Consider the following 55265-nt stretch of genomic DNA (forward strand, 5'->3'; position numbering starts at 1 on the left):
ACGTCCGCAAGGTCGCGATCAAGTGCAGGTCATTGTCCTGCGTCGCGATCTTGCGGTTGGGTGCCTTCCGCTTCGCGCAGTTCTCCCCCAGCCCTGGCGGGCCGGGAGGTGCCCCCACGCGCCCCTGTTTTCGCACCCACCTGCTTTCGCGCCCGCCGGCTTTCGTGCCCGCCGGCTTTCGTGCCCGGTCAGGGCTTGCGGAGGGCGGCCGGGAGGGCGGCCAGCAGGGCGAGGACGGCTGCGGCGAGGGGCAGCAGGTAGCCGGTGCCGGGGGAGGTGTGCTGGGCGACGGAGCCGCCGAGGGTCGCGCCGGCGGAGATGCCGATCAGGATCGCGGAGACGGCCAGCGCCATGGCCTCGTTCAGGCGGTGTGCGGGGAGGAGGTCCTGAACCATCGTCATTCCGGTGATCATGGTGGGCGCGGTGCCCGAGCCGGCGGCCAGCAGTGCCGCGCCCAGGACCGCCACGCCCGCCCCGGCCCGGCCGGCCGCCAGCGGGAGCAGCATCAGCACGGCCATCGCGCCCGCGCCGAACGCGAGCCGTACCGGAGCCGGTCGTCGCGGCCGGATCGCGCCGAACGCCAGCCCGGAGGCGCAGGACCCGGCCGCGACCAGCGCCAGCAGTACACCGCCCGCCGACTGCCGGCCGAGCGCGTCGGTGTACGCGAGGGAGGTGACTTCCAGTGAGCCGAACAGCACGCCGGCCGCGAGGAACCCGGCCAGCAGCGCCGGGAAGCCCGGGGTGCGGAGCAACCCCCGTGCGGCGGAGGCGTGTTGGGCGGGCGTGGCGAGCGGCGGCTCGGTGCCGCGCTGGGCGGCGAACAGCAGGGTGCCGGTGGTGCCCAGGGCCCAGGCGGCGAGCAGTCCGGCCTCGGGGGCGAGCGTCGTGCACAGCGCCATGCCGAGGACCGGTCCGGCCATGAAGCACAGCTCGTCCAGTGACTGTTCGAGCGCGTTGGCCCGGTGCAGCACGGTTGCGTCGGCGCGGTGCAGGTGCGCCCAGCGGGCCCGGGCCATGCCGCCGAGGTTGGGGCTGGTGCCGGACAGCGCCCAGCAGAGGAAGAGCGTCCAGTCGGGTGCGCCGGAGCGGACGCACAGCAGCAGCGCGCCCGTCGGCAGGGCGGTGGCGAGGACGGCGGGGACGGCGACCCGGGCCTGTCCGAGCCGGTCCACCAGCCGTCCGAGCGGGGGCATCAGCGCCGCCCCGGCCAGCACCCCGACCGCGGAGACCGCTCCGGCCAGCGCGTACGAGCCGCGGCGGTCGGCGATCAGCACCACGATCGAGACGCCGTACATCGCCAGGGCGAGCCGGCCGAGCAGACCGGCCAGGGTGAACGTGAGGCTGCCGGGCGCGGCGAACACCGGGCGGTAGCGGGCGAGGGGCAGGGACAACGCACAACTCCGGGGGAAGAAGGGGAGATGGTTCCACCCTCGGGTCGGGCCCGGGGTGGCGTCCAACACTTAATCCGCCCGATCGACCGGTTTCTGTTGTTAATCTCCCGCCGTGCCACGTGACGTCCACCCCCGCCTGCTGCGCAGCTTCGCCGCCGTCGCCGAGACCCTCCACTTCGGCCGCGCGGCCGAGCACTTGCACCTGGCTCAGCAGGCCGTCAGCCGGGACGTCCAGACGCTGGAACGGGAGCTCGGCTGCGCGCTGTTCCAACGGTCCACCCGCAGTGTCGAGTTGACCGAGACGGGCGCGGCACTGCTGCCGAAGGCCCGCCAACTGCTGGAACTCCAGGGCGAGATCACCGCACTCGGCGACACCCGGACGCTGCTGGTGGACGTCAACAGCCCCGGCGGCGACCGCGAACTCACCGCCGAGCGTGTTCTCGCCGCCGCTCGCCGGCGCCGCCCGGAGACCGAGCTGCTGGCCCGCTACTGCGGTGGACTCACTGCTGCCGCACGGGAGTTGGCGGCGCACCGGCTGGACGCCTCGTTCGGGCGGTACGCCGGACTGCCGGCCGCCGTACGCTCCCGGCTGGCGCACGCGCCGGTGCGGCTGGAGCCGATGGCGGTGTTCCTGCCGCTCGGCCATCCACTGGCCGCGCTGCCCGCCGTGCCGTTGGCCGCGTTGGCCGGGCACCCGGTGGACGTGTTCGCGGGGCAGCCGGACACTGCCGAGTGGACCGACCTCGGCCTGCGCTTGCTCGCCGAGCACGGCCTGGCCGCCGCACCCGGCCGCACCCCGCCGGTCGGCGCCGCCGAGTTCGCCCGCTACCTGAGCAGGCACGGCAGCCCGATCCTCACCACCACGGACGGCCCGGACATCCCCGGCGGGGTGGCCCGGCCACTGGTCGATCCGATGCCGCTCAGCCTGGTCGGCCTGGTGCACCGGCCCGGGTCGGGCCACCCCGGGCTGGCCGCGCTGCGCGAATCGGCGGCCGAACTCGCCGCTGCGGAAGGGTGGTTGGAGCGGCCGCCGGGGAGCTGGCTGCCGTCGGAGGACGCCGCGCTACTGCGCCGGTGAACGGCGGTCTGGGGGCGGCGGCGCTGAAGCGGCGCTTGGAGCGGCGGCCGAAACGGCGGCGCCCCCGCCGAGGGGGATGGCGGGGGCGGTACCGGGAGCCGCGGGGCGGCCGGGACAGGCGGTCTCAGGAGGCTCGCACGGCGGAGATGTCCAGGGTCAGCTTGACCTTCTCGCCGATCAGCACGCCGCCGGTCTCCAGCGCGGCGTTGTAGGTCAGGCCCCAGGTGGTGCGGTCCACCGTGGTGCCGCCCTCGAAGCCGACCCGGTTGGCGCCGTACAGGTCGGTGGCCGCGCCGGTGAACTCCAGGTCGAGGACGACCGGGCGGCTGGTGCCCTTGATGGTCAGGTCGCCGTGCATGCGGTAGGTGTCGCCGTCGATCTGCTCGGCGGAGGTCGACTTGAAGGTGATCTCCGGGAAGGTGGTGGCGTCGAAGAAGTCGCCGGTGCGCAGGTGCTCGTCGCGCTGGGCCTGGTTGGTGTGGATCGAGGCGACCTTGATCACCAGCTCGGCGGTGGACGCGGTCGGGTTGGCGCCGTCCAGGTGCAGCTTGCCCTCGTACTCGGTGAACTCACCGCGGACGTTGGTGACCATCGCGTGCCGGACCGCGAAGCCGATCTTCGAGTGGGTGGAGTCGATCGTGTAGTCGCCGGTCAGGTGGGCCAGGTCCGGGCCCTGGACGGTGGCGACCGGGGCGGCGGTGGCGGTGGTGTTCTTGCTGCGGTTGAAGATGCCCATGGCTTCTCTCCTTTGCGAGGGTCGAAGCCATTTGTTGAGGCTTCAACTTGTTGGTGACTTCACCGTACCCCGGTCTGGTTCAAGTTTCAACCATGAAGTCCAAGATTGAACCAACTGGATGGATCCCTCGGTTTTCCCCAGCCTGTGGAGAGCGGTGGAAAACCGGGTGACCCGCTCCCGGGGGTGCTCGCAACACCTATCGTGGAAGGCTCAGCCACTCCTGTCTCCGGAGGCCCCGTCCCGATGTACGTCCTGCACGCGCTGTGGCGGGCCGATGGCCGGCTCGCGGCGTGGGCGGAGGATGCGGCGGCGTTCACGGGGCGGGCCGTACAGGGGGCGCGGCACCCGTACGCGTGCTCGGCGAGCGAGGTGGCGGGGCTGCTCACCGCTACCGGCCCGGGGCCCGCGTACCTCGCGGAGCGGGGTGCCGAGCGGTGGGTGAGTCTGCGGTTGCCGACCCTGGGCTCGCGGCCGACGCCGTCCCCGGAGCTGCCGGTGGGGGCGACCGCGAAGGGCCTGGCGTTGCAGGCGTGGCGGGTGCCGGCGCTGCTGTTCGACCGGACCGAGGCGGCGCAGCTGCTGGGTGAGCTGTTCGACCCGTACTGGCCGGGGACCACCGTCGAGCTGCCCGGAGGCCGGACGGCGGAGCTCGCGTACGGGGCGTCGTTGCGATGGCTGACGGCGGTGCACGACCTGGCGTGGCGGCTGGTCGGGCGGGGCCGGGTGCTGCCCGCGCTGGTGGCGGAGGCCGGCGGGTGGGCGGCGCGCTGGCGTCCCGCGCCCGATGGTCCGGCGCAGCGCGAGGCCGCCGCCCTCGCGGCGGGGTGCCCGCCGATCGCCCGCGCCGAGGACGGTGTCGAACGCACCGGCACGGCCCTGTTCACCACCATCCTGGACGCCCTCACCGACCACGAGACCCGCACCGCACTGAACTCCGAGACACCTCCCCGGCTCGGCTCCGAGACACCGCCCCGGCTGGGCACCGGCCCGGAGGCCTGGCTCGCCGCCCTCCGCAGCGCCGACCCGCGCCTGCCCACCCCGCCCGACCCCGAGCCGGCGGCAAGGCTCGCGGCGTGGAGCGCGGGAACGGAGCCCGCCGGTGAGGTCCGCCTCGCGTTCCGGCTGGCAGAGCCGCTGGGTACCGCGCCGGGCGATCCGGACGGTGCCGCCCCGGACGAGAACTGGCGCCTGGACGTGCTGGCCGGGCCCGTGGACCGGCCTTCGCTGCTGCTTCCGGCGGCCGAACTCTGGTCGGACGGACCGGCGTTCGCCGCGCTGGCGCGCAGTCTCGGCGACCCGGTGGAGGCGTACCTCGCGGAGCTCGATCGCGCCGCCCGGCTCTGCCCCGACCTGCGCGCGGCGCTCCACCGCACCCGGCCCACCGGCGTCGATCTGGACCGGGCCGGCGCGCTCGCGTTCCTGCGGGACACCGCCCCGCTGCTGACCGCCGCCGGGTACGGCGTGCTGCTGCCCGCGTGGTGGCGTCGCCGGCCGCGCCTCGGCCTGGCCGCCACCGCGCACAGTGGCCCGGCGTCCGGTGCGGTGAAGCGTGCGGCGCAGGCCGACCGGGATGCCGTGCTGGACTTCCGCTGGCAGCTCGCGGTCGGTGAACAGCCGCTCACCAAGCAGGAGTTGGATGAGCTCGCCGGTGCCCAGCAAGGCCTGGTCCGGCTGCGCGGCCAGTGGGTGGAGGTGGACGCGGCTCAACTCGCGGCCGCCCTGCGATTCCTGGCCGCCCGCCGGGACGATCCGCAGCTGGACGCCGCGACGCTGTTGCGGCTCGCCCTGGACGACGACGCGGTGGTGGACGGCCTGCCGGTCACCGTGGTGCACGCCGACGGCCCGCTCGGCGACCTGCTCGCCGGCCGCCTCGGCCGTCTCCCCGGCGCTCACCGCACCCCGCCCCCGCCGGGCTTCGCGGGGTCCCTGCGCCCGTACCAGGAACGGGGGTTGGCCTGGCTGGACGCCCTCGGCCGACTCGGGCTCGGCGCGGTGCTGGCCGACGACATGGGCCTCGGCAAGACCGTGCAGACGCTCGCCCTGCTGGCCCTGGAGCACGCCCGCGGCGCCCGCGGCCCCGTCCTGCTGGTCTGCCCGACCTCGCTGGTCGGCAACTGGCAGCGCGAGGCGGCCCGGTTCGCGCCCGCCCTGCGCGTGCAACTGCACCACGGCCCCGACCGCACCGCCCCCGACCCGGCCGCCGACCTGGTGATCACCACGTACGGGGTGCTCCAGCGGGACGCCGCGGCGCTGCGCGCGATCCGCTGGCGGCGGGTGGTCGCGGACGAGGCCCAGCACATCAAGAACCGCTCGGCGCGGCAGTCCCGGGCGATCCGCTCGCTGCGCTCCGGCCCGCGGATCGCGCTCACCGGCACGCCCGTGGAGAACCGCCTCGCCGAACTGCACGCCGTTCTGGACTTCGCCAACCCCGGCCTGTTCGGCACCGCCGAGTCGTTCAAGGAGCGTTGGGCCGTCCCGGTCGAGCAGTCCGGCAACCGGGCGGTCGCCGCCCAACTCCAGCGGCTCACCGGCCCGTTCCTGCTGCGTCGCCTGAAGAGCGACCCTGAGATCGGTGAACAGCTGCCCGCCAAACAGGAGTTCACCGTCCGCTGCAACCTGACGCCGGAACAGGCCGGGCTCTACCAGGCGGTGGTCGCCGAACTGCTGCGCCGCCTGAACGGGGTACGCGGGGTGGAGCGCAAGGGCGCGGTGCTGGCGGCCCTCGGCCGGCTCAAGCAGGTCTGCAACCACCCCGCCCAACTCCTGCACGACCACTCGCCGTTGGGCGGCCGCTCGGGCAAGGTCGAGCGTCTGGTCGCGCTGCTGGGGGAGGCCCTGGCGGAAGGCGACCGGACGCTGGTGTTCACCCAGTACGCCGAGTTCGGCGCGCTGCTCCAGCCGCACCTGCGCCGCCGGCTCGGCACCCAGGTGCTGCACCTGCACGGCGGGCTGTCCGCGCCGCGCCGGCAGGAACTCGTCGATCGCTTTCAATCCCCGGACGGGCCAGGGGTGTTCGTGCTGTCGCTGAAGGCCGGCGGGACGGGCCTCAATCTGACCGCCGCCAACCAGGTGATCCACCTCGACCGCTGGTGGAACCCCGCCGTCGAGGACCAGGCCACCGACCGCGCCCACCGGATCGGCCAGCACCGCGAGGTCCAGGTCCGCCGCCTGGTCTGCGTGGGCACCGTGGAGGAGCGGATCGCCGAACTCCTCCAGGCGAAGCGCGAGTTGGCGGACGCCGTGGTCGGCGTCGGCGAACAGTGGCTGACCGAACTGCCCGCCGAGCAGCTGCGCGAACTGCTCACCCTCTCCGCCGACGCCGTGGGGGAGTGACCGCCGTGACCGACAGCCCCGGCTCCGACCGCCCCGGCGACTCCGACCGCCCCCTCGACCAGTGCCTGAACGCCTTCTGGCAGGGCGAGTTCACGCTCCGCCCGCCCGACGCGCCGACCGAACGCCCGGACCCGGCCCTCGACCACCTCGGCCCGAGCGGCCTGACCGTCCGCGGCCGCGACCTGGCGGAGCTGCTGGCCCCCGACTATCGCCGCCTGGTGGAAGGCAGTTGACGCCTCAGCCCAGGAACTCGCCCACCAGCCGGGCGAATTCGGCGGGCGTCTCGACCCAGGGACGGTGCCCCACGCCCTCCAGCACCTCCAGCCGGGCCGCCGGATGGAGCGCGGCCGCCAGCCGGGCCGGAGCGGTACCGATCATCCCGTCCAGCTGCCCCGCCACCATCAGCACCGGCACGTTCACCGGGGCGGCCTCACCCGCACCCGCGTAGAACGCCGCCGCATCCACGGAGCGACCGGCGCCAGCCCCGGGGCGAACGCCTCCGCGCGCGCCCGATCGTCCCAACTCCCCCAGAAGAACGGGGTGATGCGCGCCATCAGCTCCGCCGGATCGCCCTCCCCGGCGGCCGGCAGTGCCGCCGCCCGAGCCGCGTCCTCGTACCAGGGCTGATCGACGCGGGCCGCCCGGATCGCCGCCGGCTCCGCCTCGTCCGGCTCCCGGGCACCCCGCCCGACCGGCGTCACCAGCACCAAGGACCGTACCCGGTGCGGGAATTCGGCGGCGTAGCGCTGCGTGGTGAGGGTGCCCGCGGAGTGGCCGAGCAGATCGAAGGACTCCAGCCCAAGGTGCTCGCGCAGCGCCTCCACGTCCTTCACCTGCTCGCCGAACGCGCAGCTCGCCCGGTCGGCGGGCTCGGCGGAGCGGCCGCTACCGCGCGGGTCGAGCCGGATCAGCCGCCGCTGTGCGTCCAGACCGCCGAGGCGGCCCAGGTAGCGGGCGTCCGCGCCCGGACCGCCGGGGATCGCCACCAGCGGTGCGCCGTAGCCGAGTTGCTCGTGGTGCAGGGCCCGTTCCGTCGTGCGCCTGAAAGATCGCCATGCGGCGGCTGGTGCCACGCGTCGGACCGGGCCCGCCCGGAATTCCGCGCCTCGGTCAGATCAGCCCGTGACCGCGCAGCGCCACCCGCAGCCCGGTCGCTCCCCGGTAGTGGTGGCCGTGCATCCCGAGGGCCTCGGCGGCGGCCGTGTTGCCGGCGCTGTCGTCCACGAACAAGCATGCGGTGAACGGCACTTGGGCCCGCTCGGCCGCTGCCAGATAGACACGCTCGTCAGGCTTGGCGGCACCCAGGCGCGCGGTGTTGACCACCGCGTCGAACGCGGCGTCCAACCCGAGCGCGGCCAGGTCCGCCTCCAGCCGGGTGGTCCCGTTGGACACCAGCACCACCGGCACGCCACGCCGCACTTCGGCGAGCAGCCCCAACACCTCCGCATCCACCCAGGACGCCTGCCGCCCCCACGCCGCGACCACCTCACCCGCCCGCGCCACCGACCCGCACACCCCGGCCAGGTCTCCCGCGACGGCAGCCCGCCACTGCTCGTCGGTGACCTGCCCGGTGACGGCGGGCAACAGCCGCCCCGCCCGGAACGCCGCCCCCCCGACGGTGCCCGACGGCAGACCGTACGCCGCGTCCACCCCGGCCAGGTCGGCCCAGATCCGCAGCACCCCGTCCAGATCGCACAGCACCGCACCGATCGTCCGTTCCACCATCCTCAACCCCTCCCCGCAGATGGCAACAGCTCTCCTGTTTCGACAGTACCGGCGGCAGAGCGACAGGCGAGGCGGTCGATAGGTCAAGAGCCCGTGCCCGCCAACTTCGGTGGTACACAGGCTCCTTGGCACTCCGGTGGTGGTGATCAGGCCTGGCCGAAGCGGTCCTGCTTGATCCCGGCGATGAAGGCTGCCCAGGCGTCCGGGGCGAAGTGGAGTTGGGGGCCGTGGGGGTCCTTGGAGTCGCGGACGGTGCCGGGTCGGGCGTCGTTGACCTCGATGCAGTCCCCGTTGTTGCCGCCGCTGTGGGACGACTTCCGCCAGTTCTCGTTGGCCGTGGGCATGTGGCTACTCCTCGGGTGCGGATCGATCGGGGGCTTTCGGTGGTGGTCAGGCCTGGCCGAAGCGGTCCTGCTTGATCCCGGTGATGAAGGCTGCCCAGGCGTCCGGGGTGAAGTGGAGTTGGGGGCCGTGGGGGTCTTTGGAGTCGCGGACGGTGCCGGGTCGGGCGTCGTTGACCTCGATGCAGTCCCCGTCGTTGCCGCCGCTGTAGGACGACTTCCGCCACCGCTCGGGCCGGCCTTGCTGGTCAGTCCTGGCCATTCGCGTACTCCTCCGCTGCCGACTCGATCAGGGTCAGGGACGCCTCCGGAGAAAGCGCGGCGGCCCTCACGAGATCGAAGGATAGCGCGCACTTGGAAGTCGCGGACGGATCGTCAAGTAGTGTGCCTACATGGGGCCCTTCGATGTATGCCACGGGAGGGGCGTCGGCGAAGGTCATGAGGAGCAGAGTCCCTTCGAGGAGCGCATGGGCGCCCGCCGAGAACGGCAGAACCTGCACGATGATGCGGTTCTCCCGGATCAGGCCGGAAATGAAGGAGAGCTGCTCGGCCATCACGGCCGCGCCACCGACCGGACGGCGGATCGTGGTTTCGTCCATGACCACCCACAACAGCGGGCTGGTTGGACCGTCCAAGATCTGCGCCCGGTCCATTCGCAGGCTGACGCGCTCGGAGATGTCCGATGCTGAGCGCAGGGGCTGAGCCGAGCGGAAGATGGTTCGCGCATACTCCGGTGTCTGAAGTAGCCCGGGCACGATGGCCGATGCGTAGGTGCTGATCGTCTTCGCCAACGGCTCAAGTTCGAGGGCTGCCGTGAAGTATTCGGCGAAGCGCGAACGACTGGCCAGCCGGTACAGGCGGGTGAAGTGTCCGTCCGTCCCGAGCGCGGCATCGAGCCGCTCGGACAGGTCTTCTTGCGGTCGGCGGATGGCCGACTCGATCTGGCCGATGTACGCGCCGGAGAAGAACAGCATCTCGCCCAGCGCCTCCTGGCTGAGGCCCCGGGCCTCGCGAAGGCGGCGGACCTCCGCGCCGTAGAACGCTCTGGGCGATTCGGACGGGTCGAGCGGCTTGGGGCTGGCCATGCGTCAGTTCCTCTGGCGTGCAGGGTGGTTGTTGGGCTCCGAGATCTGTTCAGCGTACGGCCGGGTGCCGATTCTTAATGGCAGAACGCAGCCAAGCAGGAACGGAGAGTGCGCCGATGAGCGTCTGCGTCGGGACCGGCGGGGGAGGCGGCAGGTGAGTAACCCGTTCTTCCGGCTCGGTGGTGACGAGCCGACGGAACTCCGTCCGAAAGGCTGGAAGTTGGGCAGGTGCTGGGTCTGCCGCCGCGATGGTGTGGTCTCCCCGGCGCTGAGCTTCGACCAGGGGGTCGGCGAGGGGCCCGTGTCGCTGCCGATCTGCCCGGACTGCGTGGGCCGCGCGGCCCGTCACGTGCACCGTGCGTGCTTGCGGGCGAACCTCGTGCGAACCGACACCGAGGGCCCGAAGCCGGATGACTCATGACCCACGACATGGCCGATCGCGACCTGGCTGCGCGGGCTCGGCAACTGGCCCACGCGCTTCGGGAGCTGACGGGCGGGCAGGCGGCGATCACCCCGTCCCGGAGGGGTGGACTGCGCGTGACGCTCCGGGTGACGGCGCAGCCCGACCAAGCCCTCGCCGAGGCGGTGGCCCGGGTGCTCGCCCGGGGTGATCGGTTCGGGCACAGCAGGAGTCGGCGGTGGGAGCGGTTGTGGGCGGAGATCGACCCGCTGCCGGAAAGGGAAGTGGCGCAATGAGTCTGATCGAGTTCTATCCTGCCGGATTTCTCGGCCTGGACTGGAAGGCGGCGAGCGAGGACGTCGAAGGCGTTCTGCTCGCCGAGACGGGCGACGGCGTTGCCATCGCCCGGGCGACCGACCCGCGCAAGGTGCTGGTCCTCGACCCGGACGAGTGGGACGACCTGCTGCGCGCGGCCAAGTCCGGCTGGTTCGACGGCTTCCTGGGCGGCGGAGTGCTCTGCAAGTCCCCCCGGAGCCACCGCACGGGCTGCCCGCCGGAAGGCGAGGGGCGCGCGGCACTGCGCCCCAAGCCCGAGCTGTGACGCCCGCACACCTGCACGGCGTTGTCCTGCCTGGGCGAGGGTCCGCTTCAATGCCTGGTCGCGGACGAGTACACCTGCGCCAACCGCCCGACCGCTCCGGATCCCGGCCGCGTGCGGCCGCTAGCGATGTGCTTGCAATAGCAAGCGTTGGGGTGCAGACTGCCCGTATGGCATCACTGAACGTGGGCTCGCTCGGCGAGTACATCCGGGAGCAGCGGCGGAACGCGCAGTACTCACTGCGGCAGCTGGCCGAGGTCGCCGGGGTGTCCAACCCGTACCTGAGCCAGATCGAGCGCGGGCTGCGCAAGCCCAGCGCGGAGATCCTTCAGCAGATCGCCAAGGCGTTGCGGATCTCGGCGGAGACGCTGTACGTACAGGCCGGGATTCTGGAGGAGCGGGACGAGCAGGGGCCGGGGCTGCGGGCCGCGATCCTCGCCGACCCGCAGATCAACGAGCGGCAGAAGCAGGCCCTGCTGGCGGTGTACGAGGCCTTCCTGAAGGAGAACCAGGCCGCCGCCGCTCACCCGACCGACCCCGCGTGACCCGACCGCACGGGCGCACCCGACCTGAAGGATTCGACATGCCGATCAGCGACGAACTCAAGAAGACCCTCACCGACCCCACCCCGCTGTACGCCCTGGCCGGCGCCGGCGACCTGGCCTACGAGAAGCTGCGTGAAGTCCCCGGCCAGCTGGAGGCGCTCGCCGCCGACCGCAAGGGCACCCAGGACAAGGCCGCCGCCGCCCTGCAGGACGCCGGCAGCAAGCTGGTCGAGGCGCAGGCGAAGGTCACCGGCGCGGTCACCGCGCTGCCCACCGACGTGAAGGAACTCCAGGCCAAGGCCCAGGAGTTCGCGATGCAGCAGGTCGGCCGGGCGCTGGAGTTCGCAGTCAAGGCCAAGGAGGTCTACGACGAGCTCGCGGTCCGCGGCCGCACCGTGGTGGACGCCGCGAGCACCCGCCAGCAGGGCTCCGGCCCGGTCGTCGAGGCCGAGGTCGAGGAGCTCGTGCTGACCGAGGTCGTGGTGGACGAGCCCGCCGCCGAGTCCAAGCCCGCCGCGAGTAAGCCCGCCCGCGCCCGCAAGGTCCCCGCCGACTCCCAGTGACGAGCGGCCGGCGGCAAACTGCGGGGAACGGCACATCGCCGAAGGCCGTTGATCCGGGCAGTGTCCGTGCCAGGATGAGAGCGAGAGTGAGGAGCACCAGGTGCAGATCTTGTACATCGATCTCCTGAACCCCTTCTGGTGGCTGGCCACGGCGATCATCGGCTACAAGGTGTTCGCGTTCGCGGACGCGGCGATCCGCCGTGACGACGCGTACCGTGCCGCCGACAAGAAGACCAAGGGGTTCTGGCTGGTCGTGCTCGGCCTGGCCCTCGGCGCCGACCTGCTGTTCGGCGCCAACCCGCTCACCGGCCTGCTCACGCTGGCCGGCCTGGTCGCGGCGATCGTCTACGTGGTGGACGTCCGCCCCGCGATCAAGCTGCTCACCGACGGCCGCGGTCGCGGCCGCAACCCCGGGCCCTACGGCCCCTGGTGAGTCACCGGGCACAGGACTGAAGCAACAGGAAGGGGCGGCCCCGCACGGGGCCGCCCCTTCCTGCATGTCCGGCAGGCCGTCAGCCCATGATCACCGGGACGGGGTTGCGCTCCAGCAGCAGCACCGCGACATCGTCGGTCAGCGCCCCGCCGTTCAGCTCCTCGACCTCGGCGATCGCCGAGTCCACCAGCCGGCCCCGGGTCAGCCCGGCGGCCTGGTGGTCGGCGATCAGCTCGATCAGGCCCTCCTGACCCAGCCGCGGCGAACCCGCCCCGACCTTCCCCTCGACCAGCCCGTCGGTGTACAGCAGCAGCCGCCAGCCCGGGCCGAGCTCCAGCCGCAGCGCCGGCCAGACGGACTGGGTGGCGTCGCACGGCAGCAGGCCCAGCGCGGGGCCGGCCTGCTCGGACGGCAGCAGCACGGGGGCGGCGTCCGGCCCGAGCAGCAGCGGCGCGGGGTGCCCGGCCAGGAACAGCTCCGCGGACTCCGGCGCGCCCTCCGCGCCGGGCCCGTCCAGCACCACCATGCAGAGCGTCGCGAAGATCTCGTCGCTGCGCCGCTCGTGCTCCAGCACGTGCTGCAGGGTGGTCAGCAGGTGCTGGCCGCTGAGCCCGGCGAACACCAGGGTCCGCCACGCTATCCGCAGCGCCACGCCGAGCGCGGCCTCGTCCGGGCCGTGGCCGCAGACGTCGCCGATCACCACGTGCACCCGGCCGTCCTTGGTGCGGACGGCGTCGTAGAAGTCGCCGCCGAGCAGGGCGCGGCGGCGGCCCGGCCGGTAGCGGCGGGTGAAGGCCAGGCCGGCGCCGTCCAGCAGCGGGGTGGGCAGCAGGTGGCGCTGGAGGCGGGCGTTCTCCTGGCCGCGGATCTCCGCCTCCACCAGGCGGCGCTGCGACTCGTCGGCGCGCTTGCGTTCCACCGCGTAGCGCAGCGCGCGGGCCAGCAGCGGTCCGGCGGTGTCCTGCCGGACCAGGAAGTCCTGGGCGCCGGCGGCCACCGCGGCCGCGCCGAGTTCGGCGCCCGCGGTGTCGGTGAGCACCACCACGGCGGTGTGCGGGGCGCGCTGCAGCAGTTCGCGCAGCCCGTCCAGGCCGTCGTTGCCGGACGGCAGTTCGGCGGGCGCGCCGAGGTCGAGCAGCACGCACTGGAACTCGGGGTGGCGCATGCCGCGCCGGCCGTTGCCGGGCGGCGGCAGCACGGACAGCGCCTCGCGGATGCCGTCCACCCGGTGCAGTTCGGCGTGTCCGCCGAGTTCCCCGGCCAGCGACTCGAACAGCCGGTGCTCCGGCCCGTCGCCCTCGATCACCAGCACCCGGAAGTTCGCGGCCGAGGCCCGGGCCGGCTCGGTGCCGCCCTGAACGCCGCCGCCCTGAACGGCGCCGCGCGGATGCGGTATCGGCGCGGATCCGGTGGTTCGGTGACGGCGCTGCTGCGCGCCGTGCCGGCTCTGACTGCGCTCGGCGGCCCCGGCGTCATTGGTCGCGTCGGGTGCCCGCCCGTCTCCCGTAGCGGGCATCGGTCGGTCCTTCCTTTCCCCGACAGGCCAACGGCCGGTGTCCGTCCACGGTGCCCGTGTGGCACCGGGCATCGGGGAGCTTCCCGCGACCATAACGTGATCTCCGAGGATTTCTTCGCCTGAGCGGCGCCGATGTGGTTATTGCCACGCTTCCGGTGGCCTTGTTCCGTAGGGTTTCCGCCACTGCAGAACCGGAGTTGACGGGAGTTGAGCAGCGGTGACGCGGATCACGCTGGTGCAGGGTGACATCACGGATCAGCTGGTGGACGCGGTGGTGAACGCCGCCAACAGTTCACTGCTGGGCGGCGGCGGGGTGGACGGGGCGATCCACCGCAAGGGCGGGCCGGAGATCCTCGCCGAGTGCCGGAAGCTGCGCGCCTCGCACTACGGAAAGGGCCTGCCGACCGGCCGGGCGGTGGCGACCACGGCGGGCCGGCTCCCGGCGCGCTGGGTGGTGCACACGGTGGGGCCGGTCTTCCGGGCGGAGGACCGCGAGCAGCGCACCGAGCTGCTGGCCTCGTGCTATCGGGAATCCCTTCGGGTGGCGACGGAACTGGGGGCGCGGACGGTGGCCTTCCCGGCGATCTCCGCCGGGATCTTCGGCTGGCCGCCGGACGATGCCGCTCGGATCGCCCTGACGACCGTGGCCGAGCAGGAGCCCGACCTGGACGAGGTGCGTTTCGTGCTGTTCGGTGCCGAGATGTACGAGGTGTTCGCGCGAGTGCGGGACGAGCTGGCGGGGTAGTTCGAAGCAGGGGGCGCTGAGTGGCGCTCGGGAGGCGCGCGACGGCGCATTCGAGCGCTCCCATGGTGACCCGCCCTGCCGTCAACACGCCAGGGGTATTCGATAACTCGTTCGAGTGAACTGCTGAACTGATGCCCGGATCGGCCGCGCCGACCGGGCACGGCGCCCGAACAGGCCGGCTCAGCGCGGCGCCAGCGCCGCCCAGTCCACCGTCAGCTCGCCCTGCCGCCGCCGGGCCGGCACGTCCCGCAGCGGCCAGTCCGCGGCCAGCGCCGCGCACGCCGCCACCCAGCGCTGCCGCGCCCCGAACGCCCCCAGCGGCGCGGCCGCCGCCCACGCCCGGTCGAAGTCCCGCAGGAAGGAGTGCACCGGCCGCCCCGGCACGTTGTGGTGGATCAGCGCCTTCGGCAGCCGCTCCGCCAGGTCCGAGGGCCGCTCCAGACTCCCCAGCCGGGCCGCGAAGGTCACCGTCCGCGGCCCCTCCGGGCCCAGCGCCACCCACACGTGCCGCCGCCCGATCTCGTCGCAGGTGCCCTCCACCAGCAGCCCGTCCGGAGCCAGCCGCCCGCACAGCCGCGACCACACCTCGGCGACCTGGTCCTCGTCGTACTGCCGCAGCACGTTCGCCGCCCGGATCAGCTGGGCCCGCGCCCCGCCGGGCAGCGGCACCTCGAAGCCGCCGCGCCGGAACTCCAGCAGCGGCGGGTCGGCCATCGGCAGCGCCGCCGCCACCCGGGCCGGGTCGATCTCGATCCCCACCACCCGGACGTCCGCCCGCACCGCCCGCAGCCGCGCCGCCAGCTCCACCGCCGTCCACGGCGCCGCCCCGTACCCCAGGTCCACCGCGACCGGCGGCTGCACCGCCGCGCGCAGCGCCCGCCCCGTCGTGTACGCGATCCAGCGGTCCATCCGCCGCAGCCGGTTGGTGTTCGTCGTCCCCCGAGTGATCGTCCCCACCGGCCGGCTCGACCGGCCCCGGGACAACGGCATGTCGCTTGCGGCCATGGTCACCAAGCCTACGCAGCGCCCGCCGGGCTCCCGGACGCCCGGTCCGGGCCGCCTGTCCCGCACCGGGAAGGTCGCCGGGAAGGTCGCCGGGAATACGGGGACGCGACGATGCGGTTGGCATGCTTGACGTGACTACCGCCCGCAGCTCCCGGCCGCGGGCGGCGGTGCGTGAACAGACCGAAACCGGTGCGGACGCAGCAGCGCCGCCGACGCAGCGACGGGCAGTGCCCAGGGAGGCTTCCGCAGGTGACCCACCACCTCGTCCGCACGCCCCGCGGGGAGTCGCGGTCGGCCGCAGCCCTTCCGCACCCGCGCCGTCCCCGCCGGATCGCGATGCTGAGCGTCCACACCTCGCCGCTGCACCAGCCGGGCACCGGCGACGCCGGCGGGATGAACGTGTACATCGTCGAGCTGGCCAAGTGCCTCGCCGACCTGGACATCGAGGTCGAGGTGTTCACCCGGGCGATCAGCTCGGACGACGCGCCGACCGTGCAGCTCGCCCCCGGCGTGCTGGTGCGGCACGTCACGGCCGGCCCGTTCGAGGGCCTGCTCAAGGAGGACCTCCCCGCCCAGCTGTGCGCGTTCACCCACGGCGTGCTGCGCACCGAGGCCGGCCACCGCCCCGGGTACTACGACCTGGTGCACTCGCACTACTGGCTGTCCGGCCAGGTCGGCTGGCTGGCGGCCGAGCGCTGGGGCGTGCCGCTGGTGCACACCATGCACACCATGGCGAAGGTGAAGAACGCGGCGCTCGCCGCGGGCGACACCCCGGAGCCGGCCGCGCGGGTGATCGGCGAGACCCAGGTGGTCGGCGCGGCCGACCGGCTGATCGCCAACACCGCGGAGGAGGCCGCCGAGCTGGCCCACCACTACGCGGCGCGCCCCGAGCAGCTGGCCGTGGTGCACCCGGGGGTGAACCTGGAGGTGTTCCGGCCGGGCGACCGCGCGGCGGCCCGCCACCGGCTCGGCCTGCCGCAGGACGCCGCGGTGCTGCTGTTCGCCGGCCGGATACAGCCGCTGAAGGCGCCCGACGTGCTGCTCAAGGCGGTCGCCCGGCTGCTGGAGCGCCGCCCGGAGCTGCGCGAGCGGCTGGTGGTACCGGTGGTCGGCGGCCCGTCCGGCACCGGCCTGGCCCGCCCCGAGAGCCTGCACAAGCTGGCCGCCCAGCTCGGCATCAACGACGTGGTGCGGTTCCGCCCGCCGGTCGGCCAGCGGCAGCTCGCCGACTGGTACCGCGCGGCGACCGCCCTGGTGATGCCCTCGTACAGCGAGTCGTTCGGCCTGGTCGCGCTGGAGGCGCAGGCCTGCGGCACCCCCGTGGTGGCGGCCGCCGTCGGCGGCCTGCCGGTCGCGGTCCGCGACGGCCTGACGGGCACCCTGGTCCCCGGGCACGACCCGGACGCCTGGGCGCAGGCGCTGCTGCCGTACGTCACCGACCCGGCGCTCGCCCGCGCCCGCGGTGAGCAGGCCGCCCGGCACGCGGCGGCGTTCGGCTGGCTGACGGCGGCCGGCTCCACCGCCGACGTGTACGCGGACGCGATGGCCGCGGCCCGCCCGGCGCACCGCCTCTGACGGCAGCTCACTGGGGAGCGCACCGTGACCGGGGCGACACCCCGCCGCGGCGGGCGGCCGGTCAGTGCGATGGCCGCGGCCCGCCCGGCGCACCGCCTCTGACGGGAGCTCACCGGGGAGCGCACCGTGACGGGGGCGACACCCCGCCGCAGCGGGCGGCCGGTTAGCGTGGGGGCATGGCCGCCAAGGACGACGCACTTCCCCTTCTCCGTGCCGCGCTCGACGAGGCCGGTGTGGCCTGGGAGCCGGCCGCCACCGACCCGTACACGCTGGTCGCCACGCTGCCCGGCACCCGCAAGCTGTCCACCGCCTGCGCGCTGCGGGTCGGCGACCACACCCTGTCGGTGAACGCCTTCGTGATCCGCCGCCCGGACGAGAACCACGAGGGCGTGTACCGCTGGCTGCTGGAGCGCAACACCCGGCTGTACGGGGTGGCGTACGCGATCGACCGGCTCGGCGACATCTACCTGGTGGGGCGGCTGCCGCTGGAGGCACTGACCGCCGAGGCGGTGGACCGGCTGCTGGGCACCGTGCTGGAGAACGCCGACGAGCCGTTCAACACCCTGCTGGAGCTGGGCTTCGCCACCGCGATCCGCCGCGAGTGGGAGTGGCGCACCAAGCGCGGCGAGTCCACCCGCAACCTCAGCGCCTTCGCACATCTGGCGAGCGAGAACCCGCCCACCGGCAGCTGAGCCCGGTATCCTCCCGCCCGGGGAGGAAACCGATGGATGCTGAACATGCTGCCGCACAACGGAAGTTGGAGTGGCTGGGGGTAGAACTCGACAGGGAGCTGGTGGAGCGCCGCCGCCGCCGGGACTGGGACCGCCGGCGGGCGCTGAGCCTGCAACTGGCCACCGTCAGCCTGTCCGCGCTGGTCACCGTGCTGCTCGGCCTCAAGGTCGGCGAGCCGCTGGCGAGCCAGCTGGCCGACGTGGCGCTGATGTGCGGAGCGCTGGTGACGGTGCTGGCCGCCTGGGCGGCCTTCTTCGGCTACCGGACGCTGTGGATCCAGCGCTCCGACACGGTGCACCGGCTGACCTCGCTGCGCCGCCGCCTCGCCCTGATGAGGGCCGAGTACGGGGACGCCGCCCCCGAGCCGGTGCGGGTGACGCTGCTGGTGGACGAGTACCAGGTGATCCTGGAGGACGACCACGACTCGTGGGTGCGGCTGCGGCGGAACGGCAGCGGCGAGGCGGTGACCTGACGGCCGGGCAGGCCCTGGTCAGACCTCCGCGCCGACCGGCTCGACGGCGGGTGCCACCGCTACGGCGGGCTGCGGCCGACGGCGGCCGATCGGCACGAACGCGAGCGCCGCCAGCGTCCCTGCGGCGGCGCACGCGCCCCACAGCGCCCGGCTGCCCGCGTACTGCAGCAGCAGGCCGCCCGCCGCCGGGCCGAGGAAGGACGCCAGCGACCAGGACAGCGAGTACACGCCCTGGTAGCGGCCGCGGGCCCGGGCCGGGGAGTGCTCGGCGACCAGCGCCATCATGGTCGGCGCGTTCACGATTTCGCCGATCGTCCAGATCGCCACCGTCAGCGCGTACAGCCCGGCGGACGAGCCGGCCACCGCCGTCAGACCGAAGCCCCAGCCGGTCAGCAGCGCGCTCGCCACCAGCAGCGCGGTGCGGTTGCGGCCCTCCATCAGCCTGGTCAGCGGCAGCTGGAGCAGCACGATCAGTACGCCGTTGAGGCTGACCAGCAGGCCGTACTGGGCGGTCGTGATGCCGTGCTGCTCCATGTCGACCGCCAGCGTGGTCGAGCCCTGCTGGTAGATCAGCGCCAGCAGCAGGTTCACCCCGACCACCATCATGAACGGGCCGTCCCGGAACACCGCGCCCAGGCCCACCGTCGGGCCCGACGGCTCCTCGGCCGCCTCCTGCTCGGCGTGCGACAGTGTCTCGGGTACCTTCGCGAACACCACCACCGCGCACAGCAGGGTGGTCAGCGCGTCCAGCAGGAACAGCGTCAGATAGCCGTAACTCGCGATCAGTCCGGCCATCGCGGCGGAGGCGCCGAAGCCGATGTTGATCGCCCAGTAGTTCAGCGAGTACGCCCGCGCCCGGTCGGCGGCCGGCACCAGGTCGGCGATCATCGCCGAGACCGCCGGGCGGGAGGCGTTGTTCGCCAGACCCACCAGGAACGCCACCACCGCGATCGCCACCTGGCCGTGCGTGAAGCCCAGCACCGCCGTGAACACCGCCGTGGACACCTGCGCCACCAGCAGCGTGGGCCGCCGCCCGAGCCGGTCGGTCAGCACCCCCGCACCGAGCGCCGCGATCGCCGAACCCAGCCCGAACAGGCCCGCCACCAGGCCCGCGTAGGACGGCGAATAGCCGCGGTCGGCCGTCAGGTAGATCGCCAGGAACGTCACCACGAAGCCGCCCAGCCGGTTCACCAGCGTGGACGTCCACAGCCACCAGAACTGCCGCGGCAACCCGCCCGCCGCCCTGCGCGCTTCGGACACCAGACGGGCGGAGAGGGGCATGCGGGCTCCCGGAGCGGCGAAAACGGTAAGTTGCAAACCTGTTGATGGCACATTACGGCTGGCATGGACGCCCCGGCCATCGAATTTCCCCCTCCACTAAGCTGGCCCCATGGCTGACACGACCTACCGCTTGATCCTGCTCCGCCACGGCGAGAGCCAGTGGAACCAGAAGAACCTGTTCACGGGATGGGTCGACGTCGACCTCAACGAGAAGGGCGAGAAGGAAGCGGCCCGTGGCGGCGAACTGCTGCTCGCCGAGGACCTGCTGCCGGACGTGCTGCACACCTCGCTGCTGCGCCGCGCCATCCGCACCTCGCAGATCGCCCTGGACAAGGCCGACCGCCACTGGATCCCGGTCCGCCGCAGCTGGCGCCTGAACGAGCGCCACTACGGCGCCCTGCAGGGCAAGGACAAGGCCCAGACCCTCGCCGAGTTCGGCGAGGAGCAGTTCCAGCTCTGGCGCCGCTCCTACGACACCCCGCCGCCGGCCCTCTCCGACGACTCCGAGTACTCGCAGGCCGAGGACGCGCGCTACGCGGAGATCCCCTCCGAGCTGCGCCCGCGCACCGAGTGCCTGCAGGACGTCGTCCGCCGCATGCTCCCCTACTGGTACGACGCCATCGTGCCGGACCTCGCCGCCGGCCGCACCGTCCTGGTCACCGCCCACGGCAACAGCCTGCGCGCCCTGGTCAAGCACCTCGACGGCATCTCCGACGAGGCCATCGCCGGCCTCAACATCCCCACCGGCATCCCGCTCGTCTACGAGCTCGACGCCGACTTCAAGCCGGTCACCCCCGGTGGCCGCTACCTCGACCCCGAGGCCGCCGCGGCCGCCATCGAGGCGGTCAAGAACCAGGGCAAGAAGAAGTAGGACTTCCTCTCCCGATCGGCCCCCTGCCCGGTGCGACGAAGCTCCGGCCCAGGGGGCTGTTCCGTGTCCGGGTTGCCGGGGCGTCAACCGGCGGGCGGGGCAGGGTGGTTCAGACCACCGAGAATGGTTCAGACCATTGACGGCGGTCGGTGGGGCTTCTAGCGTGGGGGCCAATGCCAGCGCGGGCATGCCCAGGCCGGCCGCACCCCCACGCGGCCCCGCGCGTGTCCGCGTTCATGTACTCCATCCACCCCCACGGAGGAGCACCATGCGCAAGCGCAACATCCTGGCGGTCGGCCTCACGGCCGCCGCGGCGATCCTGGCGACGGCGATCCCCGCCGGCTCGCACGGGTACATCACCACCCCGCCGAGCCGGGCCGGCCTGTGCGGGGCGGGCGTGGTGAAGAAGTGCGGCCAGATCCAGTGGGAGCCGCAGAGCGTCGAGGGCCCGAAGGGCTTCCCGGCGGCCGGCCCGGCCGACGGCACGCTGTGCGCGGGCGCGGACCCGCGCTGGGCGCCGCTGGACGACCCGCGGGCCGGCGCCTGGCCGACCACCAAGGTCACGGCCGGTCAGCAGCTGACCCTGACCTGGAGCATCGAGGCGCGGCACGCCACCACGTCGTTCCGGTACTTCCTCACCAAGCCGGGCTACGACGCCACCACGAAGATCACCCGGGCGAACCTCGACCCGACCCCGTTCCTGACCGTGCCGATGGGCGGCAAGCAGCCCCCGGCCACGCTCAGCCACACCGCGACGCTGCCCTCCGGCCGGACCGGCCACCAGGTGATCCTGGCGGTCTGGGACATCGCGGACACCGGCAACGCGTTCTACCAGTGCATGGACGTCACCTTCTGACGCACCGCACGAAGGCATGAGCGAGGGCCGGGCACCAGGTGGTGCCCGGCCCTCGGCCGTGCCGTCAGTGGCCGCCGCCGCAGCAGTCGCCGGTCGCGCCGCCGCACTGGCAGGGTGCGCCGGACTGGCAGCCGCAGCCGCAGCCCGGACCGCAGCCGCAGCCCGCGGCGAGGACCGGCAGCAGCTTCGCCGCGGCCGGGGCGAGCGGGCTCGGCGGGGGAGTGGTCGGGTTGCCGGTCGTCTTCATCGCGCTGAAGCCTCCTCGTCCGGGCGGAGCCGGGCAGCCCGGTGGACGCCCGTCCCTTCGAGTGAAACGCCGCCCCGGCGCGCCGTCAACGGGCGCGCGGAGGCGGGGAGTTCGCGCGGCGTGCGCCCCCAGGAGGGCGCGCTGCGGAAACGATTGCTCGGCGGAGTCCCTTACTCGGCCGAGTCCGCGGTGGCGATGAACTCGTCCACGTGCTCGCCGGTGACCAGGAACACCACGCGCTTGGCGACCGAGACCGCGTGGTCGGCGAAGCGCTCGTAGTAGCGGCCGACCAGGGTGACGTCCACCGCGGTCTCGATGCCGTGGTGCCAGCGGTCGTCCAGCAGGTGCGAGAACAGCTCGCGGTGCAGCGCGTCGATCGCGTCGTCGTCCGCCTCCAGCTCCAGCGCCTTGTCCACGTCCTTGGTGGCGATCACCAGGCCGGCCTTGGCCACCAGACGCTGGGCGAGCTGCCCCATCTCCAGCACGATCGGGTGCAGGTCGTTGGGAACGGCGGTCTCCGGGTAGCGCAGCCGGGCCACCTTGGCGACGTGCCGGGCCAGGTCGCCGCAGCGCTCCAGGTCGGCGCTCATCCGCAGCGAGGTGACCACGATCCGCAGGTCGGTGGCGACCGGCTGCTGGCGGGCCAGCAGGTCGATGGCCCGGTTCTCCAGGTCGTGGTGCAGGTTGTTGATCTTCTCGTCGGCGGCGATCACGCTCTCCGCCAGCTCCAGATCCGCGTCCAGCAGTGCGGTGGTGGCCCGTCCCATCGCCGAGCCGACCAGGCGGGCCATCTCGACCAGTCCGTCGCTGATCGAGTCGAGTTCCTCGTGGTACGCGTCGCGCATTGCGCTCTTCTCCTCCAGTACCGGTGTCGGTGGCGGTGCCGACCGGACGCCCCGCACCGGGCGGCCCGACGCGGGGCCGACCGAACGGACGGCCGCTGCTGGTGGCGCGAATGGTAGCCGCGTCACCGCCCACACGGGCTTGCACGGCCCAGACTGAGCCGTTCCGGCGACCCCCCGCGGCACCGGCGGTGAATCGGCAGCATCGTGAAGGTGAATTCTCGGCAACGCGCGGCCGATGCCTTGATCGCACCCTTACGGAGCCCGCCCGGCCACCATTTACGCTGGCAGACATGGACGTGAACGTGGCCGCCGCCGCTGCCTGCGCCATAGCCGGGCTCGGCGTCGGTCTCACCGCCTCCATCGCCTTCCGCTGGAGCGAGCGCGAGCAGGGCCGGGGCAAGGGCAGCAGCAGCGGCAGGAACCCCGGGCCGGAACCCCTCCAGGAACCGGCCCTGCCGCCCGGCGTGGACACCGTGCTCTCGGTGCTGCGCTCCTGCGCGATCGTGCTCGGCGAGGGCGACGAGGTGGTCAAGGCCTCCTCCGCCGCCTATTCGATGGGCCTGGTGCGCGGCGGCCGGGTGGCCGTGGACCAGATGCTCTCGCTGGCCCGCTCCACCCGCCGGGACGGCGAGATCCGGCAGATCGAACTGGAACTCACCCGCCCCGGGGCCGCCGCCCGGGCCGCCGAACCGCTGGCGGTCTCGGTCCGGGTCGCCCCGCTGGGCTCCCGGCTGGTGCTGGTGCTGGTCGAGGACCGCACCGAGCGCCGCCGGATCGAGGCGATCCGCCGCGACTTCGTGGCCAACGTCTCGCACGAGCTGAAGACCCCGGTCGGCGCGCTCTCCCTGCTCTCCGAGGCCGTCGCGGACGCCTCCGACGACCCGGAGGCGGTGCAGCGCTTCGCCGGCCGGATGCAGGTCGAGGCCACCCGGCTGGCCAGCCTGGTCCAGGAGATCATCGACCTCTCCCGGGTCCAGGACGACCAGTTGAAGGTCGACCCGGAGCCGGTCGCGGTGGACGAACTGATCGCCGAGGCGATCGACCGCTGCCGGCAGACCGCCGCCGCCAAGCAGATCGTCATCGCCGCGGGCGGCACCACCGGCCTGTACCTGGTCGGCAACCGCGGCCAACTGGCCGCGGCACTCGGCAACCTGGTGGAGAACGCGGTGAACTACAGCCCGCCGCGCACCAGGGTGGCGATCGCCACCCGCCGGATCTCCAGCGCCGCGGCGCTGGGCGAGGCGGACGGCGAACTGATCGAGATCTCGGTGACCGACCAGGGCATCGGCATCTCGGAGAAGGACCGCGAGCGGATCTTCGAACGCTTCTACCGGGTGGACCCCGCCCGCTCCCGCCTCACCGGTGGCACCGGCCTCGGCCTGTCCATCGTCAAGCACGTCGCCGCCTCGCACCGCGGAACCGTGTCGGTGTGGAGCGTCGAGGGCCAGGGTTCCACCTTCACACTGCGGCTCCCCGCCGGGCAGGCCCCGGCCGAGGACCGCGCATCCTCAGCAGCACCCACACTTCCTGCCCCGGAGGCCCGATCGTGACCCGTGTACTGGTGGTCGAGGACGAGGAGTCGTTCAGCGACGCCCTGTCGTACATGCTCCGCAAGGAGGGCTTCGAGGTGGCGGTCGCCGCCACCGGGCCCGACGCGCTGGAGCAGTTCGAGCGCAACGGAGCCGACCTCGTCCTGCTCGACCTGATGCTGCCCGGCCTGCCCGGAACCGAGGTCTGCCGCCAGCTGCGGGTCCGCTCCAACGTCCCGGTGATCATGGTCACCGCCAAGGACAGCGAGATCGACAAGGTCGTCGGGCTGGAGATAGGAGCCGACGACTACGTCACCAAGCCCTACTCCACCCGCGAGCTGGTCGCCCGGATCCGCGCGGTGCTCCGCCGCCGCGGCGAGGACGCGAACGGCGACGGCGCCGCCGCCCCCGGCGCGCTGGAGGCCGGCCCGGTCCGGATGGACGTCGACCGGCACGTGGTGACGGTGGACGGCGCCAAGGTCGACCTGCCGCTGAAGGAGTTCGACCTGCTGGAGATGCTGCTGCGCAACGCCGGCCGGGTGCTCACCCGGATGCAGCTGATCGACCGGGTGTGGGGCGCGGACTACGTCGGCGACACCAAGACCCTGGACGTCCACGTCAAGCGCCTGCGGGCGAAGATCGAGCCCGACCCGGGCGCGCCGCGCTACCTGGTCACCGTGCGCGGCCTGGGCTACAAGTTCGAGCCGTAAACCGTCCTTGCGACAGACCGGCGAAGGGGCCCCGCATCGGCGGGGCCCCTTCGTGTGTTGCCCGGTGTCAGTGCGCGGAAGCCGACGGGCTGCCGGCCGGGGCGCTCGGCGAGCCGCTCGCACCGGCGCCGGCGGACGGCGAGGACGCCGCGCCCGGGGAGGCGCTGCCGCTCGGGGAGGCGGGGGCCGAGGACGACGAGGTCTTGGCCTGCGGGCCGAAGCCCTGGTAGTAGCCGACGGCCGGCTGCACGTTGGCGTTGGCGGAGACGTCGCCGGCGCTCTTGAAGCTGAAGGTGGTGTCGGTGTAGCCACCGACCGAGACCTTGGCGTTCGGCACCTGGGCCAGCGCGGCGCCGCCCTTGCCGCCCAGCAGCACCGACTCACCGGCGTGGATGACGATCTGCGAGACCTGCGCGCCGTTCTCGTCGGTCAGCGTGGCAGCGGTGCCGCCGACCTTGACCCCGGTCAGCACCACGTCGCCCTTGGGCGCGGGGTTGGCGATGTTCACGGTGACGGCGACCGGGCCCGTGTACTCGCCGGCCGAACCCTCGGGGGCGACCACGACGATGTTGTTGAGCTTGACCGCGTTGTCGATCGAGGTCGCCGCGTTGTCCGGCTTGATCTGCAGCGTGTCCGCGTCGTTGCCCGCCGCGCAGGCGGACAGCGGGACGATCGCGGCGAGGACGATTGCGGCGGCAGCGCCGCGTCGAAGGCTCCGGCTCACGGCGGCGACTTCTCCTTGGAGGGGACGATCCCACGGAAAAGGGATCACGGTCGGTGGTCGAGGGCCAGACTACCGACCACACATATCCGGGAATCACGGGGTGGCCCCGTGTCGCGGTCCGATCACGATCCGGGCCGCTCGGCGAGTCGGAGGCAAAAACTCAAGATCCAATCATGGTTTCGGGAGCGTGACCAGAGGTTTCGCTGCCCAGGTCAGACCGCCTCCGACCTGCGAGAAGCCCCTGTCGAACACCGGTCGCAGCATGCGACGGGGGTGGTTGTCAAGCCCTGGAACCCGCCCTGACCTGCGAAAACGCCCTTCGGGTCAGCCGAAAAGCGTGTTATTCTGGAAAGCCACGGAAGGGGTCCTGTCACATGACGTTCAAGGTTGGCGACACGGTGGTCTACCCCCATCACGGGGCTGCGCTGATCGAGGCCATCGAAACTCGCCAGATCAAGGGTGTGGACAAGACCTACCTGGTGCTGAAGGTGCAGCAGGGAGATCTGACTCTCCGCGTTCCGGCGGAGAACGCCGAGTTCGTCGGTGTCCGCGACGTGGTGGGCCAGGAAGGCCTGGACCGCGTCTTCGAGGTGCTTCGCGCGCCCTACACCGAAGAACCCACCAACTGGTCGCGCCGTTACAAGGCGAACCTGGAGAAGCTCGCGTCCGGCGACGTGATCAAGGTCGCCGAGGTGGTCCGCGACCTGTGGCGCCGCGAGCGTGAGCGCGGCCTGTCGGCCGGCGAGAAGCGCATGCTCGCCAAGGCCCGCCAGATCCTGGTGAGCGAGCTCGCGCTCGCCGAGAACACCAACGAGGACAAGGCCGAGACGCTGCTCGACGAGGTCCTCGCCTCCTGAGGCCGGACAGCGTCTGGCCCAAACTCGGCTTGATGCAGCGCCCGATGGTGCCCGCAAGGGCGCCTCGGGCGCTTCGCCGTGCCCGGAACGTGCGGTGAACGTGCCTGGAAGGGGGAGGCACGGCGGAGCGGTGGCGGAAGGGACGGCGCGGTTCCACTAACGTGCAGTCAGGAAGGGGGCCTGCCCGCTCGCGAATCCGCGTTCGGCACGGGCCATACCCATCGCGACCAAGGAGCCAAACCTGAACGCCTCAGCACAGCTCGCGGCAGCGGTCGTTCCGGCCGCCGGCCGCGGCGAGCGACTCGGCCCCGGCGCCCCCAAGGCGCTGCGCGAACTCGGCGGCGTCCCGCTGCTGGTGCACGCGGTCCGGGCGCTGGCCCGCAGCCGGGCGGTCGGCCTGGTGGTGGTGTGCGCACCGCCGGACGGCGTGGCGGAGGTCGTCGCGCTGCTGGACAGCCACGGCCTGGACGGCAAGGACGTCCGGGTGGTGCCCGGTGGTGCCAGCCGGCAGGAGTCGGTGCGGCTCGGCCTGGCCGCGATCCCGGCCGGCACCCCGGTGGTGCTGGTGCACGACGCGGCCCGCCCGCTGGTGCCCGTCGAGGTGGTGGACGCGGTGGCCGCCGCCGTCCGGGCGGGCGCCGGGGCGGTGGTGCCGGCGGTGCCGCTGGCCGACACCGTCAAGCGGGTCGAGCCGCAGCCGGCCGGCCCCGAGCCGGTGCTGGACACCCCCGACCGCTCCACGCTGCGCGCCGTGCAGACCCCGCAGGGCTTCGACCTGGCGGGCCTGCTCGCGGCGCACGAGAAGGCCGCCGCCGAGGGCGTCGAGGTGACCGACGACGCCGGGCTGATCGAGCGCTTCGGCGGCCGGGTGGTCGTGGTGCCCGGCCACGAGGAGGCGTTCAAGGTCACCCGCCCGCTGGACCTCGTCCTCGCCGAGGCCGTACTTGCCCGCCGGAGGGCCACCGATGCCTACTGAGAAGACCGCCCCGATCCTGCCGCGGATCGGCATCGGCACCGACGTGCACGCCTTCGAGGCCGGCCGGCCGCTGCGGGTGGCCGGGCTGGACTGGCCGGGCGAGACCGGCCTGGCCGGGCACTCGGACGCCGACGTGGCCGCGCACGCCGCCTGCGACGCGCTGTTCTCCGCCGCCGGGATCGGCGACCTGGGCGCGCACTTCGGCACCGACCGCCCCGAGTGGGCGGGCGCGGCCGGCGTGGCGCTGCTCGGCGAGGCCGCCCGGCTGGTGCGGGAGGCCGGGTTCGAGATCGGCAATGTGGCGATCCAGGTGATCGGCGTCCGCCCGAAGATCGGCAGGCGCCGCGCCGAGGCGCAGGCCGCGCTGTCCGCGGCGGTCGGCGCGCCGGTGTCGGTCTCCGGCACCACCACCGACGGCCTGGGCCTGACCGGCCGGGCCGAGGGACTCGCCGCGATCGCCACGGCGCTGGTCTACGAACGGCCCGCCGCCTAGCCTGAACTGACGGACAGTCAATTCGCTGGTGCGGGAGGAAACATGGGCGTCGGGCTCGACGACAACGTGAGGAAGCTGCTGGACGCGAAGAGCTTCGCGGTGGTCTCCACCGTGCAGCCGGACGGCAGCCCGCAGTCCTCGGTGGTGTGGGTGAAGCGGGACGGCGACGACATCCTGTTCTCCACCGTCCAGGGGCGGCGCAAGCACCTGAACCTGGTGCGGGACCCGCGAATCAGCGTGCTGATCAACCCGGCGGACAGCCCGTACCAGTACTTCGAGGCGCGCGGCGAGGTCACCATGACCACCGAGGGCGGCCGGGAACTGATCGACGAACTGTCCCGCAAGTACCGCGGCCAGGACTACGCGTGGGACGGGCCGGACGCGGTGCGGGTGGTGGTGCGGCTCAGCCCGCGCAAGGTGGTCGCCAACTTCTGAGCGGGGCGCGCCAAGTGGCCGGAAGGTGGCGGGGCACCCCCCGCCGCCCACTACTCTGGACGCTGTGAGCCTTCGCCTGTACGACACCATGACCCGCCAGGTACGCGACTTCGTCCCGCTGGTGCCGGGCTGTGTCTCGATCTACCTGTGCGGTGCCACCGTTCAGGCGCCCCCGCACATCGGGCACATCCGGTCCGGACTCAACTTCGACGTGATGCAGCGGTGGTTCCGCTACCGCGGCTACGAGGTCACCTTCGTCCGCAATGTCACCGACATCGACGACAAGGTGATCGCCAAGGGGCGCGAGCAGTCCACCGAGTGGTGGAAGATCGCGCACGCCAACGAGCGTGCGTTCAACGAGGGTTACGACGCCCTCGGCTGCCTGCCGCCGAGCGCGGAGCCGCGGGCCACCGGCCACGTGCCGGAGATGATCGAGATGATGCAGGGGCTGATCGAACGCGGCCACGCGTACGAGGCCGACGGCAACGTCTACTTCGCGGTCACCACGTACCCGGAGTACCTGGCGCTCTCCAACCAGGAGTTGGAGAACCTGCGGCAGCCCTCCGGCGACAACGAGACCGGCAAGCGCGACCCGCGCGACTTCGCGATGTGGAAGGCCGCCAAGCCCGGCGAGCCGAGCTGGGACACCCCGTGGGGCCGCGGCCGTCCCGGCTGGCACCTGGAGTGCTCGGCGATGGTGCACAAGTACCTGGGCAGCTCCTTCGACATCCACGGCGGCGGGCTGGACCTGATCTTCCCGCACCACGAGAACGAGATCGCCCAGTCCAAGGCGTACGGCGACGAGTTCGCCAACTTCTGGGTGCACAACGCCTGGGTCACCATGAGCGGCGAGAAGATGTCCAAGTCGCTGGGCAACTCGGTGCTGGTCTCCGAGATGGTGCAGCGCTGGCGGCCGATCGTGCTGCGCTACTACCTGGCCGGCCCGCACTACCGCTCGATGATCGAGTACAGCGAGGAGTCGCTGCGCGACGCCGAGACCGCGTTCGCCCGGATCGAGGGCTTCATCGAGCGCGCCGTCGAGCGCTGCGGCATGGTCGACGCCGCGCCCGAGGTGCCGCTGGCGTTCGCCGAGGCGATGGACGACGACCTGGGCGTGCCGCAGGCGCTGGCCGTGGTGCACACCGCCGTCCGGCAGGGCAACAGCGCGCTCGGCGCGGACGACAAGGAGTCCACCGCCGCCCGTCTCGCCGAGGTCCGGGCGATGCTCGGCGTGCTCGGCCTGGACCCGCTGGACGACTTCTGGGCCGGCAGCGGCAACCAGGGCGAGGAGCTCACCGGCGTGGTCGACTCGCTGGTCAAGCTGGTGCTGGAGCAGCGACAGGCGGCCCGCGCCCGCAAGGACTTCGCCACCGCGGACGCCATCCGCGACCAGCTCGGCCAGGCCGGGCTGGCGATCGAGGACACCCCGTCCGGCCCGCGCTGGACGATCAACCAGTAGCCCCTCGGGGCGCGTGGGGGCCGTACCTTTGTATGGGTGCGGCCCCCACGCACGAAGCAGACGCAGAGACAGGAAGTACAGCCATGGCCGGCAACAGCCAGCGCAGGAACCGCCGCAACCCCGGGTCGAAGAAGGGCGCGAGTGTCGGTACCGGCGGCCACAGCCGGAAGGCACTGCAGGGCAAGGGCCCGACGCCGCCCGGCGAGGCCCGCAAGGGGCACCCCAAGCAGCGTGCCGCCAACGCGGCGCTGAAGCGCGAGCGCGACGCCAAGTCCCGGGCCGGCATGCGTCGGGCCGGTGCCGGTTCGCGCAGCGGCCGCGGCGGCGCGGGCGCGGCCGAGCTGGTGGTGGGCCGCAACTCGGTGGTCGAGGCGCTGCAGGGCGGCGTGCCCGCGAACGCGCTGTACGTGCAGCAGTTCATCGACACCGACGACCGCGTCCGCGACGCCTTCCAGGCCGCCAACGAGCGCGGCGTCCCGCTGATGGAGGCCCCGCGCCCGCAGCTGGACCAGATGACCGGCGGCCTGAACCACCAGGGCCTGGTGCTCCAGGTCCCGCCGTACGAGTACGCGCACCCCGAGGACCTGCTGGACGAGGCCGCCAACCTCGGGCAGGACGCGCTGATCATGGCGCTGGACGGCGTCACCGACTCCCGCAACCTGGGTGCCGTGGTCCGTTCCGCCGCCGCGTTCGGCGCGCACGGCGTGGTGATCCCCGAGCGCCGCGCGGCCGGTATGACCGCCGGCGCCTGGAAGACCTCGTCCGGTGCGGCGGCCCGACTGCCCGTGGCCCGAGCCACCAACCTGACCCGCGCGCTGGAGGCCTACCAGAAGGCCGGTCTGATGGTGGTCGGCCTGGCCGCCGACGGCGAGGCCGAGATCGGTGACCTCGACGCGCTGACCGGCCCCGTGGTGATCGTGGCCGGCTCCGAGGGCAAGGGCCTGTCCCGGCTGGTGTCGGAGACCTGCGACCTGCGGGTGCGGATCCCGATGCCCGGCCAGACCGAGTCGCTGAACGCCGGTGTCGCCGCCGGCATCGTGCTGTACGAAGCGGCCCGGCTGCGCGCCAAGCGCTGACGGACCGTCGCGGCGCGTCGTTTTTGTGCGTCAACCGGTCGGGTCCGGTCGGACCCGACCGGATTTCTCATGATCACTTCAAAGCCCCGCCCGGAATCCACCCGGGAGAGTGTCCTCAAGGCCCGTCACCCGGTTAGAGGGGTGTGGACACCAGAACACCTCGGCGTTTCGGGCAGCGCTCCGCGGGGATAGACGACGGCCCGGGCCTCAACACGGTCCGGGTTCCGTCCGACCCGGCGAAGCTCAGCAGCACCCAGGCCAGTTTCCGGGTCAGGCTCTCCGGCCCGGTGACCGCATTGATCGACCGCCCGGCCGGTGCCGCCTTCGGCGACCCGTACAACCTGCAGCACGGCACCCGTCCGCTGGTCACCCCGCAGGTCGTGGTGCCCGCGGCGGCGGTGCCCACGCTGGCCGGGATCACCGCGGCCTCGGTCACCGGCACCGCGCCCCGCCGCAAGCCCCGGGTGGTCACCTGGAGCGGCCAGGCCGCGCCCGGCGACACCGCCGCCACCCAACTGCTCGAAGCCGTCCGGCTGAACACCGTCCCCGCCCCGGCGAAGGCCTTCGCCGAACAGGACACCCAGCAACTGCAGGCCGTCCCCCGGCAGTACGGGGCGGGCGCGGGCTCCGGGGCGGGCGCGGGCTCGGAGGAGTCCTCGCGGGTCGGTGTCGCCGAGCTGCTGGACGAGTCGGTGCGGGTCGGCGGGCACAGCTGGCAGCCCGAGGGCGAGCTGCCCGAGACACCGTCGCTCGGCGAGGGCTCCAAGCACGCCTGGTACCCCGGCCGCCGGGTCGACCTCGGCCTGGTGCTGCTGCCGCTGCGGGTGCTGCTCGGCTCGCTGTCGGTCTACGCCGGGTTCAGCAAGCTGTGCGACCCGGTGTACTTCGACGGCGGCGAGCGCGGCTCGATGATGCGCTGGCTGTCCTCGCTGCACCCCTGGGGGGTCGCCCGGCCGCTGCTGGACTTCGCCATGGCCCACCCGGTCGGAGCGGGCCTCGCGGTCTCCTTCGCGGAAATCGTGATCGGCGTGCTGTCCATCCTGGGCCTGTGGCAGCGGCTCGCCGCAGGCGGTGCGATGGCGCTGTCGGCGGCGCTGCTGTTCACCGTCAGCTGGAAGGCGGTGCCGGCCTACGACACCCCCGACCTGATCTTCCTCGCGGCCTGGAGCCCGCTGCTGATGGCCGGCGCCCCGTTCGCCTCGCTGGACGGCCGGATCGCCCTGGAGGCGTTCCGCCGCCACGGGCCCACCGAACCCGGCGCGGTCCGGCGACGGATGCTGCGCCGCCGCTCGGTGGTCACCGCCGTGGTGGTCGGCCTGACCCTGCTGACCGGCTCGCTGCTGGGCGCCGCCGTCCGTACCGGCCGCACCCAGACACCCGTGCACCCGCCGACGGACTACGGCTCCCCGGTCTGGCCGAGCAACGGACCGTCGCCCTCCCCGGCCGCCTCGACCTCGGCGCCGTCCCAGGGCCCCACCAAGGTCTCGCCCTCGCCCTCTCCCTCGCCCAGCCGCAGCAGCAGCGGCAAGCCCAAGCCGAGTGCCGGCACGTCCGGCAGCTCCAGCCCGGCGCCGCACGCCGGGGCCGGGGCGGGGGGCAGCACCGGCGGCACGAGCGGTTCCGGCGGCGGCACGGGCACCGGCGGCGCCGGAACGGGCGGTGCACCCAGCAGCCCGCGCTCGCAGCCCTCGCACGGGGTGATCGGCGGCCTCCTTGGCAGTGGGCCGCCGCTGCTGGAGCTCGGCATGCGGCCGACGGGCGCCGGCGGGACGGCCTGACGGCGGGCCGACGTACGGCGGGGCCCCTTCCGGGAGATCTTCCCGGAGGGGGCCCTTTCGTCGGTCTGGCGGGTGGGCGCGACACCGTGGGCGCGAAACCGGGGGGCGCGAAGCTGGGGCGCGGGGACTGCGCGACAAGCCAAGCACCCGTCAGCGAGGTCGCGATCAAGCGCAGGTCATTGCCCTGCGTTGCGAGCTTGCTGACGGGTGCCTTCCGTCTCGCGCGGTTCTCTGTGCCCCGGCTGTCAGCCGACCACGCCTGCTGCGAAGGAACCGTCGCAGACCGGGCGGGCGAAGGAGCGGGCGCGCTGGACGTCGCCCTGGTACTTCTTCACCGCGGCGCGGCCGAGTTCGCCGGCCAGGGCGCTGCAGTACGGGGTGAGGGAGGGCTTCTCGCGCATGGTGCGCTCCAGCAGGTCGAGCGCGGTGCCCGGGTTGTGGTTCTTCAGCTCCTCCATCAGATCGACCCGGAGCGCGTCCTGCGCGGCCAGGCCCTGGGTGTTGGGGGAGGTGGAGGTCCGGCCGATGGTGCCGTCCCCGCTGGATGCCGCGACCACCTGCTGATCCAGGCCCGTCGGCGGGGCCCACGGGACCCGGGTGACGGCGAGAGTGCCGGTGGTCACCAGGATCACCGGCAGGGTGAGGGCAACGGTCTGGCCGATTCGGCGAACGAGCTGTTTCACGCACAGGAGAGTAGCGGTGCGTGGCGGAATGGGCGCGCCGCGTTACCCCAACGAGTGACCGCTGTCCTGTTTTGTTCCGCCATCAGGTTGACGCGGGGCCCCGGCCCGGGAATGGCGGAACCCCCTGCCGACCGCGTGGGCAGGGGGTTCCGGTGCGCTCGTCGGTGACGGCGGCGAGGGGTCAGCGGCTGAGGCGCTCGCCGGTGGTGGCGAAGACGTGGGTCTCGTTGCCGACCGGGACGACGTGGATGGTCTCGCCGCGCTGCGGGATCTCACGGCTGTGCACGCGCACCACGATGTCCTTGTCCTGGCCCGACACCTGGGTGGTGCCGTACACGAAGCCGTCCGCTCCGAGCTCCTCGACCACGTTGACGGTGACCGCGACGCCCTCGACGCCGCCGGCCGGGACCACCTGGAAGTGCTCGGGGCGGATGCCCACCACGACGTTCTTCGCCTGGCCGGCCTTCGACAGGTCCTCGCGGTCGATGTTGATCACCGAGCCGCCGAACTTGACGCCGCCGTCCACCAGCGGAACCTCGACCAGGTTCATCGCCGGGGAGCCGATGAAGCCGGCCACGAACAGGTTGGCGGGCTTGTCGTACATGGCACGCGGGGCGTCGACCTGCTGGAGCACGCCCTTGTCGAGCACCGCGACGCGGTCGCCCATGGTCATGGCCTCGGTCTGGTCGTGGGTGACGTAGACCGTGGTGATGCCCAGGCGGCGCTGCAGGCCGGCGATCTGGGTGCGGGTGGAGACGCGGAGCTTGGCGTCCAGGTTCGACAGCGGCTCGTCCATCAGGAAGACCTGCGGCTGGCGGACGATCGCGCGGCCCATCGCGACACGCTGGCGCTGACCGCCGGAGAGCGCCTTCGGCTTGCGGTCCAGGTACTCGGTCAGGTCGAGGATCTTGGCGGCCTCCTCGACCTTGGTGCGGATGTCCGCCTTGTTGACGCCGGCGATCTTCAGGGCGAAGCCCATGTTCTCGGCGACGGTCATGTGCGGGTACAGCGCGTAGTTCTGGAACACCATCGCGATGTCCCGGTCCTTCGGCGGCAGGTGGGTCACGTCGCGGTCGCCGATGCGGATGGCGCCGTCGTTCACGTCCTCCAGGCCGGCCAGCATGCGCAGGGAGGTGGACTTGCCACAGCCGGAGGGGCCGACCAGGACGAGGAACTCGCCGTCGCCGATCTCCAGGTCGAGCGCGTCGACCGACGGCTTGTCGGCACCCGGGTAGACACGGGTGGCCTTGTCGTACGTCACAGAAGCCATGCTGCTTCGCTCCTTCACCGGCAGGAACGTGCCGGACGATCCGAGTAAAGGTGGAGTTGTCCCGGCCGCCCCGAGTGGTCTGGACCACCGACCCCGGCGCGGCTCCTCGTGACGGTACCTGCCGACTCCTTCTTTTGTCAGCCCTCGCCCGCCCCCGACTTCCGCATCGATCCGGTCACGACCCCCACCGCCCGCACCCGCCCCCGTCCCGGCAACCGCCCGCATCCCCCCGCCCCCGCCCGGTACACTGCCCACTGGTGCCGACGCGTATCCCGCGGACGGCCACCACGCCTCCTTAGCTCAGCTGGCCAGAGCACCGCTCTTGTAAAGCGGGGGTCGTCGGTTCGAACCCGACAGGGGGCTCCCCGCGTCACCCCGGATGAGCTGCAGCTTTGGTCTTCTGGGGGCTTGATCACCGGCCTCGGACGACTCGTCCGGGGCCGTTTGCGTGAGCGGGGGGATGGCGCGCAGGGGGGTATCGCGTCGGCCTGCCCGCGTTCGGGGTGGTCGGTATGATGACTGGTATGGCAACGAAGAAGTACACGGTGACGCTGCCGGAGGAGCTGGCGGAGGAGATCCGCGCCGAGGTGGGGTCGGGCGGGTTCAGCCGGTACGTCGCGCAGGCCATAGAGCGTCAGCGCGAGCGAGACCACCTGCACGAGTTCGTCGGCTGGTGGGAGGGTGAGCACGGTGAGGTGACTGACGCGGAGCTGGCGCTCGCTGAGGCCGAAAGGCTCGCGCTGCAACGGCAGCACGCGGAGCGCAAGGCTCGTTCTGTGCCGCATCGCAAGGCGGGTTGATGTCCGAGCTCGTCTACCTGCTCGATAGTGAGGGCTTGTCTCAAGCCGTTCTCGGGCACCGTGCGATGGGTGCCCGGTTGAAGGATGCGGATCGCTCCGGCATCCGGGTCGTGACCACGTCGATGACGCTCATCGAGGCCTATCACGGGCGCGTCAAGAAGGCCGCCTGGACATGGACCCTCTCCAAGATCGCCATCGAGCCGGTGACCAGGGAGATCGCAGGGGAGGCGATCGAGCTGCTGGAGACCGCCGGTCTGCACGGGCACAAGTACGCCATCGACGCAGCTCTTGCCGCTGTGGCGCTGCGTCAGCGTGGCGATGTCGCGATCTTCACATCCGACGAGGAGGACATGAGACTCCTCTGCGGAGATCGTGTCGTGGTCAGAGGGATCTGACGTCGGAGTGACCTGGATGCGGGCTGGGCGGGGGAGCGGCTGTCGGGCGGCTCTGTTGCGTGAGCGATGCGTGAGCGGACGGGGCCGGCCCTTCGGGGTTGGTGGGGTCAGGCGCTTTCGGTGGCGGCGATCAGGGCGTGGATCTCGGCGATCTGTTTGACGTTGGCGTTGGCGAGGCTGGCCAGGGCGGTGTGCCAGGCGGCGACGGCTTCGCGGTGGCGGCCGAGATCGCGCAGGACGAGGCCGTGGATGTGTTCGGCGAGGCCGGTGCCGTAGCCCTCGGAGATGGAGGTGGTCCAGTCGAGGAGCTCGTGGCAGGCCGTCAGGGCTTCGGCGAGGCGGCCCTGTCGGCGGAGGGCGTCGATCCGGCCCTTCTGGGCTTCGAGGCGGAAGTCCCAGGGGGCGGTGCCGGGCGGGAAGGCGAGGGCGGCGTCGAAGTAGTGGATGGCCTCGTCGTGGGCATCGAGTCGGAGGTAGGCGTAGCCGATGTTGGCCAGGCCGGAGACTTCGGCCGCGGTCATGCCGACGCTGCGGCCGGCCTCGATGCTGCGGCGGTGGTAGGCGATGGCCAGGTGCGGGTCGGTGGCCTCGACCAGGTTGCCGAGGTTGCAGTAGACGGTGGCCGCGCCGGAGGCGTCGCCGTACTCCTCGGCGAGTCCGGCGACGTGTTCCAGGACGGTCCGGGCCTCTTCGGTGCGGCCCAGGGAGGAGAGCAGCGCGCCGCGGTTGGCGGCGGCGTTGCGTTCCCGGTGCCGGTCGCCGAGCTGCCGCCACAGCGTCTCGCTCTGCTCGATCAGGTCGAGCGCGGGCAGGTAGTGGCCGACGTCGAAGTGCGCGCCGGCCAGGTCGCCGAGTGCGTACGCCTCGGCGGGGGAGTCGCCCGCTTGCCTGGCCACCCGCAGGGCGGTGCGGTTGAGCTGGGCGAGTTCCGGGTGGCGGCCGCGGGTGCGGAGATAGGGGAAGAGCCCCCGCACCAGCGGGAGCAGGTGTCCGGCGGCCCACGCTTCGTCGGCCAGCCGGTCCACCAGGACCAGCAGGTTGCCGTACTCGGTGTCGCCGAAGGCCAGCGCGGCGTCCCGGTCGAGTTCCGCGCCGGGGGCGACGGCAGGCAGGTTTCGGTCCGGGTGCTTGGCCGCGTCCAGGGCCAGCGTCACGGCGGACGCCGCGGCCAGGTACCAGTCGAGTGCGGCGCGGGTGAGCCGGATGCGCTGCTCGGGGTCGGCGGTGAGTTCGCGGGCGTAGTCGCGGACCAGGTCGTGCGGCACGTAGCGGTCGAGTCGCGGCTCGTCGAGCAGGGCGACCTCGGTGAGGCGGTCGAGGGCGGCGGCGGCCTGGGCGGGGGTGAGGCCGAGGACGCCGGCCAGCAGGGGGGCGGTGTATTCGGGCAGGTCGAGGGCGCCGACGGCGAGCAGGGCGTCGGCGGCGCGCCGGTCGGGCCGGCGGGTGGAGTCGCGCAGCGAGTCGTGGGTCAGGGCGAGCGACTGGCGGATGCTCAGGTCGTCGAGTTCGAGTTCGTCGAGGCGGTCCGCGCCTTCCTCCAGCCGGCCGACCAGTCCCCGGACCGGCAGGGTGCGGCGGGCGGCCAGCCGGGCGCCGACGATCCGCAGGGCGAGCGGGAGGCGGCCGCACAGGTGGACCAGCCGGGCCAGGTCGGCCTGTTCGATGGCGACCACGGCGCGGTCGGCGGTGGCGCGGCCCGCGGTGCGTTCGACCAGGGCGATGCTCTCGCGTTCGGAGAGGGTGTCCAGGCGCAGGTGGAGGGCGCCGTCCAGGGCGAGCATCGGGGTGCGGCCGGTGATCAGTACGGCGCAGCCAGGCCCGGCCGGTAGCAGGGGCCGGACCTGGGTGAGGTCGGCGGCGTCGTCCAGCAGCAGCAGGGTGCGGGTGCCGGAGAGGGTGGTGCGCAGCAGCGCGGCGGCGGTGTCCGGGTCCTCGGGCAGCGCGGAGGATTCGATGCCGAGGCCGCGCAGCAGGGCGGTGAGCGCGGGCAGGGCGCCCAGTGGGGTCAGGCCGGGGGTGGCGCCGCGCAGGTTCAGGAACAGCTGCCCGTCCGGGAATTCCTCGCGCAGCGCGTTGGCGCAGGCCAGGGCGAGGGCGGACTTGCCGACGCCGGCCATGCCGCTCAGGACGGCCACGGCGGGCCGGCCGGTGCGGGTCAGCAGGGCGCTGCGCAGGGTGGCGAGCTGGTCCTCGCGGCCGAGGAAGTGCGCGGGCGGGGAGGGGAGTTGGGCCGGTCTCGGGCGGCTTCCGGAGGGCTCGGCGGCCGGGGCCTGCGGGTCGGCGAGGATGCGCCGGTGCACCTCCTGGACGGCGGGGCCGGGCTCGATGCCCAGTTCGTCGACCAGGGTGCGGCGCAGCCGCTGGTACACGGCGAGGGCCTGGGCGCGCCGTCCGGTCTGGTCGAGGGCCTGCATGAGCTGGCCGTGGAAGGCCTCGCGCAGCGGGAGTTCGCCGACCAGGCCGGTGAGTTCGGCGATCAGGCCGTGCGGGCGGCCCTGGCGCAGTTCGGCGTCGAAGCGCCACTCCAGGGCCTGCAGTCGCTTCTCGCGCCACTGTTCGAGTTGGGCGGCGTGGTCGGCGGCCGGTTCCGGGACGTCGGCGAGCGGTTCGCCGCGCCACAGGTCCAGGGCGGCGGCGGTTTCGGCCAGGACCTGCGGGAGGTTCCCGGCCTGGTGGGCGGTGTGGGCCCGGTGCACCGCCCGTTCGAAGCGGAGGGTGTCCAGTTCGTCCTCGGCGACGTCCAGCCGGTAGCCGCCGGGGACGGCCCGCAGGCGTTGTCCGGGTTCGTCGCCGAGTGCGCGGCGCAGCCGGGCGACCAGGTTGCGGAGCGAGGCTTCGGCGGTGGCGGGGGCGTGGGCGCCCCACAGGGTGTCGATCAGGCGATCGAGCGAGACCGGCCGGTTGGCGTGCAGCAGCAGGACGGCGAGCAGGGCGCGGGCCTTGGGGCCGCGGACCGGGCAGTCCTGCCCGCCGTCCTGCGCCAGCAGACTGCCGAGCAATCCGAACCGCACCCGTGTGCTCCCCGTGCCGCGTGCAGGTCCCGCCGGCTGCCCACCGGTGCACGTGAGGGAGATGTTAGCTGCCGGTTATCGGCCCACCGCAGGCTGTTCTCACCGGAACGCGACCGGGACGAGGTACTCGGACCGACGACCGAGTCGTGGACCGTCCACCCGCCGGCGGCCGGCCCACGGGCCCGCCGTTCTCCTGGCCGTACCGAGCTGCTCCGGTACGGCACGGGGGTTGACGGAAGGGGGTGGCACGGCGGCAGGGGGGCCGTCGTGCTTGGGGGGCTTCGGAGCGGTACCCGCGGGGGGCGGGTACCGCTCCGACGCGCGTTCAGGACAGGAGCAGCGGCATGTCCCAGTCGTGCGGGGTGCCGCCGGAGGCGTAGGAGTCCAGGGCGAGTGCGACGCCGGCGGCGCCGTCCAGGTAGCCGGAGACGTCGGAGGCGAACGGCTTGGCGGTCATGCTGAAGCGCAGGCCGAACGGGGCGTCCGGGTCGAAGGCGTCGATCAGTCGGGCGGCGATCAGGTCGCGCCGCTGTTCGATCTGCGGATCCGCGAAGTGCTCGTTCAGGCGGCCCAGTTGGTGCAGGGTGCCGGCCCAGCCGTGGCACAGGGCGTGGTCGGTGATGCCCCAGTCGTCGAGCGGGAGGGTGAGCAGTCGTTCCACCGAGCCGCGGGCGGTCGCCGTCCAGTCGGGGCGGTCGAGGACGGCCCCGGCGACCTGCAGGGCGCGGGAGACGCCGGGCGCCCCGTAGCACCAGGACGGCCAGCTGGCGGGCTTCCGGTAGGCGTCGGGGCCGGCCAGGTACTCGGTGAGGTTCAGGAAGCCCGGCCAGTACGGGCCGTGTTCGTCCCGCACCGCCCAGCGGACCAGCAGGTCGGCGGCGCTCTCCAGTGCCTCCTGGTGGCCGGGCAGCCGGATGCCGTCCCGCCAGGCCAGTGCGAGCAGCATCAGCGGGCCCGGGACGCCGTGCGACAGGCCCAGGTTGAGGTGGCCGTCGGGCAGTAGGTGTTCGGAGCCGATCCGCGGCGAGTCCAGCGCCCACCAGCGCGGGACGCGTACTCCGCGGTGCTCGGTCTCGCCGCGGGCCAGCTCGATCAGGTAGCCGAGGACGGTCTCCAGTTCCTCGCCGCAGGTCTCGGCGCGGGCCAGCAGGTACCGGCCGACGCCGGTCATCCCGCGCACCACCTCGTAGTGGCCGATGGTGGTCAGCGGCCCGTCCGGCACGGCGGGCATCGCGGTGTGCACCAACTGTCGCTGGTAGGCGTCCAGTCGGTGCAGGGCGGTGGTGTAGCCGCCGGTGGCCCGGTTGGCGATCAGCACGGCGAAGGCCAGTGCCCCGGGGCCCTTGAAGATTCCGCTGGGTGTGGTGCTGCCGTCGGCGGCGGCCCGGGTGGCGACGGCGAGCCAGCCGTGTGCCCGCGCCGTCCGGTCGGTGCCGGGCCGGGCGCCGCCGCTGAACGCCAGCGACAGGCCCGGGCTGCCGCTGCCGAGCGTCAGTTCCGCCCACACGCCCTCCGCCACCCCGTCGTCGGCGGCCTCGGCGGGGATTCGGGTGGCGGCGATGGTGGCGGCCGGGTCGGCGAGTCTGTCGAGGATCCGGTCGGACATCACCCCGGCCGCCTCGCGCAGCTCGGCCCGGTGCGTCGACGGTGCGGTGGGTTCGGTGACGGTCAACGGGGGCTCCGGGTGGTGGGGACGGTGACGGGGCGGCGGTGGCGGGGCGTCACGAGGTGCCGCCCGCGTGGGCCCGGCGGCCCAGCAGGGCGCGGGCCGCGCCGCGCAGGACGGCGTAGCCGCGGGCCTCGGCGGCCGGGTCGGTGCCGAACAGGCGGTTGTGGCGCATGTGCAGCAGCGACATCAGCGCCTCGTCGCGGTCGGCCTCGGGCGCGGCCAGCAGCAGCCGGCCGAAGGCGCGCGGCGCGGGGGAGTCCGTCCAGAGTGTGCCCAGGGCGGGGACGCCGAGCAGTTCGGCGGCGTGCCGGGCGGCGTCGCCGGGGCGGATCAGCCGGTCGGTCAGGGCGCGGTGGCGCTGGTAGACCTGGTGGTCGGGGCCCTTGGTGAACAGGTGGTCGGCCCAGCCGCACCAGTCCCAGTCGCCGAGCGAGTCCAGCAGCACGGCGTGGCCGACGGCGGCCAGCACCTCGTCCGGCACGGCGGCCGCTCCGGCGCGGCGGGCCTGCAACTGGAGGACGGCGGACTGGCTGTCGGTCAGGAACAGCTCCTCGGCGGCCTGCTGGGCGTCCGGCCCGAGGTAGCGGTCGGTCTCCGGCCGGTACACGTCCAGCGCCATGGTGCGCAGCGCGCCGGTGCCGATCAGCTGCCGGACGCGGCGGCCGAGCGCGGGCAGCACCCGGCCGTTCAGGACGGTGGGGTCGCCGTGCAGGCGCAGCCGCAGGTGCGGTTCGGGGTCGCGGTAGCGCAGGAAGAACCAGCGGTCGATGTCCTCGCCGAAGTCGGCGAGCAGCGCGGGCAGATGGTCGGCGAGCAGCGTCTCGTGCGCCGACGGGTCGGCGTACAGCTTGACGAACAGCCAGTCCTCGCCGGGCAGATGGACGGCGGTCGGGGTGAGGCGCAGCGCCGACCTGGCGAGCGGCGGGTGCTCGTCGGCGGCGGGTTCCGGCGCGGGGGCGCGGAACAGCGGGACGACGATCTCGGTGCTGTGGCCGTGGTTCCAGCCGAGGCCGGCGCCGTCCGCGGTGAGGTCCTGGTAGAGCTGGAACCGCGGTTCGGGGGCGGTGAGTTCGGCGCGCAGCAGCTCGGCGTCCCAGGTCTCGCGCAGGTCGATCGGGAACATCCGGTCGTTGCTGGCGATCTGCAGCCGGTCGGGCACCCGGAAGCGTTCGCGCCACTCGCGCAGGCCCTGTGCCCAGGCGGCCGGCCCGGCGGTGCGGGCGGCGTCGCGCAGGCGGCGGCCGGGCAGCCAGCGGCGCGGGGTGGTGAGGACGCGGCCGTAACGGACGGCGGGCAGGTAGGGCAGGGTGTCCAGGCCCGCCCAGTCCCAGCCGGACCACACCCGGGGGCGGGCGGCGGCCAGGTCGGACAGGAAGCGGGCGACCGGCGGGGCCTGCCCGTCCAGGGCGAGCATGTGCGGGAAGACCGGGACGACCTGGCGGCCGGTCTCCGGGTGCAGCAGGCGCAGCCCGTCCTCGCCGGCGGCGACCAGCAGGGTGCGCCAGTCCAGGCAGTGCGGGTCGCCGCGGTCGGCGGGTACCCCGATCGGCAGGCGGTGCGGCAGCAGCTGCGGCACCTGGACGATGTTCAGCGAGCGCGGGTCGCGCGGGGCCAGTTCGACCTGGACGGGCAGCACTGCGTTCTCGGGGGACCCGGCGGACTCGTCGGGCCCGGCGGCGAGCGCGGCGAGGCCGTCCGTCAGCCCGGCCAGGTCGGCGAACCGGCCGGCGGTGGCGCCGGCCGTCCAGGAGCCGATGTGCGGGCTGCCGAGCAGCAGGAACTCGCCGCGGTCGAGGGCGTCGGTGGAGTCGGCGAGCAGCTGGAAGCAGAGTTCCAGGGTGCGCGGCGGGCGGCTGCTGCCCGGGGTGTGGCCGGCGGCGTCGGCGAGCCGGGCGATGTCGGCGTCGTCCAGCACCAGGTCCCGGCCGGACATGACGGCCTGCTGGACGAGCTCGGCGACGGCGTTGCGGCGCGAGCGGTCGGCGTCGTCGCCGGGCCCGGACCGCGAGTGCGTGGGCAGCGCGCCGCCGTACTCGGACGGCAGGCCGAGGCCGCGGTGCGGGTCGGCGAGGTCGCCGAGCGGGACGGCGCTCGCGGTGCCGTAGCGCTCCACGAACCGCTCCCGGTAGTCGCGCAGGTGCTCCAGCGAGGTCCACTCGGGCGTGATCGCCCAGATCGCGGCGGCGTACCGGCGCACCTCCTCGCCGATCGCCTCGGGCAGCACCAGATCGGTGGGCATCCGCAGATCCACCTGGACGGGCGGCCGCTCCCCGGCCCGGTCCTGCGGGTCGAGCGCCCGGACCTCGCGCAGCAGCGCCCGCCAGGACTCCAGCCCCTCGCCGGGCCGGTCGCGCTCATGGACGGCCGCAGCGGCGCGGACGGCGCGCAGCCCCTCGGCGGCGCCGGGCACCGCCCCTTCGACGGCGGACTCGATCCGGGTCAGCAGGGCGTCGTCGATCCGGTGCGGGGTCAGCGAGGTCAGCAGGAAACCGTGCTGGACGAGTCCGGCCAGCAGCGCGTCGATCCGTTCGGCGGGCAGCTGCGGGAAGCGCCCGGTCAGGTCGTCCAGCAGCGCGGCGTACCCGACCGGCCGGGCCGCCAGTTCGCGCACCCGGGCCACCAGCGCGTTGTCCCGCACCGAGAGCTCGCGTTCGCCGGTGTGCCGCAGCAGGCGGCCGTCACGCAGCACGGACAGGTCGTCCAGCACCACCTCGACCCGGCGGCGGACCTCCGGCACGGCCAGCCAGGCCAGCACCCGGCGGTGCAGCCAGCCGCCGTCCAGCCGCACCCGGACCTGGCCGGCCCCGGCGGGCGAGGACTTCGCGGCGGCCCCGAAGCTCGCCCGGCCGACGCCCGCGAACAGGCCGAACGGGGTGGGCCGGCCGCCCGAGCGGCGGGCGTAGCGGGTCAGGGTGCGGGCGGCGCTGACGGTCCGCTTGCGGCCGAGCGCGGCCGCGCCGTCGGGCTCGCCGAGGCGCTGCAGGCTGAGCGCGAGGCTGCCGCTGGCGACCTCGACGGCCTGCCGCAGCAGCGGGTTCGCGGCCAGTCGGCGCACCCCTGGGACAGGGTCGTCCGGGTCGATCCGGGCCTCGGCGCCGGTCCGGGGCGTGCTGGCCATCCGCACCAGCACCGGCTCGCGGATCTCGAACAGGTCCTGCTCAGGTCGCACGTTCGTGGTGTCCCTCACGGTCGGAAACGGCGGGCGTCCGCAGGCATCGGCGGGCACCGGCGGGAATCTGCGGGAATCTGCGGGAATCTGCGGAAACGAAGAACGCGGGGCGGGCCGCAGCCCGCCCCGCGCAAGTGGTCTACCGACGTGACGTCAGCAGCAGGTGGGGCAGCGGGTGCCGATGGCGTAGCTGCTCGGGGAGGTGTAGGTGCCCTGGCCGAACGCCTGGGTCTCCTCCGAGACCTCCGCGATGCGAAGGTCGAGGTCGAGGTCGCTGTCCTGCTGCACGAGGATCTCGTTACGCATGTTCCCCTCCAGAGGGCTCGTCGGTTCGGCCGGAACGGTGTCCCGGCCGGAGCGCCGGCTGCGAACGGGGGTTCGCTTTCGGCGCCGAGGTCAACTTTTCCCGGCTTCCCACCATGTGGTGAGTGCTCTCCTGGCCAACCTGTCGGCGCCTGCCCGCCGGGCGGCCGCCGGCCGCCCTCACGGCCCGTGCCACCTGCGGTTCCTCGGCGATCGGCCGGTCGGCCGGGCCCGACCGGGCGGGTACGCACCTTGTCCATTTCCGACTTGTTCGCGAGCGGTCAGGTTTCAGTAGTGAAAACGATGAACACTCCTGCTCCCGGGTGGTGGGAGGGAGAGCGGTGTGGCCGGTGCGACAGGAGTCCATGACCGGTTCGACGAAGGTTCATCGTTTTGACTCAAACTTCGCCGCCCGGCGGCCGGCAACCGATCAGTCGGTCGCCCCGCCGGCCGCCCGCGACGAGTCCGACCGCCCCTGTGAAGCGTCCGCCGTCACCCGGTGCACGAACGACGCGGTGAGGAAGGACACCACCACGCAGACGATCACCAACGGCAGCGAATTCGCCGCCTGATCACCCAGCAGCGCCGCCGCCAGCACCGTGCTCGTCACCGGCAACCGGGTCACCGCCGCAGTGCTCGCCGCCAACCCCGCCGCCAGGCCCGCCGCCACCCCCAGCCCCGGCAACCCGCCCACCGCCACCCCGAGCGCCGCGCCCAGCAGCACCGCCGGAAAGATCGGCCCACCCCGCAGCGACCCCAGCGCCACCCCCCAGCCCAACCCCTTGAACACCACCAGCGCCAGCAGCGCCCCCACCGACCACGCCTGCGGATCCGCCGCCAACTGCCCCAGCGTCGCCTGCCCCGACAGCGCCGCCTCCTCCGGCGACCGGCCCGTCGTCACCGCGTACCCCGTCACACACAGACCCACCAGCACCGCACAGATCACCGTCCGCACCGCCGTGCGCTGCGCCGTGAACGCCGCGAACCGCTGGCCCAGCGTCTGCCCCGCGACCATCAGCACCGCGACCACCATCGCCAGCGGCACCCCCCACAGGAAATCCGCCGCATCCGGCAGCGACGCCTTCGGCACCTCCGGCAGCCGCAGCGCCCCGATCGTCAGCCCCGTCCAGTGCCCGAATCCGGTGAACATCAGCGCGCCGACCCCCGACGACAGCAGACACGGCAACAGCAGCAGCGTCAGCTGCGGCCCGCCCAGACCCGCCGCCTCGATCATCAGCACCGCCGCCACCAGCGGACTCCCGAAGATCGTCGAGATCGCCGCGGTCGAGCCGGCCGCACCCAGCATCGGCATCAGCAACGGACTCGCCTCCGGCCGCGCCCGGCCCACCGCCAGCAGCGCCAGGCCACTGCCCAGCGCCATCAGCGGCGCCTCCGGACCGAGCACCGCACCCAGCGGCAGCGCCGCCAGCGCCGCCAGCACCACCGAGGGCACCTCCACCGGCAGCGTCGGCGGTCCGCCCAGCCCGTGCACCGGCACGTGCCCGCCCCGCCCCGGCATCCGGGTCACGATCGGCGCCAGCAACAGACCCGCCAACGCCAAGGCCGGCAACGGCCACCACCACGGCGCCCGCCCGTACCCCAACGCCACCGGCGCCGACTCCCACACCCAGTGCTGCAACTCGTGCTCCAGGCTCACGAACCCGAACGCCGCCAGCGAGACCGGCACACCCACCAGCGCGGACACCAGCAGCAACCGCAGGTAACCGGGACTGCGGAGCAACTCACGGATCCCGGGCGTCGCCTGCTCTGCCATCTGCGCTCCCCTGCCTCACCCGCACACACCTCCTCCGACCGTCCTGCCGCCCGCCACCCCCGGCCATCCGGGCGCGCCGAACGGGCGAGCGGCGCTCGCGCGGGCCCACCGCACCGGTCGTACCGTGGACAAAAGGGGGCAGCCACCCGGGGGGACCGACCCGAGGAGAACCCGATGCCCGGCTCCATGACCATCGGCCACACCGACGCACTCGTGATGCTCAGCCACACCGACGCCGAACGGCTCGCCGGTGTCCTCTCCGGCCTTTCCCGCCTCGCCGCGACCGGCCAACTCCCCGCCCCCGCGACCGCCGCCCTCTCCGGCGGCGACCCCCCGGACCGCGCCGAACTCGCCACCTGGTGCCACAACCTGGCGGACTACCTCCGCGACCACCTCTGACCCGACGCCCACGGTGCGACAGCAGGTGGGCACGAACCCGGGGGCGCCGGGGGTGCTCCCGGGCGAAGCCGAAGGCTGTGGTACTCCCGCGCCCTGGTTTCGCACCCGCCGTTTCCTGAAGCCGGTAGGTTGGCGGCATGGAGCTGTCGTGGGTGACCGTTGCCACGCCCTTGCCGAGTGGGGCGATGAAGTTCGGGGTGACGGCGGACGGTGTGGCGGCGGTGACGTACGCGGGGGAGGTGTTCGCGGGGCGGCCGGTGGGGGTGCCGGAGTGCGGGGATCCGCGCAAGCGGGCGCTGGTGGAGGCCCGGGTGGGGGAGTACTTCGCGGGGCGGCGGCGGGAGTTGGAGCTGCCGATCGACTGGCGGTTCGCCAGCGGGCCCCAACTGGCGGTGCTCCGTTGCCTGTTGACCGAGGTGGCCTACGGCCGCACCATCACGTACGGCGAACTCGCCACCCGTAGCGGGGTGTTCGAAGAACTGTCCGAGCCGGGGATCCCGGCCCGGACGGTCGGGCAGATGATGGGGGCCAACCCGCTGCCGCTGCTGGTGCCGTGCCATCGGGTGGTGGCGGCCGACGGGCTGGGCGGTTTCGGTGGGGCGTGGCACGGGGTGGAGGTGAAGCGGTGGCTGCTCACCCTGGAGGGCGTGCTGCCCCCGACCCTGGACTGGTCGGGGCCGGCGGACTGATCCGTACGGCGCGGGCTATCGCAGCAGCGCCCCGTCGATCCGCTCCAGCGCGGGAGCCGCGGCCTGGCGCGGCAGGACCGCCTTAATGCCCGACACCAAGGTGTAGTCACCGAGCGCGAGTTCGTCCACAGCAGGCAGCAACGGCCGTGAACCCAGCGCGAGTTCAAGGGCCGCTGAAGGCAAGTTGAGCCCGCAGAGCCGGAGTTGGTGCAGCCCGCCGGACGGCCGGGTGTTGATGTCGAGGATCACCGGCCGGCCGCCCGCCTCGTGCCGGAACTGGACGTTGGACAGGTGCCCGACGCCGAACTGCTCGACCAGCCGGCGGGCCGGCTCCAGGTAGCGGGGCTCGGCGGTGAAGCTGCGCCGGCGGCCCTGCTTGGTGCGGCCGACGGCGGCCAGCAGCTGCCCGTCCTGGTCGGCGAGGCAGTCCACCGACACCTCGGGGCCATTCAGGTAGGGCATCACCAGCAGGTCGGCGGGCGCGGTGGAGGACCTCAACGCGGCGAGTACCTGGTCGAGTTGGACCCGGGCATCGACGTACCCGGCGAGCCGGTGGAGGCCGAAGGGTTCGCGGGTGAGGATCCTGAAGCCCTCGCCGCCGGCACCGCTCGCGGGCTTCAGGCAGGCAGGGGCGCCGGTGGCCTCGATCTCCTCGACGGCGAGCAGCAGTTGGGCCGCGGTGTCGGCGTGCCGCCACAGCGGGGTGGGCAGTCCGGCGGCGTCGAGGGCGCGATAGCCCTCCGCCTTGCTGGCGAACAGGGCGATGGCGGGCGCGGGCGGGCAGATCAGCGCGGTGCCGAGCGCCTCGAATTCGCGGCGGCGCAGCGATATCGCCAACTGGTGCAGCCGGGGCAGGAATACGTCCACCTGGTGACGGGCGCAGAATTCCAGCGCGAATTCCACATAACTCTCGGCGGAGAGCCGGTCCGGTTCCAGCAGCCCGAGGTCGGCGGCGGCAAGCACCGGCGAGTCGGGGTCGATGTGGGTGGCCAGGACGTGCACCGGGCGCGGCGCGGACCGCAGCAGCTCGATGAAGAAGACGTTCTCGGCGTAGGTGCGGTTCAGCCAGACGCGGGCGGGCGCGGTCACGGAAGGTCTCCCCGGAGGAGGGCGTGGCAATGGGAGGTCACCGACCGGTCCGCCTGCGCTGTGGCGGCGGTCACCACGCGGTGTGGGGCCACCTTAGCGCTGTTCCGGAGCGATTCGAACAACGGGGCGGTGAGCTGTGCGGACGTCTCGAAATCCGCTGTCCGGAGGGGTAGTTCGGGGCGCGCGGAAGGGCGCCGGGAGGCTCGCGCGGATCGAACGATGATCGATCCAGTGCGCTGGTCGCACCATTCGGCTCGCACACCTGATTCACTCGCACGAGTGATTGCCGCGCGACCTGACCGACCGTCAGCATGGTTGCCGCAAACCGCCGTCGATGCGATCACGAGGCCCCTCGGACATGACGACCGAAACCACCGCCGAAATCACCCAGTCGAGGCCGCAGAGCAGCCTCTCGGTGGCGGCCGCGAAGAACCTCGCGTCGACCACCAAGTCGGCCCCGCAGATGCAGGAGATCAGCAACCGCTGGCTGCTGCGCGCCCTGCCCTGGGTGGAGGTCTCCGGCGGCACCTACCGGGTGAACCGGCGGCTGTCGTACGCGGTGGGCCGGGGCCGGGTGAGCTTCGTGCAGACCGGCCGGCAGGTGTCCGTCGTCCCGCCCACGCTCCGCGAGGTGCCGGTGCTGCGCGGCTTCGAGGATGACGGGCTGCTCACCGAGCTGGCCGGCCGGTTCGTCCAACGGGACTTCGCGGCAGGGGAGTTGCTGATCGAGCAGGGCCGCGAGATCGACGAGGTGTACCTGGTCGCGCACGGCAAGGTCGACAAGATCGGCACCGGCCGGTACGGCGACGCCACCGTGCTCGGCACCTTCGCCGACGGCGACCACATCGGCGACGAGGCGCTCACCGTCGCCGACCGCCGCTGGCCCTACAGCGTCAAGGCGGCCACCGCCGGAACGGTCATGGTGCTGTCCTGGCCGGCCTTCCAGGAACTCGCGGACCGTTCCCAGGCGCTGCGCGACCACATCCTCGCCCACGTCGCGGACTCCCGGCTCCCGCAGAACCGCAAGGGCGAGGCGGAGATCGGCATGTCGGCCGGCCACGAGGGCGAGTACGACCTGCCCACCGCCTTCGTGGACTACGAACTCGCGCCCCGCGAGTACGAGTTGAGCGTCGCCCAGACGGTGCTGCGGGTGCACAGCCGGGTCGCCGACCTCTACAACAAGCCGATGGACCAGACCGAGCACCAGCTGCGGCTGACCATCGAGGCGCTGCGCGAACGCCAGGAGCACGAGCTGGTCAACAACCCGGAGTTCGGCCTGCTGACCAACGCCGAGTACAGCCAGCGGATCCAGACCCACTCCGGCCCGCCCACCCCCGACGACATGGACGAGCTGCTCTGCCGCCGCCGCAGCACCAAGTTCTACCTCGCCCACCCGAAGGCGATCGCCGCCTTCGGCCGCGAGTGCAACCGCCGCGGCCTGTACCCGGAGACGGTGCAGGTGGACGGCAGGACGGTGCCCACCTGGCGCGGCGTCCCGATCTTCACCTGCAACAAGATCCCGGTGGTGAACGGCTCCACCTCGATCCTGGCGATGCGCGTCGGGGACGACAACCAAGGCGTGGTCGGCCTCCGCCCCGGCAAGCTGCCCGACGAGGTCGAGCCCGGGCTGAACGTCCGCTTCATGGGGATCGACGAGAAGGCGGTCATCTCCTACCTGGTCAGCGCCTACTACTCGGCCGCGATCCTCGTCCCGGACGCCATCGGCGTGCTGGAGAACGTGGACGTCGCCAACTGGCACGACTGACCGGCCCGACCGACCGCGCGGCGGGCCCGCCGTTCCGGGCCGGCCCGCCGACCGCGCCGGCACTCGGCCGCCGCGGAGATCCGCCGCGCCCCGCACCCGGGGCGGGCCCAGGGGGAGGACTCACCATGGCCATCACCGTGTCCGAACGCGGACAGCACAGCGAGGACACCCTGCTCGTCGCGGACGCCTCGGCCACCGCCGAGGCGCTCGCCCTGCTCGGCCGGGCCCGCACCGCGGTGGACCCGGCCCTGCGCGACGCCGTGGACACCCTCCCGGACTCGATGCGGCAGATCGCCGGCTACCACTTCGGCTGGCTGGAGTCCGACGGCACCCCGAGCGCGGCCGGCGCCGGCAAGGCGATCCGTCCCGCCCTGGTGCTCGCCGCCACCCAGGCCGTCGGCGGCCGCCCGCAGGACGCCGTCCGGGCCGCCGCCGCCGTCGAACTCGTGCACAACTTCACCCTGCTGCACGACGACGTCCTCGACCGCGACCACACCCGCCGCCACCGCCCCACCGCCTGGCGGGTGTTCGGCACCACCGGCGCGATCCTGGCCGGCGACGCCATGCACTCGCTCGCCCTGCGGGTCCTCGCCGAGGACTCCCACCCCGCCGCCGCGGCCGCCGTCCGGCGCCTCGCCGACTGCGTGGTCGAACTCTGCGCCGGACAGCAGGCCGACTGCTCCTTCGAACAGCGCTCCGACGTCACCCTCGCCGAATGCCTCGCCATGGCCGAGAGCAAGACCGGCGCCCTGCTCGGCTGCGCGTGCGCACTCGGCGCCCTGTACGCGGGCGCGGACGCCGCCACCGCCGACGCGATGGACGCCTTCGGCCGCGAGATCGGCCTCGCCTTCCAGCTGATCGACGACCTGATCGGCATCTGGGGCGACCCCGCGGTCACCGGCAAGCCCGTCGGCGCGGACCTCGCCGCCCGCAAGAAGTCCCTGCCGGTCGTCCACGCGCTCTCCTCCGGCACCACGGCCGGCGCCGAACTCGCCGCGCTCTACGCCTCCGGCCGCCCCCTCAGCCCCACCGAACTCGAGGCCGCCGCCACCGCCGTCGACCACGCGGGCGGCCGCGCCTGGGCCCAGGGCGAGAGCTGCGAACGGATGGCCACAGCCATCAGCCACCTCGCCGCGGCCATCCCGGACCCGACCGCCACCGACGAACTCCTCGCCCTGGCAGAACTGGTGACCCGCCGCAGCTACTAGGGCCTGTCCGGCCGATCTTGTCGGATCAGCGCGCGGGGTCGGGCGCCCGGCTGGGCGTGCCGCCGGAACGTCCTCGTACTGGGTGTACTTGGATGTTTCGGCGGTGCGTCCGTGGGGGCACCTCCCAGCCCGCCAGGGCTGGGGGAGGGATGATCCGGCGTCGCGCGCCCGGCAAGATCGGCCGGACAGGCCCTAGCAGGCGGGTGCGAAGACAGGGGCGCGTGGGGGTACCTCCCGGCCCGCCAGGGCTGGGGGGAGAACTGCGCGAAGCGGTAGGCACTCAACCGCGAGATCGCGACGCAGGACAATGACTTGCACGTGATCGCGACCCAGCCGGCGTGCACTCCTTGCCGCCCGCAAGTCCCCGCGCCCCCGGATGTTCATCCTCCCAACAGCGCCTCTTCCTTCGCCGGGTCGATCCCCAACGGCGTGTCCAGCTGCCGGTAGGCCACCTCCGCGCGCCCGCCGCCCTCCAGCCAGGCCCACGTGTCGCGAACCGTCTCCGCGAGCGGCCGGATCCGCAGCCCCGCCGCCATCGCCGTCGCCGGGTCCGCCTGCCAGGTGCCGTGCCAGCCGTCGGTCACGGGGGCCCAGAGCGGGAGCTCCACCCAGGGCGCGACCTCCGCGGCGAGCAGGGTGTCGTCGGCCGTCCAGACGAACTCCGCGTCCGATCCGGTCGCGGCGCGGCACGCCTCCAGGAACTCCCCCGTCGTCGCCGACCCGATCGGCGAGGTGGTCACGTACCGCCCCGTCGCCCCCGTCTCGGCGAGGTCGAGGCCGAACGCGGCGAAGTCCCGGGCGTCGATCAGGCTGAGCGGGTTCTCGGGGGCGCCGGGGGCGAGGACGCGGCCGCCGCGGGCGATCCGGTCGAGCCACCAGGGCAGGCGGCCGATCGGCTCGTGGGGGCCGATCAGCAGGCCGCAGTTGAGAATCGTCGCGGGGCCGAAGTTGTCGAGCAGGGCGCGTTCGCAGCCGGCCTTGAGGGCGTTGGCGAACGGCTGGTCCGGTCCGACGTCGCCGGCGCATTCGAGGGTGGGGGAGCCGGCGTCCACCGGGAGGGCGGGCCAGTCGGCGAAGGCGTGGATGGAGGAGACGAAGCCGTAGTGGCCAGCCCGGTCGCGGAGCAGCCGGGCGGTGGTGGCGACGTCGTGCGGCTGCTGGCCGGAGGTGTCGATCACCGCGTCCCACTGTCGGCCGTCCACCAGCCGGTGCAGGTCGTCGAGCGAGGTGCGGTCGCCGTGGACGGCCTCGACGCCGGGCAGGTCGGTGCGGCTGACACCGCGGTTGAAGGTGGTGACGCGGTGGCCGCGGGCGAGTGCCTCGGCGGCGTAGGCGCGGCCGAGGAACTTGGAACCGCCGAGCAGAAGGATGTCCATGGGAAGAGCGTGTCCGCTCCGACGGCCGGTCATCCGCACTCTTAGCTGCAGGCAGAGGAGAAAGCGTCGGAGGGTCGGGGCGCAGGTCGGGCGGCGGCCGCATAGCATCCCCGGTGTACCGGTATGTCTGAATGATCCCTTTTGCGGAAGATGGGTGGACGGCATGGGCGGCCCGGCCAGGCTGGATCCGGCGGCGGTCCGGCGGACGGCGGCGCAGGCGTGGATCCGGGGCTACCCGATGCTGGCGAACTACGCGACGCTGCACCCGCAGGCGATCGACGAGGCGGACCCCCGGTACATCGGGGGTTTCGGAGTGTTCCGGCACCACTCGCGTCCGTTCACCCCCGCCGACACGGACGTGGTGACGCCGAACAACGACACGCCGTACTCCTGGGCGTGGCTCGACCTGCGGGCCGAGCCGTGGGTACTGGAGGTGCCCGCCACCGACCGGTACCACGTGCTGCCGGTGCACGACCTGGACACCGTGTACGCGGGCTTCATCGGCACCCGGACCACCGGCAACGGCGGCGGCCGCCACCTGATCTCCGGCCCCGGCCACCGGGCCGATCCGCCGGCCGGCTTCGACGGGGTGGTGCGGACGGACACCAACCTGGTGGGCATCGTCGCCCGGACGTACCTGGCCGGGCCCGCCGACGTGCCGGCGCTGCAACGGGTGCAGGCCGGGTACCGGCTGATGCCGCTCAGCGAGCACCTGGGCACCCCGCGGCCGGTGGCGGCCGAGCCGGTGTGGCCGGTGTGGCGCGGCGAGGAGGTGCTCGGAACGCTGGAGTTCTTCACCGTCCTGGACTTCCTGCTGGGCTTCGTCCCGGTCCTGCCCGCCGAAGCCGAACTGCGCGAGCAGCTGGCCGAACTCGGCGTGGGCTCCGGCGACTTCGAGCCCGCCGCGCTGTCCGCCGAGGTCCGGTCGGCGATGCTGGCGGGCGTGGCGGACGGCCGCGGGCAACTGGCCGCGGCGGCCCGGGGCGCGGCCGACGGCAGCTCCCTGTTCGGCACCCGGGAGCAGCTCGGCACCCGGTACCTGGACCGCGCGTGCGGCGCGCTCACCGGCCTGTACGGACTGCCCACCGAGGAGGCCTGGTACGGCGGTTGGGAGTCCGAGGCGGGCGGCCGGCTGCCGACCGTGCTGCGCTTCGGGCCCGGGCAGCTCCCGCCGGCCAAGTACTTCTGGTCGGCGACCATGTACCGCTTCCCGGAACGGCAGTTGGCGCCCAACGAGATCGACCGGTACTCGATCGGCGACCGCACCCCCGGCCTGGTGTACGGCCCCGACGGCTCGCTGACGCTGTACCTCCAGCACGAACGCCCCACGGACCCGGCCGAGTTGGCGAACTGGCTGCCCGCCCCGGCCGGCCCGTACCAGGTCGTGGTGCGCGCGTACGGGCCCGAGCCCGCGTTGCTGAACGGCAGTTGGCAGCTGCCGACCCCCACTCCCCGCTGAACCCGCCGAGCAGAAAAGGACGTTCGCCATGGTTGACGCCACGCCCGAGATGCTGGCCGCCGAGGCCTTCGTGTACGGCTACCCGCTGGTCGCCGACCTGACCATGGTGGACACCATCCACCGGCGGGGCATGGGCCCGGTCCCCCCGACCGCCTGGAACACCTTCGGGCACGGCACCGAACTGGCCACTCCCGACTCGCACTTCGTGTCGATCAACAACGACACGGTGTACTCGGTGGCCCTGCTCGACCTGTCCGGCGGCCCGCTGTTGCTGCACGTCCCGGACTCCGCCGGGGCCTACTACGTGCTGCAGTTCATCGACGCCTGGACCAACAACTTCGCCTACCTGGGCCGCCGTTCGTCCGGCACTGCCGAGCAGACCTGGCTGATCACCCCGCCGCACTGGCGGGGCACCCCGCCCGAGGGCGTGCCGGTGATCACCGCGCCGACCACCGTGGCGGCGATCGCGGCCCGCCACGCCTGCGCCGGCCCGGAGGACCTGCCCCGAGTGCGGGCGCTGCAAAGGGAGTTGACGCTCACCCCGGTCGAAACGGGACGGGAACTCGCCGGACTGCCCGAGCCGGCCACCGGCGTACCCGAGGAACTGGGCTTCCTGGAACGGCTGCGGGTGTGGACGGCGGCGTTCCCGCCCGCCCCCGCCGACGTCGAGTTCCAGCACCGCTTCGCCCCGATCGGCCTGCTCGACCGGGGCCGCTCCCCGTACCTGGACGGCCCCGCCGAGTGGACGCAGTCGCTCGCCAAGGGCCTGGCCGCGGGCCGCGAACGAGTCGAGGCCGCGAGCATCGGCACCGTCGAGCCCACCGGCGAATGGACCGTCAACCTGCACCTGTTCGACTACAACCTCGACCACCTCGGCCCCGGCACCCGCGACGAACCGCAGTGGAAGGTCGCCGACCGCCGGGCCACCTACCTCACCCGCGCCGTCGCCGCCCGCACCGCGCTGTGGGGCAACCACGCCTACGAGGCCGCCTACGCCACCACCTACCACGACGCCGACGGCCACCCGCTGGACGGCGCCCGCTCGTACACGCTGCGCTTCGAACAGCCGCCGCCGGTGAGCGCGTTCTGGTCGGTGACGATGTACGACACCCCCGAGTACCTGCTGGTCCCCAACGACATCGACCGGTACTCGATCGGCGACCGCACCCCCGGCCTGGTGTACGCCCCCGACGGCTCGCTGACCCTCTACCTCCAGCACCGGCAGCCCACCGACGCCGCCGAGTTCGCCAACTGGCTGCCCACCCCGTCCTCCGGCTTCCGCCCGATGGTGCGGATGTACCAGCCGCAGGACGCGGTCCTCGACGGCAGCTACCGCCTCCCGGCGATCCGTCCGCGCTGACGCAAGTCTTTTGGGGCCGGGAGACGGCAGCGGATGCGAACCCGGGGCGCGGGGAACTGCGCGAAGCGGAAGGCACCCCCCAGCCAGATCGCGACGCAGGACAATGACCTGCACGTGATCGCGACCTTACGGACGGGTCTTGCGCTTGTCGCGCAGTTCTCCCCCAGCCCCGCCGGGCCGGGGGGTACCCCCGCGCGCCCCGTCAGGACGGCGACGCGGTGGGCGTCGCCGACGGACTCGGGCTCCCCGTGGAGGACGGCGTGGCGTCGGGCGTCGGTGTCGGCGTGGGTGTCGGCGTGGGTGTGGGTGTCGGCGTCGGCGTCCCGGGTGTGGGCATCCCACGAGTCTCGGTGCCGCCGCCTTCGAGGGTGACCACGGCGGTGGACGGCGGCAGTGCCAGGTGCGCCGTCCACCGGGACTGCGGGGCGCGGGCCCC

At 73.2% G+C, this 55265-nt stretch carries 55 protein-coding genes and 1 tRNA gene (1 of these 56 running past the window's edge); 32 read left to right on the plus strand and 24 right to left on the minus strand.

The features are described 5' to 3' along the window. Positions 1-188: 188 nt before the first annotated feature. Complete coding sequence (locus ACFV18_RS17785) at positions 189-1391, minus strand: MFS transporter (RefSeq protein WP_380484144.1); 1203 nt, start codon at positions 1389-1391, stop codon at positions 189-191. A 112-nt stretch (positions 1392-1503) separates the two neighbouring features. On the opposite strand from ACFV18_RS17785, the gene ACFV18_RS17790 reads away from it, so the two are divergent. After that, entirely contained in the window at positions 1504-2469 is a 966-nt protein-coding gene (locus ACFV18_RS17790; RefSeq protein ID WP_380484146.1) for a LysR family transcriptional regulator, read from the plus strand. Positions 2470-2593: 124 nt separating this feature from the next. Here the strand turns inward: ACFV18_RS17790 and ACFV18_RS17795 are convergent, their stop codons facing one another. Continuing rightward, positions 2594-3205: a YceI family protein gene (locus tag ACFV18_RS17795; RefSeq protein WP_380484148.1), complete on the minus strand. Its 612-nt coding sequence runs from the start codon at positions 3203-3205 to the stop codon at positions 2594-2596. Positions 3206-3448: 243 nt separating this feature from the next. Between ACFV18_RS17795 and ACFV18_RS17800 the strand changes: the two genes are divergently transcribed. After that, entirely contained in the window at positions 3449-6538 is a 3090-nt protein-coding gene (locus tag ACFV18_RS17800) for a DEAD/DEAH box helicase (RefSeq protein WP_380484150.1), read from the plus strand. Positions 6539-6543: 5 nt separating this feature from the next. Next, a complete protein-coding gene (locus ACFV18_RS17805) occupies positions 6544-6771 on the plus strand; it encodes a hypothetical protein (protein ID WP_380484152.1) in 228 nt (75 codons plus the stop codon). Between the two features lie 4 nt (positions 6772-6775). Here the strand turns inward: ACFV18_RS17805 and ACFV18_RS17810 are convergent, their stop codons facing one another. From ACFV18_RS17810 to ACFV18_RS17835, 6 genes are all read right to left on the minus strand, one after another. Beyond that, entirely contained in the window at positions 6776-6958 is a 183-nt protein-coding gene (locus tag ACFV18_RS17810; protein WP_380484154.1) for an alpha/beta fold hydrolase, read from the minus strand. Continuing rightward, complete coding sequence (locus ACFV18_RS17815) at positions 6955-7611, minus strand: alpha/beta fold hydrolase (protein WP_380484156.1); 657 nt, start codon at positions 7609-7611, stop codon at positions 6955-6957. The genes ACFV18_RS17810 and ACFV18_RS17815 overlap by 4 nt, the downstream gene beginning before the upstream one ends. A gap of 37 nt (positions 7612-7648) precedes the next feature. Further along, positions 7649-8263 carry an HAD-IA family hydrolase gene (locus tag ACFV18_RS17820; protein WP_380484158.1) on the minus strand — a complete coding sequence of 205 codons (615 nt, stop codon included), beginning with the start codon at positions 8261-8263 and terminating at the stop codon, positions 7649-7651. Between the two features lie 146 nt (positions 8264-8409). Further along, positions 8410-8607 (minus strand): DUF397 domain-containing protein, encoded by a 198-nt coding sequence (locus ACFV18_RS17825; RefSeq protein ID WP_380484160.1) that lies wholly within the window; start codon positions 8605-8607, stop codon positions 8410-8412. A gap of 46 nt (positions 8608-8653) precedes the next feature. Then, entirely contained in the window at positions 8654-8866 is a 213-nt protein-coding gene (locus ACFV18_RS17830; RefSeq protein WP_380484162.1) for a DUF397 domain-containing protein, read from the minus strand. Then, on the minus strand, positions 8853-9689 hold the full coding sequence (locus ACFV18_RS17835; protein ID WP_380484164.1) for a Scr1 family TA system antitoxin-like transcriptional regulator: 837 nt from the start codon (positions 9687-9689) through the stop codon (positions 8853-8855). The genes ACFV18_RS17830 and ACFV18_RS17835 overlap by 14 nt, the downstream gene beginning before the upstream one ends. Before the next feature lie 417 nt (positions 9690-10106). On the opposite strand from ACFV18_RS17835, the gene ACFV18_RS17840 reads away from it, so the two are divergent. The 5 genes from ACFV18_RS17840 to ACFV18_RS17860 all read left to right on the plus strand — a co-directional run bounded on the left by ACFV18_RS17840 (position 10107) and on the right by ACFV18_RS17860 (position 12228). Further along, positions 10107-10385, plus strand: coding sequence for a hypothetical protein (locus tag ACFV18_RS17840; protein ID WP_380484166.1), 279 nt, complete (start codon positions 10107-10109; stop codon positions 10383-10385). Further along, positions 10382-10690: a hypothetical protein gene (locus tag ACFV18_RS17845; RefSeq protein ID WP_380484168.1), complete on the plus strand. Its 309-nt coding sequence runs from the start codon at positions 10382-10384 to the stop codon at positions 10688-10690. Before ACFV18_RS17840 ends, ACFV18_RS17845 begins: the two co-directional genes overlap by 4 nt. 167 nt (positions 10691-10857) lie before the next feature. Next, positions 10858-11232 (plus strand): helix-turn-helix domain-containing protein, encoded by a 375-nt coding sequence (locus tag ACFV18_RS17850; RefSeq protein WP_380484170.1) that lies wholly within the window; start codon positions 10858-10860, stop codon positions 11230-11232. Positions 11233-11270: 38 nt separating this feature from the next. After that, positions 11271-11795, plus strand: a complete 525-nt coding sequence (locus tag ACFV18_RS17855; RefSeq protein ID WP_380484172.1) for a hypothetical protein — start codon at positions 11271-11273, stop codon at positions 11793-11795. Between the two features lie 106 nt (positions 11796-11901). Further along, complete coding sequence (locus ACFV18_RS17860) at positions 11902-12228, plus strand: DUF2516 family protein (protein WP_380484480.1); 327 nt, start codon at positions 11902-11904, stop codon at positions 12226-12228. A 79-nt stretch (positions 12229-12307) separates the two neighbouring features. On the opposite strand, the gene ACFV18_RS17865 is transcribed toward ACFV18_RS17860, so the two are convergent. After that, positions 12308-13744, minus strand: a complete 1437-nt coding sequence (locus ACFV18_RS17865) for a PP2C family protein-serine/threonine phosphatase (protein WP_380484174.1) — start codon at positions 13742-13744, stop codon at positions 12308-12310. 217 nt (positions 13745-13961) lie between these two features. On the opposite strand from ACFV18_RS17865, the gene ACFV18_RS17870 reads away from it, so the two are divergent. Then, a complete protein-coding gene (locus ACFV18_RS17870; RefSeq protein ID WP_380484176.1) occupies positions 13962-14489 on the plus strand; it encodes an O-acetyl-ADP-ribose deacetylase in 528 nt (175 codons plus the stop codon). Positions 14490-14669: 180 nt separating this feature from the next. On the opposite strand, the gene ACFV18_RS17875 is transcribed toward ACFV18_RS17870, so the two are convergent. Further along, positions 14670-15479: a class I SAM-dependent methyltransferase gene (locus ACFV18_RS17875; protein ID WP_380484482.1), complete on the minus strand. Its 810-nt coding sequence runs from the start codon at positions 15477-15479 to the stop codon at positions 14670-14672. 264 nt (positions 15480-15743) lie between these two features. Between ACFV18_RS17875 and mshA the strand changes: the two genes are divergently transcribed. The 3 genes from mshA (at position 15744) to ACFV18_RS17890 (ending at position 18273) form a co-directional block, all read left to right on the plus strand. Next, positions 15744-17069, plus strand: coding sequence for a D-inositol-3-phosphate glycosyltransferase (gene mshA / locus ACFV18_RS17880; RefSeq protein WP_380484178.1), 1326 nt, complete (start codon positions 15744-15746; stop codon positions 17067-17069). Positions 17070-17245: 176 nt separating this feature from the next. Beyond that, positions 17246-17761 (plus strand): YbjN domain-containing protein, encoded by a 516-nt coding sequence (locus ACFV18_RS17885; RefSeq protein ID WP_380484180.1) that lies wholly within the window; start codon positions 17246-17248, stop codon positions 17759-17761. 32 nt (positions 17762-17793) lie between these two features. Then, on the plus strand, positions 17794-18273 hold the full coding sequence (locus tag ACFV18_RS17890; protein WP_380484182.1) for an SLATT domain-containing protein: 480 nt from the start codon (positions 17794-17796) through the stop codon (positions 18271-18273). Positions 18274-18291: 18 nt separating this feature from the next. Here the strand turns inward: ACFV18_RS17890 and ACFV18_RS17895 are convergent, their stop codons facing one another. After that, positions 18292-19554, minus strand: coding sequence for an MDR family MFS transporter (locus tag ACFV18_RS17895; protein WP_380484184.1), 1263 nt, complete (start codon positions 19552-19554; stop codon positions 18292-18294). A 109-nt stretch (positions 19555-19663) separates the two neighbouring features. On the opposite strand from ACFV18_RS17895, the gene ACFV18_RS17900 reads away from it, so the two are divergent. Both ACFV18_RS17900 and ACFV18_RS17905 read left to right on the plus strand, forming a co-directional pair. Next, the gene (locus ACFV18_RS17900) at positions 19664-20425 is read left to right on the plus strand and encodes a phosphoglyceromutase (protein WP_380484186.1); all 762 of its coding nucleotides are present in this window, start codon (positions 19664-19666) and stop codon (positions 20423-20425) included. Positions 20426-20693: 268 nt separating this feature from the next. Continuing rightward, positions 20694-21281: a lytic polysaccharide monooxygenase gene (locus ACFV18_RS17905; protein WP_380484188.1), complete on the plus strand. Its 588-nt coding sequence runs from the start codon at positions 20694-20696 to the stop codon at positions 21279-21281. A 64-nt stretch (positions 21282-21345) separates the two neighbouring features. Here ACFV18_RS17905 and ACFV18_RS17910 read toward each other — a convergent pair whose 3' ends face one another. Both ACFV18_RS17910 and phoU read right to left on the minus strand, forming a co-directional pair. After that, positions 21346-21528, minus strand: coding sequence for a hypothetical protein (locus ACFV18_RS17910; protein ID WP_380484190.1), 183 nt, complete (start codon positions 21526-21528; stop codon positions 21346-21348). Positions 21529-21698: 170 nt separating this feature from the next. Then, positions 21699-22373 carry a phosphate signaling complex protein PhoU gene (gene phoU, locus ACFV18_RS17915; protein WP_380484192.1) on the minus strand — a complete coding sequence of 225 codons (675 nt, stop codon included), beginning with the start codon at positions 22371-22373 and terminating at the stop codon, positions 21699-21701. Positions 22374-22663: 290 nt separating this feature from the next. Between phoU and ACFV18_RS17920 the strand changes: the two genes are divergently transcribed. Both ACFV18_RS17920 and ACFV18_RS17925 read left to right on the plus strand, forming a co-directional pair. Then, positions 22664-23923 (plus strand): sensor histidine kinase, encoded by a 1260-nt coding sequence (locus ACFV18_RS17920; protein WP_380484194.1) that lies wholly within the window; start codon positions 22664-22666, stop codon positions 23921-23923. After that, positions 23920-24612, plus strand: coding sequence for a response regulator (locus tag ACFV18_RS17925; RefSeq protein WP_380363657.1), 693 nt, complete (start codon positions 23920-23922; stop codon positions 24610-24612). Before ACFV18_RS17920 ends, ACFV18_RS17925 begins: the two co-directional genes overlap by 4 nt. A 67-nt stretch (positions 24613-24679) precedes the next feature. Here ACFV18_RS17925 and ACFV18_RS17930 read toward each other — a convergent pair whose 3' ends face one another. Further along, complete coding sequence (locus ACFV18_RS17930) at positions 24680-25336, minus strand: DUF461 domain-containing protein (protein ID WP_380484196.1); 657 nt, start codon at positions 25334-25336, stop codon at positions 24680-24682. A gap of 374 nt (positions 25337-25710) precedes the next feature. On the opposite strand from ACFV18_RS17930, the gene ACFV18_RS17935 reads away from it, so the two are divergent. The 7 genes from ACFV18_RS17935 to ACFV18_RS17965 all read left to right on the plus strand — a co-directional run bounded on the left by ACFV18_RS17935 (position 25711) and on the right by ACFV18_RS17965 (position 32410). Then, positions 25711-26193 carry a CarD family transcriptional regulator gene (locus ACFV18_RS17935; RefSeq protein ID WP_014136563.1) on the plus strand — a complete coding sequence of 161 codons (483 nt, stop codon included), beginning with the start codon at positions 25711-25713 and terminating at the stop codon, positions 26191-26193. 214 nt (positions 26194-26407) lie between these two features. Continuing rightward, positions 26408-27169, plus strand: a complete 762-nt coding sequence (gene ispD / locus ACFV18_RS17940) for a 2-C-methyl-D-erythritol 4-phosphate cytidylyltransferase (protein ID WP_380484483.1) — start codon at positions 26408-26410, stop codon at positions 27167-27169. Then, positions 27159-27662, plus strand: a complete 504-nt coding sequence (gene ispF, locus ACFV18_RS17945) for a 2-C-methyl-D-erythritol 2,4-cyclodiphosphate synthase (protein ID WP_380484198.1) — start codon at positions 27159-27161, stop codon at positions 27660-27662. The genes ispD and ispF overlap by 11 nt, the downstream gene beginning before the upstream one ends. A 42-nt stretch (positions 27663-27704) precedes the next feature. Further along, positions 27705-28097 (plus strand): PPOX class F420-dependent oxidoreductase, encoded by a 393-nt coding sequence (locus ACFV18_RS17950; RefSeq protein WP_380484200.1) that lies wholly within the window; start codon positions 27705-27707, stop codon positions 28095-28097. A gap of 64 nt (positions 28098-28161) precedes the next feature. After that, entirely contained in the window at positions 28162-29556 is a 1395-nt protein-coding gene (cysS, locus tag ACFV18_RS17955; RefSeq protein ID WP_380484202.1) for a cysteine--tRNA ligase, read from the plus strand. Between the two features lie 83 nt (positions 29557-29639). Then, entirely contained in the window at positions 29640-30632 is a 993-nt protein-coding gene (rlmB, locus tag ACFV18_RS17960; protein WP_380484204.1) for a 23S rRNA (guanosine(2251)-2'-O)-methyltransferase RlmB, read from the plus strand. A gap of 287 nt (positions 30633-30919) precedes the next feature. Next, positions 30920-32410: a DoxX family protein gene (locus tag ACFV18_RS17965; protein WP_380484206.1), complete on the plus strand. Its 1491-nt coding sequence runs from the start codon at positions 30920-30922 to the stop codon at positions 32408-32410. Between the two features lie 245 nt (positions 32411-32655). On the opposite strand, the gene ACFV18_RS17970 is transcribed toward ACFV18_RS17965, so the two are convergent. Together ACFV18_RS17970 and ACFV18_RS17975 are read right to left on the minus strand one after the other, a co-directional pair. Beyond that, a complete protein-coding gene (locus ACFV18_RS17970; RefSeq protein WP_380484208.1) occupies positions 32656-33093 on the minus strand; it encodes a hypothetical protein in 438 nt (145 codons plus the stop codon). A gap of 181 nt (positions 33094-33274) precedes the next feature. Then, entirely contained in the window at positions 33275-34363 is a 1089-nt protein-coding gene (locus tag ACFV18_RS17975; protein ID WP_380484210.1) for an ABC transporter ATP-binding protein, read from the minus strand. A 289-nt stretch (positions 34364-34652) separates the two neighbouring features. Between ACFV18_RS17975 and ACFV18_RS17980 the strand changes: the two genes are divergently transcribed. The 3 genes from ACFV18_RS17980 to ACFV18_RS17990 all read left to right on the plus strand — a co-directional run bounded on the left by ACFV18_RS17980 (position 34653) and on the right by ACFV18_RS17990 (position 35558). Further along, positions 34653-34726 (plus strand) — tRNA-Thr (locus tag ACFV18_RS17980). A 161-nt stretch (positions 34727-34887) separates the two neighbouring features. Then, positions 34888-35163 carry a hypothetical protein gene (locus ACFV18_RS17985; protein ID WP_380484212.1) on the plus strand — a complete coding sequence of 92 codons (276 nt, stop codon included), beginning with the start codon at positions 34888-34890 and terminating at the stop codon, positions 35161-35163. Continuing rightward, complete coding sequence (locus ACFV18_RS17990; protein WP_380484214.1) at positions 35163-35558, plus strand: PIN domain-containing protein; 396 nt, start codon at positions 35163-35165, stop codon at positions 35556-35558. The genes ACFV18_RS17985 and ACFV18_RS17990 overlap by 1 nt, the downstream gene beginning before the upstream one ends. A 107-nt stretch (positions 35559-35665) precedes the next feature. On the opposite strand, the gene ACFV18_RS17995 is transcribed toward ACFV18_RS17990, so the two are convergent. The 5 genes from ACFV18_RS17995 to ACFV18_RS18015 all read right to left on the minus strand — a co-directional run bounded on the left by ACFV18_RS17995 (position 35666) and on the right by ACFV18_RS18015 (position 45484). Next, on the minus strand, positions 35666-38569 hold the full coding sequence (locus ACFV18_RS17995) for a BTAD domain-containing putative transcriptional regulator (protein WP_380484216.1): 2904 nt from the start codon (positions 38567-38569) through the stop codon (positions 35666-35668). A 325-nt stretch (positions 38570-38894) separates the two neighbouring features. Continuing rightward, entirely contained in the window at positions 38895-40241 is a 1347-nt protein-coding gene (locus tag ACFV18_RS18000) for a lanthionine synthetase C family protein (protein WP_380484218.1), read from the minus strand. A 49-nt stretch (positions 40242-40290) separates the two neighbouring features. Further along, positions 40291-43356 (minus strand): lantibiotic dehydratase, encoded by a 3066-nt coding sequence (locus tag ACFV18_RS18005; protein ID WP_380484485.1) that lies wholly within the window; start codon positions 43354-43356, stop codon positions 40291-40293. Positions 43357-43560: 204 nt separating this feature from the next. Further along, a complete protein-coding gene (gene lanA, locus ACFV18_RS18010) occupies positions 43561-43713 on the minus strand; it encodes an SCO0268 family class II lanthipeptide (RefSeq protein ID WP_380484221.1) in 153 nt (50 codons plus the stop codon). Between the two features lie 427 nt (positions 43714-44140). Then, positions 44141-45484: a chloride channel protein gene (locus ACFV18_RS18015; protein WP_380484223.1), complete on the minus strand. Its 1344-nt coding sequence runs from the start codon at positions 45482-45484 to the stop codon at positions 44141-44143. Positions 45485-45658: 174 nt separating this feature from the next. Here ACFV18_RS18015 and ACFV18_RS18020 point away from each other — a divergent pair, with 174 nt between their 5' ends. Both ACFV18_RS18020 and ACFV18_RS18025 read left to right on the plus strand, forming a co-directional pair. Continuing rightward, positions 45659-45883, plus strand: a complete 225-nt coding sequence (locus ACFV18_RS18020; protein WP_380484225.1) for a hypothetical protein — start codon at positions 45659-45661, stop codon at positions 45881-45883. Between the two features lie 152 nt (positions 45884-46035). After that, on the plus strand, positions 46036-46572 hold the full coding sequence (locus ACFV18_RS18025) for a methylated-DNA--[protein]-cysteine S-methyltransferase (RefSeq protein ID WP_380484227.1): 537 nt from the start codon (positions 46036-46038) through the stop codon (positions 46570-46572). A 15-nt stretch (positions 46573-46587) separates the two neighbouring features. On the opposite strand, the gene ACFV18_RS18030 is transcribed toward ACFV18_RS18025, so the two are convergent. Beyond that, positions 46588-47661 carry an ATP-grasp domain-containing protein gene (locus ACFV18_RS18030; protein ID WP_380484229.1) on the minus strand — a complete coding sequence of 358 codons (1074 nt, stop codon included), beginning with the start codon at positions 47659-47661 and terminating at the stop codon, positions 46588-46590. A gap of 358 nt (positions 47662-48019) precedes the next feature. Here ACFV18_RS18030 and ACFV18_RS18035 point away from each other — a divergent pair, with 358 nt between their 5' ends. Both ACFV18_RS18035 and ACFV18_RS18040 read left to right on the plus strand, forming a co-directional pair. Beyond that, the gene (locus ACFV18_RS18035; protein WP_380484231.1) at positions 48020-49426 is read left to right on the plus strand and encodes a family 2B encapsulin nanocompartment shell protein; all 1407 of its coding nucleotides are present in this window, start codon (positions 48020-48022) and stop codon (positions 49424-49426) included. A gap of 125 nt (positions 49427-49551) precedes the next feature. Next, on the plus strand, positions 49552-50634 hold the full coding sequence (locus tag ACFV18_RS18040; protein ID WP_380484233.1) for a family 2 encapsulin nanocompartment cargo protein polyprenyl transferase: 1083 nt from the start codon (positions 49552-49554) through the stop codon (positions 50632-50634). 380 nt (positions 50635-51014) lie between these two features. On the opposite strand, the gene ACFV18_RS18045 is transcribed toward ACFV18_RS18040, so the two are convergent. Next, the gene (locus tag ACFV18_RS18045) at positions 51015-52010 is read right to left on the minus strand and encodes an NAD-dependent epimerase/dehydratase family protein (RefSeq protein ID WP_380484235.1); all 996 of its coding nucleotides are present in this window, start codon (positions 52008-52010) and stop codon (positions 51015-51017) included. A gap of 163 nt (positions 52011-52173) precedes the next feature. Here ACFV18_RS18045 and ACFV18_RS18050 point away from each other — a divergent pair, with 163 nt between their 5' ends. Then, positions 52174-53469 (plus strand): DUF1254 domain-containing protein, encoded by a 1296-nt coding sequence (locus tag ACFV18_RS18050; protein ID WP_380484487.1) that lies wholly within the window; start codon positions 52174-52176, stop codon positions 53467-53469. 28 nt (positions 53470-53497) lie between these two features. Further along, complete coding sequence (locus ACFV18_RS18055; protein ID WP_380484237.1) at positions 53498-54829, plus strand: DUF1254 domain-containing protein; 1332 nt, start codon at positions 53498-53500, stop codon at positions 54827-54829. A 202-nt stretch (positions 54830-55031) separates the two neighbouring features. Here the strand turns inward: ACFV18_RS18055 and ACFV18_RS18060 are convergent, their stop codons facing one another. Beyond that, positions 55032-55265 carry the end of a hypothetical protein gene (locus ACFV18_RS18060; RefSeq protein WP_380484240.1) on the minus strand. It continues 1377 nt past the right edge of the window, so the window shows 234 of its 1611 coding nt (coding positions 1378-1611); the start codon falls outside the window, past its right edge; it ends in the stop codon at positions 55032-55034.

Origin of the sequence: Kitasatospora sp. NPDC059673, assembly GCF_042734215.1 — a bacterium.
Classification (GTDB): domain Bacteria; phylum Actinomycetota; class Actinomycetes; order Streptomycetales; family Streptomycetaceae; genus Kitasatospora.

Excerpts from the sequence above, each read along its gene's own strand:
- ACFV18_RS17795 (WP_380484148.1), bottom strand. The coding sequence starts at position 3,205 with ATGGGCATCTTCAACCGCAGCAAGAACACCACCGCCACCGCCGCCCCG.
- ACFV18_RS17865 (WP_380484174.1), bottom strand. The coding sequence starts at position 13,744 with ATGCCCGCTACGGGAGACGGGCGGGCACCCGACGCGACCAATGACGCC.
- ACFV18_RS18020 (WP_380484225.1), top strand. The coding sequence starts at position 45,659 with ATGCCCGGCTCCATGACCATCGGCCACACCGACGCACTCGTGATGCTC.
- ACFV18_RS17910 (WP_380484190.1), bottom strand. The coding sequence starts at position 21,528 with ATGAAGACGACCGGCAACCCGACCACTCCCCCGCCGAGCCCGCTCGCC.
- ACFV18_RS18050 (WP_380484487.1), top strand. The coding sequence starts at position 52,174 with ATGGGCGGCCCGGCCAGGCTGGATCCGGCGGCGGTCCGGCGGACGGCG.
- phoU (WP_380484192.1), bottom strand. The coding sequence starts at position 22,373 with ATGCGCGACGCGTACCACGAGGAACTCGACTCGATCAGCGACGGACTG.
- ACFV18_RS17875 (WP_380484482.1), bottom strand. The coding sequence starts at position 15,479 with ATGCCGTTGTCCCGGGGCCGGTCGAGCCGGCCGGTGGGGACGATCACT.
- ACFV18_RS17850 (WP_380484170.1), top strand. The coding sequence starts at position 10,858 with ATGGCATCACTGAACGTGGGCTCGCTCGGCGAGTACATCCGGGAGCAG.
- ACFV18_RS18045 (WP_380484235.1), bottom strand. The coding sequence starts at position 52,010 with ATGGACATCCTTCTGCTCGGCGGTTCCAAGTTCCTCGGCCGCGCCTAC.
- ACFV18_RS17920 (WP_380484194.1), top strand. The coding sequence starts at position 22,664 with ATGGACGTGAACGTGGCCGCCGCCGCTGCCTGCGCCATAGCCGGGCTC.
- ACFV18_RS18040 (WP_380484233.1), top strand. The coding sequence starts at position 49,552 with ATGGCCATCACCGTGTCCGAACGCGGACAGCACAGCGAGGACACCCTG.
- ACFV18_RS17890 (WP_380484182.1), top strand. The coding sequence starts at position 17,794 with ATGGATGCTGAACATGCTGCCGCACAACGGAAGTTGGAGTGGCTGGGG.
- lanA (WP_380484221.1), bottom strand. The coding sequence starts at position 43,713 with ATGCGTAACGAGATCCTCGTGCAGCAGGACAGCGACCTCGACCTCGAC.
- ACFV18_RS18055 (WP_380484237.1), top strand. The coding sequence starts at position 53,498 with ATGGTTGACGCCACGCCCGAGATGCTGGCCGCCGAGGCCTTCGTGTAC.
- ACFV18_RS17990 (WP_380484214.1), top strand. The coding sequence starts at position 35,163 with ATGTCCGAGCTCGTCTACCTGCTCGATAGTGAGGGCTTGTCTCAAGCC.
- ACFV18_RS17985 (WP_380484212.1), top strand. The coding sequence starts at position 34,888 with ATGGCAACGAAGAAGTACACGGTGACGCTGCCGGAGGAGCTGGCGGAG.
- ACFV18_RS17935 (WP_014136563.1), top strand. The coding sequence starts at position 25,711 with ATGACGTTCAAGGTTGGCGACACGGTGGTCTACCCCCATCACGGGGCT.
- ACFV18_RS17975 (WP_380484210.1), bottom strand. The coding sequence starts at position 34,363 with ATGGCTTCTGTGACGTACGACAAGGCCACCCGTGTCTACCCGGGTGCC.
- ACFV18_RS18005 (WP_380484485.1), bottom strand. The coding sequence starts at position 43,356 with ATGGCCAGCACGCCCCGGACCGGCGCCGAGGCCCGGATCGACCCGGAC.
- ACFV18_RS17905 (WP_380484188.1), top strand. The coding sequence starts at position 20,694 with ATGCGCAAGCGCAACATCCTGGCGGTCGGCCTCACGGCCGCCGCGGCG.
- ACFV18_RS17895 (WP_380484184.1), bottom strand. The coding sequence starts at position 19,554 with ATGCCCCTCTCCGCCCGTCTGGTGTCCGAAGCGCGCAGGGCGGCGGGC.
- ACFV18_RS17840 (WP_380484166.1), top strand. The coding sequence starts at position 10,107 with ATGACCCACGACATGGCCGATCGCGACCTGGCTGCGCGGGCTCGGCAA.
- ACFV18_RS17825 (WP_380484160.1), bottom strand. The coding sequence starts at position 8,607 with ATGCCCACGGCCAACGAGAACTGGCGGAAGTCGTCCCACAGCGGCGGC.
- ACFV18_RS17855 (WP_380484172.1), top strand. The coding sequence starts at position 11,271 with ATGCCGATCAGCGACGAACTCAAGAAGACCCTCACCGACCCCACCCCG.
- ACFV18_RS17800 (WP_380484150.1), top strand. The coding sequence starts at position 3,449 with ATGTACGTCCTGCACGCGCTGTGGCGGGCCGATGGCCGGCTCGCGGCG.
- ACFV18_RS18015 (WP_380484223.1), bottom strand. The coding sequence starts at position 45,484 with ATGGCAGAGCAGGCGACGCCCGGGATCCGTGAGTTGCTCCGCAGTCCC.
- ACFV18_RS17835 (WP_380484164.1), bottom strand. The coding sequence starts at position 9,689 with ATGGCCAGCCCCAAGCCGCTCGACCCGTCCGAATCGCCCAGAGCGTTC.
- ACFV18_RS17900 (WP_380484186.1), top strand. The coding sequence starts at position 19,664 with ATGGCTGACACGACCTACCGCTTGATCCTGCTCCGCCACGGCGAGAGC.
- ACFV18_RS17845 (WP_380484168.1), top strand. The coding sequence starts at position 10,382 with ATGAGTCTGATCGAGTTCTATCCTGCCGGATTTCTCGGCCTGGACTGG.
- ACFV18_RS18035 (WP_380484231.1), top strand. The coding sequence starts at position 48,020 with ATGACGACCGAAACCACCGCCGAAATCACCCAGTCGAGGCCGCAGAGC.
- ACFV18_RS17820 (WP_380484158.1), bottom strand. The coding sequence starts at position 8,263 with ATGGTGGAACGGACGATCGGTGCGGTGCTGTGCGATCTGGACGGGGTG.
- ACFV18_RS17950 (WP_380484200.1), top strand. The coding sequence starts at position 27,705 with ATGGGCGTCGGGCTCGACGACAACGTGAGGAAGCTGCTGGACGCGAAG.
- rlmB (WP_380484204.1), top strand. The coding sequence starts at position 29,640 with ATGGCCGGCAACAGCCAGCGCAGGAACCGCCGCAACCCCGGGTCGAAG.
- ispF (WP_380484198.1), top strand. The coding sequence starts at position 27,159 with ATGCCTACTGAGAAGACCGCCCCGATCCTGCCGCGGATCGGCATCGGC.
- ACFV18_RS17885 (WP_380484180.1), top strand. The coding sequence starts at position 17,246 with ATGGCCGCCAAGGACGACGCACTTCCCCTTCTCCGTGCCGCGCTCGAC.
- ACFV18_RS17830 (WP_380484162.1), bottom strand. The coding sequence starts at position 8,866 with ATGGCCAGGACTGACCAGCAAGGCCGGCCCGAGCGGTGGCGGAAGTCG.